The organism is Deinococcus roseus (assembly GCF_014646895.1).
GTDB classification, from domain to species: domain Bacteria; phylum Deinococcota; class Deinococci; order Deinococcales; family Deinococcaceae; genus Deinococcus_C; species Deinococcus_C roseus.
In genome coordinates, this window is sequence record NZ_BMOD01000001.1 from 515175 (window position 1) to 570337 (window position 55163).

A 55163-nucleotide genomic window follows, 5' to 3' on the forward strand; every position below is an offset into this window, starting at 1 on the left:
CCCCGTCACCTGTTCCTTTTAACACCAGTCTTCCCGTCAGGGACATAGACCCACAGTATAGCAGGATTTCAAATGTTTGTAGCAGAATTTAAATGATCTGATACTGAATGGACAGAATTTTGATGGAGATTTTCAAAACAGAAGGCCCAGATGCATGAAGCCTGCACAGCAGAATTTTCTGCTTGCTCTTTGTTTGCTCTGTGCCTGACGGTAGGAAACCCAACGGTCCATGTCCAATTGCAGGCCCACAATGGTTCTGAAAACAACCTTAGGAGGTCATTCCATGTCCAGAATCACTGCCCTCTTTGATGATGCAGCCCAGACCCAGGCAGCCTTGCAGGAACTCAGGGCACTGGGAATCAGCGACCAGCACATTCTGCTCAGCCACCAGAGTGATTTTGCAGCACAAACCGAAGCGTCACAGGACGTGGCTGCTGGCCCCACCGAAGACGGAACCCTGGACCAGACCATCCTGGAGGATGTGGCCGTTCAGAGTGCAAATCGGGACCTGTACTACCTGCCTCCCAACAACACCATGGCTCCCTCTGGACTGGGAACGCTGGGAACGCCTCTGGTGGTGCCCACTTACCGTCCCCACAACCACCAGCTGGCCACCGAGCATCTGAACCTGGGAAGCACCTCTGAAGATTCAGAACAGGAAATTCGTTTTTATCAGGAGGCCCTGCAAAACGGCAAAATGCTGGTCTCGGTGCTCACCGAGGACAGCGTGCAGGAAGAACATGCCCGGGATGTGCTGGCAAAACATGGTGGACACTTTTTTGCCAATTGAACAACCAGGAGGAAACTTTTCAGCTCCCTCCTGATCAGAAACCAGAAACCTGCAATTGTTTATCGGTTGTTGAGTCGCTGTTCCAGCAAGCCTTTCAGGGTCTGCATCTCGCTTTGTTGCAACTGGTTCATGTCGCTGATCATGCTTTGCAGCAGGGAGGTGCCCCTGAGCGCCCCCTCAGAAGACTGGATGATCACGGTGCCCTGACCTGTGAAGTTGATCTGTTTCTCCTCGCCACTGGAGGTCAGGCCCAGCATGCTGGCCCCCAGGCTCAGGGCACTGCGCACATAACCATAATCGTGGTGGAATGAAGGGGTGGGGCAATCTGCCCAGCCAAGCAAAGCTTCCGGGTCCACACGCACAGGTGGTTCCATGAAATGCACCATGCCACTGCTGGAAGCCAGCATCTTTCCACTGCCCAGCAAGGTCACGTAACCGGGGGTCACGCACTCCTCGCAGGTCAGGGTGGGTTCATAGGCCAGCAGGTTGACCGCCTTGATGGTCATGTTGGCGTTTTCCAGGTCGTAACTGTTGATGTGGTTGCCGTTGTCTCCCACAATCAGTTTTCCCCTGCCTGACGCCACAATGTAATCCCCACCATAAGCCGGGGCATTGAAGGAATTGGAAACGATCATGTCGATGATGCTGGAACCCAGGGCTTCAAAGCGCAAATTGCCGTAATAAGCAATCATTTTGCCTTTGCGCACGATGTAATCTTTGACCACATCGACGCTAAAAGCGTAAGGGTTGATGTTGTCATTGACCGGCAGGGTGTTGGGATTCAAGAGGTCCATGGTTTACCTTTCGTCTGCCTGCACGTAAACGGTGCCCTGGCCCGTGAATTTGAATTGAAAGCTTTCTCCTGAACCCTGTCCCACAAAGGTTTTCCAGTTGACATCGGTGTGGATCTGGGTGGTCAGGTGACCTTTGTGTCCCACATAAGCCTGAGGGTCCACGAAAATGGGGCGGCTCTGGTCCACCTGCAGTTCAATCAAATCTCCCGAAGAAAGGATCACCACTTCTCCGTTGCCGTCCAGGGTGGTGGTGAACAGACCCTGCCCTGCCATGGCACCACGCACCAGACCGCCCACTCCACCCTGGTTGCCCAGAAATTCAGTGCCCGGACGGATGGACTGGTCAAAGGCCAGCACGCTGTCGCTTTCCACATACAGGCGCTCTCCTCCCAGAGAGATGATGTTGACCATCATGCCCCGGTGACCGTACAGTACGGTTCCTCTGCCTCTGGCTTTCATCAGGTGCAGGCCCTCTCCGGTCACCTGACGCACGGTGGCTTCACGCAGGCTGCCCCCACTCAGGAAAGCACCCTGAAACTGGATGTCTCCGGTGTAGGCCAGCATTGAGCCTTTCTTGGCATACAGGTCTTCATTGCCGTTCAGGTCCACCTGAATCAGGGTTTCATTGATTTTGGCGTATCTGGCCATGTTCACCTCTCTGCGGGCTGAATGTACACCACGCCCTGTCCTGAAAATCTCAGTTGAAAGCTTTCACCGGAGTCCTGGCCCACAAAGGTCTTCCAGTTCACATCGAACACAAAATCCTGCTGCAGGTTGCCCTTGTAAGCAATAAAAGCATCCGGGTCCACGCAGAGGGGGGTCTGGGGAGAGACTTCCAGAGCAATGATCGGGCCTTCTGAAAGCAGAGTGACGGAACCGTGCCCTTCCACCGTGGTGGTGAAAAAACCCTGTCCGGAGGTCATGCCCCGGAGGCCCCGGAACACCACATCGGTTTTGATGGATTGATCATAAGCCAGCAGACTGCTGCTTTCCACAAACAGTTTCTCGCCCATCAGGGGCATCACGTTGACTTCACGGGCATCTTTGGCAAAATAGATGGTTCCACTGCCCTGGCAGACCATCAGGGGAATGCCCTCTCCGGTGGCCGCACGTTTCAGGGCCTTGAAGATGCCCCCTCCACCCAGGGTGGATTTTTCAAATTTGATGTTGCCTTCATAGGCCACCATGGATCCTGCCAGTGCAAAGATTTTTTCGTTGGAAATTTGCACCTGCAGCATGCGTTTGTTTTTGTTTTCAAATCTAGGCACGCGCTCTCCTTTGGTTCTTTGGTTTCTTTTGATTTCTACAGTGCTCTGAAAATGGCTCTGGCGGGGGCACCATCTGCATCTGCCAGATTCAGGGGCAGGCAGATCAGTTCATAGGTTTTGAATTCGGTCTCGGTCAGGTTCACCCCTTCCAGAATCAGGATGTTGTTTCTCAGGCAGGCCTGATGGGCAGGCAAATCTTTGGAGGTCAGGTGGTCCACACTGGGGGCATCGGTGACCAGCATTTTGACGCCACGCGCTCCCAGCAGGTCAATCAGTTCTGGACTGAAGAAGCTGAATTCTGTGGGGAAAGTGGTCCATTCGGCAGGCTGACCTGTGAAGAAAGCCACTCGCTCAGGCAGATTTTCCAGCCCATCCAGCAAACTTGCAGGCAACTGTTGATGGCCTCTGGCATCCAGCACCAGACAGGGTCCAATCAGCAGGTCCAGTGGGATTTCTCCAAGTCTGGCCCCCTGATCGCTGTAATGGTACGGAGCGTCCAGGTGGGTGCCCAGGTGGGTGGTGGTGGAGAACATCCCCACATTGACGGTGTCCCCGTTCTGAATTTGCATGGTGGCCTGAAATGTGAAGGGCGTGTCTCCCGGCCAGGTGGGAAACCCGTGGGTCAATTTGCGGGTGAGGTCAATCATTGGTCCCCATCATAAGGGGTGGCTGGCAGGCGGGTGAGGTCCACAGACACAGGTTTCCAGGTCTGGTCTTTCTGCAGGGTGAGGGTCAGGCCATACCTGGGGCCAAAGATGCCGTAGTCTCCTCCGTCCTCAGGAAGCTTGCCGTAATCCACGGTCAGGTAAAGCTGGGCTTGCTGAGGGGTGTCCTGCAGAAACTGCATGCTGTACCAGTTGAAATCTCCCAGTTGCTCGGGTTCGATGCCCAGAAGTGGGGTCCAGTTTTTGCCCTGCTCCCGTGCAACTCTGGCCCGGTCCATCAGGGCAGCCCACTGCTCGGGGGTGCGTTTGGCGTCTTTGTCAAAAACCTTCCCATTGACCTCTGCCAGGTTGTAAAGGTCCTGCAGAAATTTCAGAGCGGTATCCAGAGCATCATCTTTCACCAGGATCAGGGTGTTCTTGCTCATGCGGTAAGCCTGCAATTTCAGGGAGCCACTGCTGCCGTTGCCCACCACCACATCTGAGAGCCCATTGCTGCGCCGCACCGCATGCTGCAGATTGAAGGTGTAGTCCTGGTCTTTGCCTTTGCTGGGAAAAGTCAAGCCTGTGGCAGTCACTTTGAATCCTGAAGCCGTCTTGTCAATGAGCAAGACACCCAATTGACCCGATTTCACATGTGCATTTTTGGCGTTGCCTTTGACCAGGGTCAGCACCTGCTTGCTTCCTGCAGTGGTGAAACCACCCACCACAGAGGTGTAGGTGATGTCTTCTGGAGCCAGTCCGGCCAGCACACCATATTCGTTGTACCCCAGGGTGCTCAGGGAATCTTTGATGTCTGGCAGGTAGCCTTCAATCCAGCGCCTCAGCTCATCCGGGGCTTTCTGCAGCACCCCTGCAATCTGGCTTTCCTTGCCCAGCAAAATCAATTCTGACACTCTGGCCAGCACCGAATAGGTGTCTTCCAGTTTGTCAATGTCTGTGAACCAGCCCCCAATCAGTCCAGGAAAGGCCCTGGTGTTGACGGCATAATGCCCATTCACATAAGAGTAAACCTCTGGAAGGGCCACACTCTCTGCAAAACTCATCCCAAAGCCATAAGCAAAACGCCAGTCTGCAGTCACCAGTTCCAGGGGACCCTTGCCATCCAGTTGCCTGGGGTCCAGTGCGTCTGAGTGGGCAGTCTCAATGTGGGCCAGCTTTCTGGGAGGGGTGGTGAGGGAATACAGGTCATGGGTAAAACAGCAGTGCGCTCCACCCGAAAAGGACCTGAGGTCCACTTCTGGCACGCCATCTCCGGTCACGTCTTTGCACCAGGCCACCTCCATGGACCAGTCGGTCCTGGAAAACACTGTGCCCTTCGGACCTTTGAGGGTCAGTTTCTCTTCATGAAACTCCTCTCCGGAAACAGGCTGAATAATGACGCTGTAATTTCCACATTTGTGGGTCGGTTTGGAGGGGGTGCTCTGGGCGTATCCTGTTCCCAGTGCACCCAGCAGAGCGAGGGCGGCAGAAATTTTCACAATGTGTTGATGCATGAAGGCCTCCAGCCTGAACGGTTTTCCAGGCTTGCTGTCCTCTGCTGAAAGAGGCACAGCAAGCGGTTCTGGCAATGTATTCAAGCTATCACCCTCTTTGATACGCTCCATGTGATCAGGGCGTTCCAGGGGCCTTGAGGAATCCTTTAACTGTGTTTGTCCACCAGATTGAGCCCCACCACCCCTCCCACAATCAGCAGGATGCTGAACAGTTTGGAAGCAGTGAGGGGTTCTTTGAGGAAGAGGGCTCCCAGAAGCACGATCAGGGCAGTGCCCAGACCAGACGCCACAGCGTAAGCTGTTCCCACTGGCATGACTTTTAAGCTCAGAGACAGAAAATAAAATCCCAGACCGTATCCCACCATCACGATCAGGGTGGGAATCAGGCGGGTGAAGCCTTCGGAGGACTTCAGGGCTGCAGTGGCAATCACATCTGCAAGAATGGAAAGCATCAAAAATGGCATGGTTTCACCTGGGACAAAGTCCCTGTTGTTGTGCGCTTTTGTTGCCAGAATCAAAATTTAGAAATCAAGCAGCACCATCAGGCAACAAAGCCAGATGGAACAATGAAAGCACAAAAGCGCAAGAGAACATGTTCGTCAAAAGCTGCCGAAAAGCAGGTTTAACACGTCTTGCTGACCTGTATTGTGGTGTCTTTTTTTGTTTTGCGACTGTCTCTGGATTTACGGTCCCTGGATTTCAGGTCTGACAGCCATTCTTTGCCCGTTTCACCTTGCCTCTGTTGGCCTCCCAGAATCCATGAGAGGTCGCTAGAGTCGAGTACACCCCTGGGTGGGGAAAGGGTACTTGCCCTGGTTCCAGTATACCCGTTCCATGTCAGGGGCAAATGAGCAAAAGCAGCAAATCCATTCTAAAATACGGAAGATCTCTGATGGCACCTCAACACAAACCCACTTTGAAAGTCATGACCGATTACCACTGCTGGCCCCTGTGGATTTCTGATGGGCAGGATTTGTGGAACCCCCACCCCGAGGAACTCCAATTCCCTGCCCAATTGTCCGAAGCCCTGATCGGGTGGGCAGACCAGTTTGACAACATCCTCAATCAGGATGACCCTGCAAGTTCTGATTTTGAGTCTCATGAGCAGGAAGTTGCTTTTGTGACTCTGGGTCTGCAACTGGCCCGGAAGGTCAAATTACGAGTGGGAGAGCAGTATCAGGTGTTTTACTACGATGTGCAGCAGCGCAAATTTGTTGAGATCCTCCTGGAAGAGGACTGAAGTTCTCACTCTACCTGCACAATCTCCTCATGGTACAGCCCGAGTTCCTGCAGCTTCTGCACCACTTTGCGTTTGTTCTTCAGGGTGAGGGCTTCTGCAAAGTCTGCATTGCGGGTCATGGTGACCAGGTACCAGAAATCGCCCCAGATTTGCACGCCCATTTCGCGTTTCATGATCAGGCTGAATCTGTTCCAGGCGGGCATGGAAAGGTCTTCCAGAGGTGCAATGTAATGGGAGTATCCATCAAAAACCTCATCTGACCGGACAATGCGCTGGTACTGTTTGCGTTCTGGAGGGGTCATTTTCTCCAGGGCACCCGCACCACAGAAGTGGGCAGGCATTCCAGAGTAGGTGTCCCGGCAGCGGATCGGGCGGTCTCCGTACAGGGTGCAGCCTCCACTGGCTCTGTCCAGCAGGGGGCAGAACCCCACAAATTTGCGGTGGTTCTCTGCGTACTCATCAGAGGTTTTGCTCTTGTGGGCATTCACCCAGACCTTGTTGGCATGGCGCTGGATTCTGGCGAATTGTTCTTCGGTCAGGCTTTCAGAGATGGTGAGGGCCTCTGCCCAGCTGATGCGAATGGGCATGTCGCAGCATTTGAAGCACCCCGCCTGACAGTAGATCCTGCCTTCCTGGGCGGTGTAATCCTCAATCCAGCGTTTGGCCTGATCATCGTATTTCTGGTAGGCCTTGCGGACTTCCTTGGTGATGTTCTTCTGGTTCATGGAGACCTCAACAGGAGCGCAGCAGGCAGGAACAAACCTGTCTGCTGTTTTCCTTATTAAACCCTTTTTGGACTTGTCTGAATCTGACAGCCTGTGTTTGCTTCAGGGTCTGAACACCAGGGTGCTCTGGACCACATGCAGAATTTCTGCATGCAGTTCTTCGGGGGTGCGGGTGGCATCCAGCACGTAAAAACGCTCAGGTTCAGCGGTGGCGAGGTTCAGAAAACCTTCGCGGACCCGCTCATGAAATTGCAGATCGGCCTGTTCCAGACGGTCAAATTGACCTCTGGCAGCAGCCCGTTCCAGTCCGATTTCGGGCTGCAAATCCAGCAGGAAAGTCAGGTGGGGTCTTAAACCTCCGGTGGCTTCCCAGGTGACATCTTGCAGGAAACGCAAATCCAGCCCCCGGCCAAACCCCTGGTAGGCCAGGCTGGAATCAAAGTAGCGGTCACACAGCACGATGTCTCCCTGTTGCAGGGCAGGACGGATCACTTCACGGACCAGCTGTGAACGGCTGGCACTGTACAGCAAAAATTCGGTGAGGGGTTCGATGTCCAGACTGACATCTTCCAGCACAATCTGACGGATCTTGTTCCCGGTGGTGGTGCCTCCGGGTTCACGGGTCAGGGTCAGGCTGTACTGGCCTTCCAGAGCCTGAGACAGCATCTTGATCTGGGTACTTTTGCCGCCCCCTTCGGGGCCTTCAAAGGTGATGAACATTCAGAGGCCTGTGGGCAGGTGAATGAACTGCCAGGGCAGGTTGAAGGTGTCTTCCAGTTTGGCAGCCAGCGCACGCACCCCGAAGGTTTCGGTTTCGTAGTGCCCGGCGTAAATCACGTTCACACCGTACTCGAAGGCATCATGGAAGTTCTGGTGTTTGGGTTCTCCGGTCACGAAGGTGTCCAGTCCCTGTGCTGCAGCCAGACCAATGCTGTCTGATGCTGAGCCCGAAATCACACCCACCCGCTTGACGATGCCGCTGCCGCCTCCGTGCACCAGACAGATTTCTCCGGTGGTTTTCTGGATGCGGTCTGAGAAGTCCTGAAGTTCCAGTTCAAAAGGCAATTCTCCCCAGAAACCGATGCTTTTCCCGGCCCACTCTCCAAAGGGTTGCAGATCGCGCAGGTTCAGGGCTTTTGCCAGCATCACATTGTTGCCCACCTCTGGATGTGCGTCCAGCGGGATGTGCATGGCGTAAATGCTCAGTTCGCCCTCCAGGGCTTTCTGGATGCGTTTCTTGAAAGGGCCAGTGATCATCTGGGGTTTGCCCCAGAACAGGCCGTGGTGGGTGATCAGGATGTCTGCTCCAGCATCCACGGCTTCTTCAATGGTTCTGAGGGAGGTGTCTACAGCCACAGCCACCCGGTTCACTTCTTCTTTGCCTTCCACCTGAAGGCCATTGTTGCTGACATCTCTGTAATCGGAGATGCGCAGGTAATCGTTCATCCATCTGACAAGTTCGTCTCGGTGCATAGCAGGAACAGTTTACAGCTTAACCCCCTGTGCTTGCTCTGCCTGCACTGTCCCCCTGCAAGGGGGACAGCCTTGAGCAAAGGCGAAAGGCAGGAGGTCACTTCTTGTTCTGCACCGCCAGAGCAATGTACCCTTCCACCAGTTTCACGATCACCGGGTTGTGGGTGTGCACGCCGTGGGGTTCGCGGTCTCCGCCAAAGTGGGCCACAATGGCCGCTTCGCCATCCCGTGCCACCAGAAAGGCCCGCTGGCCGTTTTTGGCAATGCTGGGAAGTTCGCTGACTTCGGCACGGACCACCTGCACCCCTCTGGAGGTCTGGTTTTCCAGAGCGTCCAGCAGGGGTTCATTTCCAGCCAGATGCACGCTTTTCTTGGCGTTTTCCACCAGGTTTTCTGCCAATGACTTGATGGCAACTTCACCAATCAGGGGGTAAACGGCTTCCGGGGCAGGATCGGGGGCAAGGCGGGCCAGAGAGCGCTCCAGGTTTTCAATGCGTTCGTTGAAAGAGCGTCTGGAGCGGTCCATGAATTCTCTGGCGCTGAGGGGGCTGTACTCCAGGGGGTTTTGCTGCACACGGGTGGCCAGGCCTCGGGCTTCCAGGCGTTCCAGGGTCTCATAAATTTTGGGGCGGGGGATCTGGGCCTGTCTGGCAATGCGGGCAGGGGCTGCCCGTCCGAGTGCAAGAAGGGCAGTGTAGGCTTTGGATTCGTATTCGGTCAGACCCAGAGCTTGCAGGTGGATGGCAGCATTCATATGTCAACAGTGTACTACTCACTGAGTAACATATCTAGTTCCTGTCTGGAATTCTTGAACCCCCACAAAAAAAGAGGAGGGATCTCCCCTCCTCTCAAACCAAAACGTGATGTTGTGCCAGCTCAGTTCTGGTTGAGCACTTCCAGACCTTTTTTCAGAATGGCATCTCCCTCAAGATCCAGACGGGTGCCTTCTTTGGTGGGTTTGCGCTCTGCAACCTGGGTGTAGGTGAATTTGCCCTCTTTATCGGCGGTCAACTCCAGCTCTTTGCCACCAATGGTGACTTTGATTTTCTCGCCTGCGGTGGCTCCAGTGCCTGCCAGGGTCACCACTTTGGGGAAACGGGAGTCTTCGAGGAGCACATCTGGCGTGATGCCTTTCTTGTGAATGCTGGTGCCTTTGGGGGTCAGCCATTCATTGGACACCAGGGCCAGCTTCCCGCCATCTGGCAAATCGTTGATGACGCTCTGGGCCACACCTTTGCCAAAAGTCTTCTCGCCGATGATCTTGGCCCGGTCATTGTCCTGCAAAGCTCCAGCCACGATTTCCGAGGCAGATGCACTGTTGCGGTTGACCAGCACCACCATTTTTCCGGTGTAATCGGTTTTGGAAGCCCTGGCCGAACCGAAGCAGTTGCTGTCAAATGCCTCACCAGGAGCAGTTTCTCTGCCTGTGCGGTCTTTCAGAGACACGATGTTGCCTTTGCTCAGGAAGGCATCTGCCACATAAATGCCCCCACACAGCAGGCCTCCCCCATTGTCCCTCAGGTCCAACACCAGTTTGGAAACCTTCTTGTCGCTCATCTCTTTGATGGCTTTGTCCATCTGGGCAAAAATCTGCTTGTTGTAGAACGTGCGCACCTGCACATAACCCACGTTGCCAGGCAGAATTTCAGAGTAAACCGCATAATCGATCACTTCTTTACGGGTGATCTCGAAGGTGAGTGGCACACCCCCACGGTCAATTTCCAGCTTCACTTTGGTGTTTTCTGCACCCCGGATTTTTTGCACCACCTTGGTGAGGGTCAGTTTGGTGACATCCGCCCCATCCACCTTGACGATGCTGTCTCCGATCTGCAAACCCACCTGCTGGGCAGGCATGCCCGGCAAGAGTTCAGTGATGCTGGCTCCGGTGCCATCCGAATTGGTGGGGGTCAGGGTGGCCCCAATGCCAAAGAACTTGCCTTCCAGCGCCTGCTGATCCATCTCGTTGTCTTCTGGAGGGGTGTAGTAAGTGAATTGATCGTCCAGAGCAGCGATCATGCCAGTGAGCGCCCCTTCCCACAGTTTTTTCTCTTCGACTGGAGTCAGGTACTCGTTCTTGATGGCATTGTAGATTTCCTGAAAGGTCTGTTCCTGCGGGGTGGCATTGGCGGAGGGCATGGTCTGGTAGGACCTGAGCTGCGCATAACCGATGGCCAGCGTTGAGGTCAGTCCCAGCACAACCAGGGCAAGTTTGCCGTTGGGTTTCATGGACCGAGTTTACCGCACACAGGTGAAAAAGAAGTGTGGGGATTTCCCTATTGCACAGGGAATTTAGAGGAAAACCATCTGCCTGAAAGGGTCATCCAGAGCACACCATTGCCGACCAGACAGCCAGCACCTCCATGCATGCTGGGTGCTCCTGCAAGGTAGACACCTGCAGGGGTTCTCATTCCTGCAACACCGGGTTTCCAGTATGCTTACTATGAATGTTTACTCTGGACATCAGAGCCTGCGCTCTCTCAAATTCCCTGCGCCCATCCCTGAAGGTTTTTTCCTTCTGGGACAGGGCCCTCAAAAGGTCAGCATGATTCAACTCAACCACGTCAGTCTGGAATACCCGGTCACCCGCACCCTGGCCCTCGATGACATCAACCTGCACATCCGCAAAGGTGAATTCGTCTACCTGATCGGACGCAGCGGGGCAGGCAAAAGCAGCGTGATGAACCTGATCCTCAAACGCATCAGCCCCACCCGTGGACAGGTGATGATCAACGACGAACCCCTCTCCAAATACCGTGGGGGCAAAGCATCCATTCACCGAAGGCGCATCGGAATGATCTTTCAGGACAACATGCTGCTGCCGCATTTCACGGTGGAAGACAACATCGCGCTGGCCCTCAGGGTCACCAATGTGCCCCAGAAAGACTGGCACCAGCGCATCACCAACGCCCTGAAGATGGTCAGCATGGAACACAAACGCAGTGCCCTGCCCATGCAGCTCTCGCTGGGAGAACAACAACGGGCCGCCATTGCCCGCGCCATTGTCACCAGCCCACCCATGATTCTGGCCGATGAGCCCACCGGAAACCTCGACCCGGAAATCAGCGTGGAGATCATGAAACTCCTGCAACAGATCTGCGTGCGGGGAGCCACCGTGGTGGTCGCCACCCACGCCAAAGAACTGGTGGAAAACTTCCGTCACCGCACCATCACCCTGCGCAAAGGCAAAATTGTGCGCGATGACCCTTACGGGGGTTACGCCCTATGATGTACCACCTCCGGCAGATGTGGGTGGCTGTGCGCGGCACCCTCACCGCCACCTTTGCCACCCTCAGCACCATGACCATCACCCTGGCTGTGCTGGGAGCGGTGATTCTGCTCACCCAGAACCTGGAACGCAACCTGCTCAAGCTGGAATCCGAAGTGGAGATTGGGGTTTTTCTGAAGCAGGGCTCCACCCTGGAATCTGTGGCCCTCGCCATACAAACCCAGTACGGCTCGCTGATCAAGGAAGCCAAACTGGTCACCAGAGAACAGGCCATGCAGGAAATGACCGAGCTGTACCCCTCTTTTGAGCAGGCAGAAGGCCTGGTGGACAATCCCCTTCCAGACACCCTGCGCCTGAAACTCAAAGACCCACAGGACACCAAAAATGTTGCGGAGGCCATCAAAAACTTTGAAGGTGTGGATTCGGTGGAGTACGGGCAGGGCACCATCGACCAGAGCATCAACCTGATCCGGGCGCTCAGGTCTGGAGGCTGGGCCCTGGTGGTGGTGCTGGTGCTGAGCTCCTTCTTCAACATCCTCAATGCCGTGCGGGTGGCCATGTATGCCCGCCGTGAGGAAATCAATGTGATGCGCCTGCTGGGAGCCACACGACGTTTCGTGCGTGCCCCTTACCTGATGGAAGGCATCCTGCTGGGCCTGCTGTCCGGGGCCATTGCCTGCATCATTCTGGTGCCCACTTACGTCAGCCTGGTGGACAGCCTGCAAAAAAGCGTGCCCTTCCTGACCCTGGTCACCGAGCCCATCCGGGTGCTGCAATCCCTGGCTGGACTTTTCCTGTTCGGACTCCTGATTGGTGCAGCAGGAAGCTGGCTGGCCTCCAACCACTACCTCAGGGAAATCGAGTGATGAAAAAAGCCCTGCTGCTCCTCGTGCTGCTGACCGCTGGAGCCGTTGCCCAGACCAGCCAGCAACTGCAAAACCTGGAAGAACAGCTGCGGCAGGCCAGGGTGGTCCGGGACCAGCAACAACAGCGCCTGGACGACCTGAAACTGGGGTTGCAGGCCCTCAGCCTGCAGGAACAGGCGGCCCTGACCACCCTGGAAGAAGTCAATGCCCGGCTGCAAAAACTGCAAAACGACCAGCAAAAAGTCGCCCGGGATGTGGACTTCAAAAAAGCCCAGATTGCCAACCTGGACGGTCAGATTGAAGTCACCGATGCCCGCAACAACCGCCTGAAAACCCAGGTGCAAAGCCTGATGCTGACCCTTTACCGGGAAAAGTCCAACCTTTATGTGGAACTGCTGGCCCAGGAAAAAAACTTTTACGACGTTCTGATCCGGCGGCATTACCTGGACATCCTCAGCAAACAGGACCTCTCAGTGATTGAGGACCTGAGAAGCACCATGAAACAACTGGCGGTTCAGAAAGCAGAACTGGACAAGCTTTCCAATGAGTTGAAAGCCCTGCAGAAACAACTGGCTTCCAAGCTGGAACTGGTGAAAACCGAGAAAGCCAAACAGCAGACGGCCATCAATGCCCTCAAGCAGACCAAATCAGGACAGCAGGCCCTGGTGTACCAGACCAGTCAGGCTGCAGTGCAAACCCAGCAGGACATTGGCAGCATCTTCAACAACATCCTGGCCGAGCGGGAACGCATTGAAGCCGAGCGCAAACGCAAAGAAGAAGAAGAACGCAAACGCCGCGAAGCCGAACAGCGCAGGCTGGCCGAGGAAAAAGCCCGATTGGAACGCCAGCGCAGGTTGGCTGAGGAAAAAGCCCGACTGGAACAGCAGAAAAAACTGGCAGAGCAAAAAGCCCGATTGGAGCAGCAGAAAAAACTGGCCGACTTCAGGGCAGAGCAGGAACGCATCAAAAAAGAACAGGCGGCCATCAAGGCCCGCGAAGACCAGCTGAAACAGCAAGCAGCCATCAGTGCCAGAAACAATGCCCCGCTGCCCACCAGCCTGGGCACCCTGGCTTTCCCCCTCAAAGGTGGACGGGTGGTGGTCCCTTACGGACGAAACGGCCAGCTTTCCACCAGCATTGCAGGAAGCCAGTCCAGTGCTCCGGTCACGGCAGCCGCAGAAGGCCGGGTGATCAGCATCACCATCAACCCCAACCTGGGCACCGTGATCATGCTGGCCCACAACGATGCAGGCAGCATCTACACCATTTACACAGGCCTGCAAAGCCCCACCGTCCGAGAAGGGCAACGCATTTCCAGAGGACAGCTCATCGGGTACACCGGGGGCAGTCCAGTCAGCGACCCCAACACCTTTGACTTCTGGGTGGCGGTCAGGAGCGGCTCCGGTCAGACCTCTTACATTGCTCCCGGATTCTGAACCTGAGGAAGACACCTTATATATATGTGCAAGAGAACCGCCATCTGAAAATCGAAAAACGCCTGAATGGACAGACAGGGTGGTCCCCCATCATGGAGGGCCATGACCAGCAGGCTGCAGCGCCCACACCTTAATTCTTCATGTCGCAACCCAGCTTCCCCTGTGGTTTTCCTATTGTCAGGGACAGGGGTCTTTGCTACACTTGTACGTGCTGCGTTCACTAAGGTTGGCTGCTGGAGTGAACGCCACACAAGCCCAACCCTCACACGCTTCCAGAAGAGGAAAAGAACATGGTTAAAATTCGTCTGTCTCGCTATGGTTCCAAACACAACCCCCACTACCGCATTGTCGTTGCCGACGCCCGTCGTCCCCGCGATGGTGGCTACATTGAGAACCTGGGTCACTATGACCCCCGCAAAACCAGCGAGAACTTCCTGGTTGTGAACGTGGAAAGCGCCCGCGAGTGGCTGAAGAAGGGTGCTCAACCCACCCTGACCGCCAAGCGCCTGCTGAAAGTTTCTGGCGTTTACAACCAGTAAGAGAAAACAACACAAAGGGCCCGCAGTTTGCGGGCCCTTTGTGTTGTTTCTTGTTTTTGCGCAGAAGGTCAGGATTTCCTGTAGAATTCAGTATCATGCGAGACCTTGCAGAAGTCGTGAAATACCTCGCGCAGAGCGTGGTGGACCACCCCGAGAGTGTGGTCGTCAAAACCAAACGTGGCCCTGAAACCACCTACTACATTCACGTTCATGACGGCGAGGAAGGCCGCATCATTGGCAAGAACGGACGGGTCATTCAGGCCATCCGCACCATTGCCCGTGGACTCAACACCAACCGCAACCGGGTTCAGGTGGACCTGAGCAGCAAGAAGTAACCCATTTCCCTTACCCCATCCAGGCCAGAATGTGGATGGGGTTTTGTCGTGTTGTTTTTAAACTGTCCAGATGGACTCTTTACCGTTGGACATTGCACCATTGTTGCAGCACGTCAGGACAACCCTTCACACCACCTTTGATCAGGTAGATGGGTGGTTTGATGAAGCTGAAGGGGTTTTGCACTTTCAGCCTGCGCAGGGCTGGAGCATTGCGCAGGTGCTGGAGCACATTGGTCTCACCAACCATTTTCTTTTGATTCTGATTGACAAGGCAGCAGAAAAAGCCCGAAAAAATGTGAACCAATTGAACTTGCAGGTGGAGTTGCAGAACATCAAATTTGATCTGGCTGGTCTGGAACAGGTGGGCACCCATGGGGCATTTGCCTGGATCCGTCCAGAGCACATGGAGCCTTCTGGTCAGGCCGATCTTGCAACAGTGAGACGAACCCTGCACAGTCAGTTGCAGCGCTGCCTGACCCATCTAGATCAACTCCCTGGTGGAGAGGGACTGCTTTACACCACCACCATGACCGTCAATGGTCTGGGACGGTTGAACGTGTATGAGTACCTGTACTTTCTGGCCATGCACGCCAGACGCCACCTTTTCCAGCTGGAAACCATCCTCAAACCACACCAGAGCAACACCACCTCCTTGCCCTGAGCCTGGTGTCTGTTCCTCTGCTTTTTGTGGCTTGCAGGTCAACAGAAAACGCCGGATGGTGTTTCCGTGAAAATGTGTGTCAGAAAGGATCTATTCAATCTCACAATTTGAAAGGGGCTGTCAAATAGACTTGGGGCAGCACCTCAATCCAACCTTCTGTCTTCAAGGAGCACATCATGGACCGCAACCTGCTCGGCAACAACGTGATCACCCAGATTGGCATTCTTGTGCATGACATCGACACCGTTTCCCAGACCTACGCTGACTTTTTTGGTCTGGAGAAACCTGCCTGGTTCTGGACCGATTCCATCGAGAAAGCCCAGACCGAGCACCGGGGAAATCCTTCTGAGGCCCGTGCAAAGCTGGCTTTTTTTGACATGGGTTCCCTGCAACTCGAGCTGATTGAACCAGACCACAACCCCAGCACCTGGAGGGAATCCCTGGACCAGAATGGTGAAGGGGTGCATCACATTGCTTTTGTGATTGAGGGCATGAAAGAGAAAATTGCACTGCTGGAGCAAAACGGCATGCCCCTCTTGCAGAAAGGGGAATACATCGGGGGCCGTTATGCCTACATGGACACCCTGAAACCCCTGAAGGTCATTCTGGAACTGCTGGAAAACAACAAAAAATAACACCAAACAACACCCTGGCCTGCACAGCAGGCCCTTTTGGTTCATGCAGCTTTCGTTTATGCAACCTGAGGGCATGGCATGGCCTGCTGTCTACAATCAGACATGTCTTTGATCATCCGTGCCATCGAACCCCATGAACTTCCCCTGTATTCCGGCTTGCTGCTGGATGTGGTGTTGTGGCTGCAAAACCAGGGCACGCCTTTGTGGTCTCCCGAGCAGATCACCCCAGAAGCTTTGCTCAAATTGTACCGTCTGGACGAATTTTATCTGGCCTTCCTGAAAAACCAGCCTGTGGCTGGAATGGTGCTGCAAGAAAAAGATTTTTTGTGGGATGGTGTGGCAGATGGAGAGGCCCTGTACCTGCACAAACTGGCGGTGAGCCGCACCCGTGCAGGGCAGCGTCTGGGCCGGGACATGATTGATTTTGCCCGTCAGGAAGCAGCCCGCAGAAAAAAACCCCTTTTGCGGCTGGACACCTCTGCAAAACACCCAAAACTCTGCAAGTACTACGAGGATTACGGCTTTGAGTTTGTGGGTTACCGCCATCTGGAAGATTATGGTTTTCACGTCAATTTCTACCAGATGCCCATTGATGAAGCCCCCGAATCTGTTGCAGAATCCCGTTGAACACCAGACCTGCCCTCCCCTGTTCCCTGGCGTATAATCTATTCGCATGGAATTGACCCGCATTGCTACTGTTCAGGACGCTTTCGGCATCCAGGGGGCCATCAAGCTTTACACCCTGGGGGACACCGAGCGTTACCTGGACCTGACCCGTCTGCAGATTGAGGGTGTTGGCACCCTGAAAATCAAAAAACTGGAGGTGTACGAGGTGGGGATGGTGGTCGAATTGATCGGCATTTCCAGCCGTGCCCTGGCCGAGCGCCTGAAAGGCAAGCAGGTGTATGCCTTCGATGAGGATTTGCCCCCTCTGGAAGAAGGTGTGTACTACTACCATGACCTGATCGGTCTGCCTGTGCGCTCTCTTGAGGGACAGGACCTGGGGAAAGTGATTGCCGTGCATGATCACGGTCATCAGGACACCTTAGAGGTGCGCAAGGGCCTGAAAAAATACCTGGTTCCCCTGCAGGCCCCCTATGTGGAGGTCAAGCTCGGGGAGTGCATCATTCTGGATGCACCGGAGGGGCTCTTTGAAGTTTAGTGTGGTGACCCTCTTTCCAGAACTGGTGATTCCGTTCACCAGAGAGGCCATTTTAGGGAAAGCCCAGGAAAAGGGCCTCTTGCAGTTTGATGTGGTGAACCTGCGGGACCACGCCCAGAACAAGCACAACAAGGTGGACGACACCCCATACGGGGGCGGTGCCGGGATGGTGATCCGGGTGGATGTGGTGGAACGCTGCCTGCAAACCCTGGACCCTGCCAGCGAGGTGATCATGCTGACCCCTGCCGGTGAAACCTTCAACCAGAAAATGGCGGAGGAGCTTTCCCAGAGGGAGCATCTGGTGGTGCTGTGTGGCCGCTATGAGGGTTTTGATGCCCGCACAGAAACCCTGGTCACCCGTGAAATTTCGCTGGGTGATTTTGTGATGATGGGTGGGGAGGCGGCTGCGGCCTGTCTGATGGAAGCCATTGGCCGATTGGTCCCCGGGGTGATTGGAGATCAGGAATCCCACGAGCAGGATTCTTTTTCCAGCGGCCTGCTGGACTATCCAGAGTACACCCGCCCGGAAGTGTGGCAGGACCAGCCTGTTCCAGAAGTGCTGAGGTCTGGCAACCATGCAAAACTGGCCCGCTGGAGACGGGATCAGGCACTGGCCCGCACATTGAGACGCAGGCCTGATCTGCTGGGTCAGCAAACCCTGGATGTGGAGGACACCATCACCCTCTGGCAACTGGGGGTACCTCTGGAGCAACTGCAGGCATGGGGAGCACCTGCAGCGCAGGCCCAGAAGAAAATCAAACGCAAAGGGTTGCAGCAGAATCAGTCCTAGAATCAGCCCAGAACTTCTCCCTTGCCTTGCTCTCCAACATCAATGCGCCATCAGGAACACGTAATCCAGAGAAGGGGGTTTGTGTCCCAGCAGGCGCATCATCTGCACAATGTGGGCGGTGTGTCGCACCTCGTGTTGCATGACGTGCCATAGGACTTCGTCTGCACTGAGGGTTTCTGTTCTGTCATCAAAAGCTTTGATCTTCTGGTCTGACCCTGCCACCGCCATCAACTCTGGCCAGAGTTGCAGGGTGTCTGCTTCCACGGCTTCCCAGTAGGCCAGCAGCTTTTCCAGGGGTTCGGTTTCATGGTGCCAGTAGGTGTCTTCAGAGGTGGGCTCCAGACCGAAAGCAACTTGCACCATGGGCTTTCCAAGCAAATCCAGATGAAACCAGCCATCTTCTACGGCAGCAATGTGAAACACCAGATCCTTGATGCAGCGTGCTCCTTCGGTGGGGAGGACCGCTCTGGAGAGGTCTTCATCTGAGAGGGTGCGAAGTGAAGTCCAGAGCTCACGGCGGGCTTTTCTCAAGTAGCTGTAAAAGCGTTCAGCATGCATGGTTTATTGTACGAAAAACCAGAACAAACTCTTCAGGGCTTATTCTGTTTTAGACGTAACAATCCAGACCGGGAGGCTGTTACAGGGCGGCAGACATTTCAGGGGTCAACAGAGGGGGAATTCTGTCTGATATGGTTCATTAGAGGTCACTGGAGCAGAGACAGCAGGGCGCAGAGCGTTCTGCCTACGTTTATGTTTTTTGCGTAAATCCCCGGAAGTTGTGGTATAATTTAAGGACATTTGGAGTGGCCACGGACACCGTGAAGCCTTTGCGAGGTCCGTGGTTTTGCTGACTCCTGTTTGTATTGTGGAAAATACGCTGAGGTGATGCTCGCATCCCTTCCGTTCATTTCCCAGAAAGGGTCCCAGGGTGTCTCAAGTCCAACCCATTGATATCACCAAAGAAGTCAAGAGCAACTTCATCAACTACGCCATGTCCGTGATTGTGGACCGTGCGCTTCCCGACGTGCGCGACGGTCTGAAACCCGTACAGCGCCGCATCCTGTATGCCATGATCCAGATGGGCCTCACCAGCAGCCACAAACCCTCCAAGAGTGCAGGGGTGGTCGGCGAAGTGATGGGAAAATACCACCCCCACGGCGACAGTGCCATTTACGATGCCATGGTGCGACAGGCCCAGAACTGGAACCTGCGCTATCCCCTGATCCAGGGACAGGGCAACTTTGGTTCTCTGGACGGCGATCCTCCAGCGGCCATGCGTTACACCGAGGCAAGGCTGACCAAGATTGCCGAGGAAGTGCTGCAGGACCTGGAAAAGAACACCATTGATTACCGTCCCAATTACGACGAAACCACCGAAGAACCCACCGTGCTGCCTTCTGCAGTGCCCAACCTGCTGATCAACGGGGCCACCGGGATTGCAGTGGGCATGGCCACCAACATTCCTCCCCACAACCTCACTGAGATCTCCAACGGCCTACTGGAACTGATCGACAATCCAGACATGACCCTGGATGATTTGATGAAAATCATCCCCGGGCCAGATTTTCCCACCGGAGGCCGGATTGGCAAGAGTGGCATCCGTGAAGCCTACGCTTCAGGCCATGCTTCCCTGCGGGTGCGGGGCAAAGTGCGCTTTGAAGAGAAAAATGGGCGCAACACCATCATCATCACCGAAATTCCCTATCAGGTGAACAAATCCAACCTGGTGTCCACCATCTCTGCCATGTACCGCCAGGGCAAGATTCCAGACATCTCTGCCCTGCGCGACGAATCTGACCGCCGTGAACCCGTGCGCATCGTGATCGATCTGAAACGCGGAACCATTCCCGAACTGGTCCTCAACCAGCTTTACAAGTACACCCAGCTTCAGACCACCTTCACGGTGATCAACCTGGCAATTGTGAACAAGGAACCCAAGGTGCTTCCCCTCAAAGACACCATGCAACTGTTCCTGAACCACCGCCGGGAAGTGGTGACCCGCCGCACCCAGTACGAACTGGAAAAAGCCCAGGCCCGTGCCCACATCCTGGAAGGCCTGCTGATTGCCCTTGATCACCTCGATGAAGTGATCAAACTGATCCGTGCCAGCCAGACGGGTGCAGAGGCCAAAGACGGCCTGATGACCCGTTTCGGGCTGTCTGAGCCCCAGGCCCAGGCCATTCTGGACATGCGACTGCAGCGTCTGGTGGGACTGGAACGTGCCCGACTGCAAGCCGAATACGACGAACTGATGCAGGAAATTGCCCGTCTGCAGGCCATTCTGGGCAACGAAACCCTGCTCTGGAAGGTCATCAAGCAGGAAATCAAGGACATCCGGGACCGTTACGGTGATGAGCGTCGCAGCCAGATCACTGTGCTGGACGATGACATCTCCAAGGAAGATTTGATTGCCGTTGAGGACATGGTCATCACCATGACCAAAGCCGGATACATCAAACGCACCACCCTGGAAGCCTACCGCGCCCAGGCCCGTGGCGGGCGTGGCCTCAGTGGAGGAAAACTCCGCGAAGAAGACGTCAACACCCAGATTTTTGTGGGCTCCACCCACGATTACCTGCTGTTCTTCACCGACCAGGGTCGGGTGTTCAGAGAGAAAATTTATGACCTCCCTGAAACCGGACGGGATGCCAAGGGTGCCCACACCCGCAACATCATGCCCCTCAAAGATGGGGAAAATGTCCAGAGCGTGCTGTCCATCAAGGATTTCGAGCAGGACGGTTACTTTGTCTTCGCCACCTCCAAGGGCATGATCAAGAAAACCACCATCCGTGAGTACGGCAACATCAATGCGGCAGGTCTCATCGCCATCAACCTGATGGACGGAGACAACCTCGTTGAAGTGGGCGTGATGAACGAGGGCGGACAGATTGTGCTGGCCACCAAAGAAGGCCAGAGCATCCGCTTCACCGAAGGGGATGTGCGTGACACCGGACGGGCCACCCAGGGCGTGATTGGCATTCGGTTGCGTGAAGACGACCAGGTGGTCAGCATGGCCCTGATTTCCAGCGAAGAGCAGGAGCTGCTGGCCGTCAGTGAACTGGGCCTTGCCAAACGCACCCCGGTCAGCGATTACCCCATCCAGAACCGTGGTGGTCAGGGCGTGATCACCCTGAAAGTCACCGACAAGACCGGAGCCCTGGTGACCCTTACCTGCGTTTCTGGCGATGAGGAACTGATGGTGCTGAGTGAAAACGGCATCGTGATTCGCACCCGCGTGGAAGAAATCAGCGTGTTCGGGCGCAACTCCCAGGGCGTGAAGGTCATGCGCATTGGGGACGGCGACAAGGTGATCAGTGCCCATCCCATCCGCAACGAGGAAACGGTTTAAGCTCGACCCTCACCGCAGCCTGACGGCTGGTCCTCTCCCTACCAGGGAGAGGATTTTTATATATGATAAATCATGTATCATTCCATTGTCCGTTCCATTGTTCGCACTGCATTTCAGACCCTCAGCGAAGGGGACAAAGCAGACCTGAACAGCATCCTGAAGCTGTTTGCCCCCGATGCCCGATTTTCTTTCTCAGGGGAGCATGCTCTGGGAGGGGCCAGACAGGGACATCTCTCAATTCGAGCATGGTTTGAACGTTTCCAGCGCATTTTTCCAGAGATTCATTTTACAGTTCAGCGCATTTTGGTCAGTGGCTGGCTCTGGAACACACTGGTCAACACCTTTTTTACAGTGCAGGCCCAGCTTCCTGATGGAACCCTTTACCAGAATGAAGGGCTGCAGGTGCTCAGGATCTGCTGGGGGAAAATCAAAGAAGACCACCTTTTTGAGGACATCAGCAAATTGCAAAATGCCCTGAGGTGTCTTGAAACCCACGGCGTGCAGGAGGCTGGAGCAGATCCGCTTTAAGCAAATCGGCGCTTTACACCTATGTTCTATGGCCTAGCACTTGGTCACTTCCCTTACAATTGACCCCATGGAACCCCTTCCGATTGATGTGAGAAATCTGCAGAAAACCTTTGCCATTCCCAGAAAAGAGCCTGGACTTCTGGGAGCGGTCAAAGGCTTATTCAAACCTGAATACCAATACAAAACCGCAGTAAATGGCCTGAGTTTTCAGGTGGGCAAGGGAGAAGTGGTGGGCTACATCGGGGTGAACGGTGCCGGGAAAAGCACCACCATCAAGATCCTCACGGGCATTCTGGCCCCCACCGGTGGGCAGGTGCGCATCCTGGGCCGAGACCCTTTCAAGAATCGGGTGGCCAATGCAAAAGACATCGGGGTGGTGTTCGGGCAGCGCACCCAGCTGTGGTGGGATCTGGCCCTCATTGAATCCCTGCGCCTGATTGCCCGCATGTATGACGTTCCAGAAAGCCGCTACAAAACCCTGCTGGAAGAATTTTCCCATTTGCTGGACCTGGATGAACTGCTCTCCAAACCCATCCGCACCATGTCTCTGGGTCAGAAAATGCGTGCAGAGCTGGCCGCCACCCTGATTCACGAGCCCAAAATTGTGTATCTGGATGAACCCACCATTGGACTGGACATCATGGCCAAGCAAAGAATTCGGGATTTCATCAAAAAGCAAAGCCAGGAAAGGGATGTGACTGTGCTGCTGACCACCCACGACCTGGGGGACATCGAAGAACTGTGCCAGCGCATCATCATCATCGACAACGGGCATATCATTTACGACGGTCAGCTTTCCACCATCAAGAACCACTTCGGGACGCACCGCACCATCACTTTTGAAACAGCAGAAACCCTGAACACCTCCCGTTTGCTGCTTCCGAAAGGGTCCGAACTGCTCTCTGCAGAAGGCAACAAACTGGTCCTGAAATTCAACCGCAGTGAAGCCAGTGCCAGTCTGGTGGCCGCACAGGTGATGCAGCAACTGGAAGTGCAGGATTTTCAGCTGCAGGAGCCTGACCTCACCTCGATCATCTCTCAGATTTACCAGGGGGCCTTGCACCGCGAGAAGGTCATGGGATGACTGCCGTTTTGAACAAACTTGGCGTGTACTGGGAGGTGGGCATGACCCAGGCCAAAGCCAGAATGGCGTACAGTGCGTGGTTCTGGGCCAGTCTCTTTGTGCAGACGGTGGGACTGCTGGTGATGGTGTACTTCTGGAGTGCCGTCTATGAAAACCAGGACAGCATCAAAGGCCAGTCTGTCCAGCAAACCCTCAATTACATCATGCTGGCCCGCATGCTCTCTGGCCTGACGGGTTCAGGCATCATCCAGCGTTTTGGTCAACTCTTGAACCGGGGAGAACTGGCCATTGAGCTGCTCAGGCCTGTGGATTTCCAGTTTCAGAATCTGGCCCAGGCTTTAAACCGCTGGTTCACGGACCTGCTGATGAGGTGGCAACTGTGGGTGATGGCCCTTGTGTTCTTTCATTTGCAGCTTCCCTCTGACCCGCTGGCCTACCTGTATTTCCTGATTTCTCTGGTGCTGGGCTGCATCATCGTGTTTTTCTTTGAGTGGATGATTGCCTGCATCGTGTTTGTGACCACCGAATCCTGGGGGCTGAACGTCCTGAAAGAAGGGGTGGCCTCTTTCCTGAGCGGTGCCCTGATTCCCCTCACCCTGATGCCCGACTGGCTCAGGACCGTGGCAAATTTCACCCCTTTCAGCAAAGCAGTGTATGTGCCTGCTTCGTTCCTGAGTGGGCTCACTCCGGTTTCGGATGGCCCCAGAATGCTGCTGGAACTCGTGCTCTGGGCTGTGGGTCTGTGCCTGCTGTCCCGCTTCATTTTTGCAAAGATGGTCAAACATGCGACCATCCAGGGAGGCTGACATGACCAGTTACACCCGCATGTACTTCGATTTGCTTGCGCAGAACATCAAAACCAAGCTGGAATACCGGGTCAATTTCTTCATCGGGGGCATCAGCACGCTGGCTGGACAGGTGGCTGGACTGCTGACCCTCTGGGTGGTGATGGAAACCATCCCGACCTTGAAAGGCTGGACCCTCAATCAACTCTTGCTGATTTATGGCCTTCTGGTGCTGTCCAAATCCCTGAACCACATGTTTGCAGACAATTTGTGGCGGCTGGGCTGGGCTTACATCCGCACCGGAGATTTCGACCGCTATCTGGTGCGGCCCGTCAATCCCCTCTTTCACCTGATTGCAGACCGCTTCTGTGAAGACGGCATCGGGAATTTTGTGGTGGGTCTGGGCCTCTTGATCTACAGCAGCGCTGCACTGGACATCCCCTGGAATCTGGTCAATGTGCTTTACACCTTGCTGATGGTCCTGAGTGGAAGTCTGGTGTTTTTTGGCATCAACCTGATCACTTCCAGCCTGTCTTTCTGGATGACCGACTCGCTGCCCGTGATGTGGGGCGTGTTTGAGACGCACGAATTCGCCAAATACCCTTTAAAGATCTACCACAACAGCGTCAATGTGATTTTCACCTGGATTCTGCCCTTTGGGATTGCCTCTTACTACCCGGCCAGTCACCTGCTGGGACACCCGGTGGGCTGGCTGGCCTGGATGGCTCCTCTGATGGCCCTTTTGCTGGTGCTGGTGGGATATGGGGTCTGGAAGGCTGGATTGAGCAGGTATACGGGGGCGGGGAGTTAATCCACAACCTTCGCCAGTCCCAGCCTCAGCAAATACCGCTGTCCATTCTGTTTTCCCCTGTACCGCAGCCACACCTGTTGCAGTTCTTCCCGAAAGGCAAGGGCTTCTTCCGGGGTCAGGTGAATTTCGGTCCAGCTGGACCACTGGGCACCCGGCAAATTTGTGGCTTCCTGGTCCGGTCCCAGGCTGGTGGTCACATCAAAATCACCATGCTGGTCCCTGCGGATCAGCACCCCCCAGGCCTTTCCGGGTTCTTCGAGGTGCAGGGCATCTTTCAGCAGGCCCCGGATCAGACGCTCCTGCCAGGGGGCTTCTGATTTCAGAAAAGCAGCCTGCAGGGTTTCAAATGGGGTCAAAGAGAAGGGCACGTAGAAAGCATCTGCCACCGAGCGGTACCAGAAAATGGCTTTGCCTTTTCTGGGCACCTCGCTCACCACCTGAATCAGACCCAGATCCAGCATTTTCTGGGCATGGTGGTGCATCAGGCTGATGGAAATGCCCAGTTCACTGGCGGCCTGCTTGATGGTGTTCTCCTTGCCCAGAAAAGGCACCAGCCGCACCCGTTTGATGGGATCCATCAGAAAGGCGGCCAGTTCTGGAGTGTTGACCTGCAAGCTGCTCAAATTTCGCGGCTCCTTTTTGAACAGTATAGGTCCAGACTGAACCCATGAACATCAGACAGCAAAACCTGCACTTTTCTGGCGATCAAGTTCAACTTTCAGGCACCCTGTTCCTGCCTGAACTTCCAGGAAAACATCCAGCAGTCATTTGTGTGCACGGCTCAGGACCGGAAACCAGAGAAGGCTCTCTGGAAGTGGCCAGACAGTTCGCAGAGCAAGGCATTGTTGCCCTGGCCTATGACAAACGGGGGACAGGCGAATCTTCAGGCGACTGGATTTCTGCCTCTTACCACACCCTGGCAAAAGATGCTCTGGGGGCCGTTGCGGCCCTGAAAACCCACCCGGAAATTTCCAGCGTCGGCCTCAGGGGGGTCAGTCAGGGAGGGTGGGTGGCTCCTCTGGCCGCTTCCATGTCAGGGGCGGGGTCTGACACTGTGGATTTTCTGGTGCTGATCTCCCCTGCCCTCATGACCCCGACAGAACAGGAGCTGTACCGGGTGGAATCCCAGATGCGCAGGGCAGAAGAAACCGAAGAAGACATTCAGGAAGCCTTGGCGGTGTACCGCATTTTCAACAAAGCTGCACGGCAAAACCGGGAGGTGGCCCCCCTGCTGGAACTGTATGACCTGCTGGCTGTGAAAAGCTACATGTCTTTCGGTGGTGAACTTCCGCCTTTGCCGGTCATGCAGAACATCTTCAGGCAATGGCAGGAGGTGCTGGACCTGGACATCTTTCCGGTCCTGCAAGGTCTGTCCCTTCCTGTGCTGGCCCTTTTTGGAGACAGAGACACTTTTGTGCCTGCCCTGAAAAGCAGCCAGAACCTGCAACAACACCTCAGTCCTCAGGCAGACCTGACCGTGGTGCATTTTGAAAACGGGACACATTTCATGACAGATGACACCACTGAAGCGCCCATTCCGCAGGCCTTTGACAAAACCGTGCAGTGGATTCTGCAGCACACTCAACCTGCATCGATGCCCAGGTTGTCGCGGGCATAACGGCCCCAGTCGGGTTGTGTCCCATCCAGATCCTGAAAACCATATTCCTGATACAGATTCCAGGTGGCGTAACAGCCACCGTTTTTCTGCTGGATGTGCGGGTCTGCTGCCAGGGCCACCACCGCACGGGCCAGATAATAAGGGGTCTCCGAGGCAATGAAGTGCGGTTCTGTCTTTGCACCATCTCGCCAGTTTTCCTCCGTCACCCCGAAATGGTCCAGCATGGCTTCTGAGCGCAGAAATCCAGGGCTGAGGGCCAGTGCAGTGATGCCATGTTTTGCAAGTTCCTGCGACTGGGCAAAGGCCAGACGGTTCACAGACACTTTGGCCAGATCGTAAAAGAGGCTGCCCCGGTACATTTCGGTGATGCCATCGGTGATTTCAATGATCAGGCCAGATTGCTGCTGGATCATCAGGGGAACAGCGTGATGGCTGGTGATGATGTGGCTTTTGATGGTGTTGTCCAGCAATTTCAGGCCATTTTGCAGATCGTGCTCCCAGAAAGGCACCCACTGGGCGAGGTGGTCTCCTCCCCACACATCATTGATCAGGATGTCCAGCTTTCCTGATTCCTGCCCAATGCGTTCCAGCAGGGCTTTCACCTGCTCGGGGATGGTGTGGTCCACCTGCACTGCGAAAGCGTTCCCTCCATGCTGCTTGATGATCTCTGCTGTGTCTTCAATGGTCTCTGTGCGGCCCATTTCCGAGGTGTACTGCCTGGTGGTGCGGCCTGTGGCATACACCGTCGCTCCAGCTTTTCCAAGTTCCACAGCAATGGCGCGTCCTGCTCCACGGGTGGCCCCTGCCACCAGTGCGATTTTTCCATTCAGATCTGGCATGGTTTCTCCTTTTTGCTTTTACAACCGCTCAAATTCGATGGGATCGTTGCTGCCCAGATCCACCCCCAGGACCCTGAAGGCGTCCAGCAGGTGCTGCCGTTTGATGGCACTGAAGGTGATCACATGGGCCAGAATCCCTTTAAAAGTGAAGGTTTCAGGTGGGGTGCAAACCGCGTCCACAAATTCGACGTTCCACTCCCCTTTCTCTTTGATGGTGCTGGCAAAATCCAGAAATGCGGTGTAAGTCCTGTGGGTCCGGGATTTCAGGTCTGGCAGGGTGGTGGGCTGGTCTTCGGTCCAGTGCTGACCATGCAGGGCAGACAGCCAGGCTTCCTTGTCCGCAATCAGGCTGTCCAGCATTTCCCGGAGGGTGTGGGCAGGTTTGTAGTAGGGAGCAATGTGCATGTGTCCCACCTGCCGGTCCAGCTGGTCAGGGGGCAGTTTTTCTGCAGCTTCCAGCATCTTGCGGGTCAGCCAGAAGTCATGCTGAAACAGCAGGTCGATGAGGTCCAGGCTGATGGCCTCTTTGCGAAGGGTGCCTGGAGCGAAATGGATGCCATTTTCGGTGGGGAGCCAGAAACTGGGTGTTCTGGTGGCACGAAACGCTGTGGGGGTCACCTGAAACGCCTTCCTGAAGGCCCGTGTGAAAGCCTCCAGCGAGGCATACCCTGCATCCAGCGCAATGCTGGTGATGCTCTGTTCGGTTCTGGAAAGGGTGTACGCCGCACGCTCCAGGGTCAACCTTTTGCGAAATTCCTTTGGGGTTTCCTGGTAGGTCTGCTCGAAGAGGCGGATGCTGTGTTCCTGGCTGCTCTGGATGGCTTTTGCCACCTCGGTGCCTTTTTTCTGCTGTCCCAGATCGCTGGAAAGCAGGTGCAGCAAGACCTCCAGACGGTTCTGGTAACTGGACTGCATTCCTTCATGTTACCTGCAAGTCTGACCTGTGATCTGATCAAAATTGATGTGGTGATTGAAGAACATCTGGATCTTCGGAAGACTGTTTCAAAGCCAGAAGTCCAGAAAACCGCCATCAAAAACATTCAGCAGCACAGGGTTTAGCCTTCTACAATCGGCCTTCAGCCTTCTGCTTGACCCCAAGATGCGCCTCTTTGACCCTGGAGCCTGAACACAAAGTGGCTCTGTATGCTGGGTCGCTCGGACAGGTTGGTCAGCACTGGGACACTGCTTTCTGCTTTTCGCCCTCGGCCCTCGGCCCTCGGCAATCTTCTGCCTTCTGCACACCTTTTGCCCCCCTGCAGAAGATGAACCCTCCATCCCAGTTTCCCGTATCTCCTTCAGGTGGCTCCCTCACCCTGCACTAAGCATTGTGACCTATATTCGGATTAAAGAAACCGATTGGTTTACAAAATCACCAATAGGTACTATACTAAATATAGTAATCGGTGCCACCAAGGAGGGCAACATGATCTCGACCAAAACTTTTGTAGACACTGTGACTTACCGCCCCGGCGCAGTCATTCTCTATCCCGGAAAATCTGACATGCTGTACCGCGTTTCCAGCGGCCTGATCCGTGTTCACACCATGGACGATGAGGGAAACGGCCTGACCCTGCGCTACGTCAAACCCGGCGAGTACTTCGGAGAAGAAGCCCTCTCTGGTGTGGACCGCAAATACTTTGCAGAAGCCGTCACCAATTCCAGCGTGGATGTGATCAACCCTGCCCTGCTCAGCGCAGAAGACACCGTGCAGGTCACCAACCACCTGGTCAACGTGATCAACCGCGCCTATGAGAACATCTACCGTCTGGTGGGCAAGCGCCTGAGAAGCCGCATTGCTGCAGAGCTGCTGGAACTCAAAGACACCGCTCTGGCCACCAAACAGGACAACGGCGAAATCCTGATCTACGCCACCCACGATGAACTGGCCGCCGCAGTGGGCTCAGTCCGTGAAACCGTCACCAAAGTGGTGGGCGAACTGTCCAGAGAAGGCGTGATCCATGCAGGCTATGGCCGTGTGGTCCTCGCTGACCTGAACGCCCTGCGTGACATCGCTGCAGAATAATACACACCAGCAAAGAACCCCCGTCCAGATCTGGACGGGGGTTCTGGTTTTCAGCAATCAGGAAAAGATCTTCTGTCTGACGTTTTCGATGGCTCCAGCCAGTTGTCCTTCATCCACAGGAAAAGACTGCCCAATGGTCTGGATCAATTCTGGCAGGCTGGTGGTGCCTCCAAGCTGCATGGCTCGGGTCAATTGTTGCACGGTTTGCTCAGGGTTTTGCTGGTAGGCGCTCCACACCTGCCAGGCATACACCTGCGCCATTACGTACTCAATCATGTAGAAGGGATACAGGTAGATGTGCACCACCCGCACCCAGCCCTGCGCAGAGAATTCTTCCAGATCCGAATCGTCCACACTGGGAAGGTAGGTGTGCCACAGGGAAAGCCATTTGGCGTCCAGATCCTGGATGGTCAGGTCTTCTGGGGCTTCTGTGTAAAGCCAGTGCTGGAAAGCATCGTAAATCACCAATCTGGGCAGAAGTTGCACCGATTGCTCCAGGGTGGTCTGGATGGCACTGGAAAGCTGGTTTTCGTTGTACACACCAGCTTCCTGCAGGTGCTCCAGGGGAAGCAATTCCATGGTCATGGCGATGGTTTCGTTGAACTCCATGGGAACCTGCTGGTGCCAGTACAGGTCGGTGCTCCGGTCGGTCAGCAGGAAGTGCAAAGCATGCCCGGTTTCATGGAAGAATCCCGTCATGTCGTCGTGCCTGCCCACCAGACTCATGAAGATGTGGGGGAATTTCTGCACGTGCAGGAACTCGCAGAACCCGCCTGTGGCCTTGTCTGCACGGGTTTCGATGTCGATCAGGTCCGGTCTCTGGATTGCAAAATCCCTGAACAGGGCCTGCCAGTCTGCAGAAACACTCCCCAGCACTTTTGACGTCAGGTCCAGCAGTTCAGGTGCCGTCTGGAAAGGTTTGAGGGGTTCACCATGCTCCACCACCACATCCCAGGGTTTCAGGGCATCCAGCCCCAGACGCTCAGCCTGCTTGCGGTGCACTTCTGCCGCCAGAGGGACCAGGTGTTTCAGAATGCCCTGATGCAGCAGCAAAGTGTCCTGTGGTGCATAATCGGTGCGGTTGAGTTCCGTCCAGCAGTAGGCCCGGTAGTCTGCAAAACCCCCCTCTGCTGCAATGTGCCGCCGCTTTTTCACCACTTCGATCAGCAGTTCACCGAGTTCCTGCTTGTGGTTCTTCCACATGGTGTTGTAAGCCCGCCAGCCTTTTTCCCGGGTTGCCCGGTCTGTGTCGAACACCAGGTTCCAGGCATCATCTCCTGGCATCTGCACGCCATCCACCTCGGCCAGCATTTTGCCAGTGATGTCATCATAAGTGACGGCCTGCACCTCAATTTCGGCCTGCAGACCAATGAGTCTGGGGGTTCGGATTTGCCTGTCCTGCAGGAAGACCTTCAGCATCTGCCGGTATTTCAAATCCTGTGGGTTCAGGTCCAGCAGGCGTTCTGCCAGTTGAGCCGCATAAAGTTTTGCTTTCGGAACGGCCTGTTCCTGCAAAAAAGCATAGAACTGTTCGGCGTCCTGTTCCCGCACATTCTGGGCCTTGCGAAAATAGGCGTCGTTGATGGTTTCCCTGAGCTGTTGTTCCAGATTGCTCCAGGACTGAATCCAGGTTTCAAGGGTGTCCAGGCTGGGGGGTGCATCCAGCAGTTGCTGGTAGCGGGCTTCCATCTGCTGTATGTCGAAATGGGGAATTGAAGATGTGGTCATACTGGCTCCTTGGGTCATGCCATGGTGTTTGCACAATGGTGGACAATCTTCTGGAGTCTAAGCAGCAAACTGTTTTCCCACATCCGCCAAGTGGCAGGGGGAGGATGCATTTTCACAGCACTTTTGGCTGATGGTCTCTGGGGCTCAGGGCATGGTATTTCAGCAAACTGCGCACATACTGGCAGCGGCACCCCGAGTAATGGCACAGCAGGGCTTCCGGTTGCTTGCCCAGCAGCGTCACCGTCACATCAATCAGTTCCTGCACATCGTAAACGGCCACGGTTCCCGGACCCACTTTCACGCTCTTTTTGTGGCTGAGGTGCCGTTCGATGCGACCAAACCCGGCAGAGCAGTTGGGGAAATAGGTGGACTGCAGCTTGCCGTCCTGAATCACATACCGGGGCAATTCAATTTGCCCGGCCAGATACTCTCCGTAATGGATGCTGGTGTTGGAGGTATGGTCCACCCCGATCAGCAGAACTTTTCCGGCCAGATCGTAAAGCGCACCTGCAGGAGCATAGGGCTCTTTGAGGGTCTGGGCGTTCAGGATCTCCTCTGCCCGCTCTCCATAACCCACAAAACTCAGGGCCGGATGGTTGCTGCGCATCACCTCGGGGTCATCCACCAGGGCCTGGGGCACCTTGCCTATGTCGCGGGAGACCCTGGAAAAACGCTGAAACGCCCCCACTGGACCCGGCGGATGGGGCGGCCATTCGGGGGTGCGGTAGGCTTCCGGCCAGATCAGGGTGTAATAGGTGAATGCAGGCATCACCACAGAAGCAACGCTGGTTTTGAGGAGTTCGGCCAGGGTGTCTCCCCCACCATGCACATACCCAAAAGCACTCAGGGAAGCGTGGGCCATGATGTGGTCCCTGCTGCTGAGGCCCAGGGCCTGCAAAGCTTGCTGGAAGTCACTGGCGTGTACGGTTCGGTTGCGGCGGTGCAAATGCAGCACCCACTTATGGTAACACGGGGGTGCAAACAGCAACTGTGGGAAGAACGGAAAGGGTTCCTTGGCCCCACACAGGTTCATTGACACCCACAGGGCATGAATTTAGACTTTGAATGTTGGAAACACAGAGCAGACCGGAGTTTTGAAGGCTGCAGCAGAGAAATTCCCTTCTGTGCTGGCCTCCCCGACAGGTTTGCCTTCACACCGGGTCACCGTGGCTCTGCTGTCAATCCAGAAAGGATGGGGCGTGATGGCGCACACCAAAGAAAGCATTCTGCAGGCCCTGAACAGCAACAATGTGCAGTTTCTCAGGCTGCAGTTCACCGACATTCTGGGCATCGTCAAGAACATTGAGGTGCCTTCCAGCCAGTTTGAAAAAGCCCTCAATGGCGAGGTGATGTTCGATGGGTCTTCCATTGAAGGGTTCACCCGCATTGAAGAATCCGACATGCTGCTCAAGCCCGATTACGGCACCTTCCTGATTTTCCCCCGGTTCAGCCATGAAGAGCACGAACTGGGCAAGGTGGCGCGTCTGATCTGTGATGTGGCTTTACCAGACGGCACCCCATTCGAGGGGGACCCCCGGTATGTGCTGCGGCGGCAAATCAACCGGGCCAAGAAGATGGGGTTTGAGCTGTTTGCAGGTCCAGAGCCTGAATTCTTCCTGTTCGAGCACCCTGAGGATGGCAAGGCCAGCACCAAGGTGAACGATCAGGCAGGTTACTTTGATCTGGCCCCCATCGACAAAGGGGAACGCATCCGCCGTGAAATCACCAACAAACTGGTGGAAATGGGCTTTGAAATTGAGGCGGCCCACCACGAAGTGGCCCCCGGTCAGCACGAGATTGATTTCAGGTATGCCCCCGCCATGGAGACTGCAGACAACATCTCCACCTTTAAATTTGTGGTCAAAAGGGTGGCGCTGGAGTATGGACTTTTGGCCAGCTTTTTGCCCAAACCGGTGGCCCGCATCAACGGCAGCGGAATGCACGTGCACCTGAGCCTGTTCAAAGACGGCAAGAATGCCTTCTACGACGAGAAAGCCGAGTACCAGCTCTCCAACACCGCATTGTTTTTCATCGGGGGTCTGCTGGAGCATGCCGATGCCATGTGCGCCATCACCAACCCCCTGGTGAACAGCTTCAAGCGTCTGGTTCCTGGTTACGAGGCTCCTGTGAACATCGCCTGGAGCACCTCAAACCGTTCTGCCATGGTACGCATTCCTGCCCGCAGAGGCGCAGGAACCCGTGCTGAGCTGCGCATGCCCGATCCTTCCTGCAACCCCTATCTGGCCCTGGCCGTGATGCTGGCGGCTGGTCTGGACGGCATCGAGAAGCAAATGGAGCCCGCTCCGGCCATCCAGCGCAACATCTACCACATGACCGTGCGCGAAAAACGCAAACACAAGATCCGCGAGCTGCCCGGAGACCTCAATCAGGCTGTGGACGCTCTGGAACGCAGTGAAGTGCTGACCGAGTGCCTGGGTCAACATGTGCTGGAGCACTTTGTGGAAGCCAAACGCCAGGAATGGCGGGAGTACAGTGCTGTGGTGCACCAGTGGGAACTGGACACCTACCTCAGCAATTACTGATCTGCACTTCAACACAAAACCTTCAACCGTGGATGTGTTCCACGGTTTTTTGTTGTCATCTGGAAAGCCAGCAGGCCAGCTGGCCTTTATGCAGCCCCTCATGCAGGTCTACGCTGGGAGTAACACTTGTCAGTGGGGTTGGCAAGGGTTCCATTTGCAGGATGTCAGGTTTTTTCTGCTCCATTTGCAATTTTGAAGCGGTTTTGTTTCAAATTTGCAAATTTTTTCTGAAGCCCCTGGCAAAAAATTTCGCACACACATCCAGAATGGCGTAGTTTGTACACTAAGCGTTTATGCCTAGTCCAGTGAATAACAATAAAATGCGCCACAAACGAATTTTTCCCGGTACAAATGTATACAGTTTGCCTTTTTTATGCACCCAGAGCCACATTTTCACCGATTTTTCATTGACAAGGTTTTGACCCATCGTTATTATGACCAAGTGTTCAGGTTCTGCTCAGTCTGGTTGTCAAGAAGGGCTGTCCAGAACCGGTGAAGACAAGGTTGGTGACACACTGTGAACCCCAGGTTTTCGGTGTGATGCGTGGAGGTTAAATGAGCGACTTACAAATCTGGATCTCGATCTTTCGGGACGGTCTGATCTTAGGGGTGATCTACGCCGTCATTGCTCTGGGTTACACCATGGTTTATGGGGTGTTGCAACTCATCAATTTCGCCCACTCTGAGGTTTTTGCCACAGGGGCCATCGTCGGCTATGAAGTGCTGATCCTCTTCAAAGACAGTGGCATCAATGGTTATGTGCAGGTAGGCATTGCCCTGCTGGTGGCCATGCTGATCTCGGGCGGTCTGAATGTGCTGATCGAGCGTCTGGCGTACCGACCCCTCAGAAATGCACCCAAACTGGTGCCCCTGATCACCGCCATTGGGGTGAGCTTTCTGCTGCAGGACACCCTGCGCATGTTCCTCAACGTCAAGGAACAGACCGACAAGGTTCCTTACCCCACTGTGTTGGGAAGCGACATGATCCTGGGACTGCAACCTGCTGACCTGCTCTTGATCATTGTAGGTGGGGTCATGCTGGTGGGCCTGAATTTCCTGGTCAACAGAACCAAACTGGGCACCGCCATTCGCGCCGTGGCCCAGGACGGCCAGACTGCACGCCTGATGGGCATCAACACCAACAACATCATCGCCCTGACCTTCTTCATTGGGGGCGCACTCGGTGGTGTGGCAGGTGTGCTGTGGGGCGTCAAATTCGGTCAAGTGGATGCGTACATGGGAACTGCACCAGGACTGAAGGCCTTTACTGCGGCTGTGCTGGGAGGCATTGGAAGCGTTCCAGGTGCTGTGGTGGGGGGACTGGTGTTGGGCTTCCTGGAAAACCTGATTGCCACCATCAGCATCTTCGGTGTCAAGATGACCCTCACCGACAACAGTTTCATACAGGGAATTGGCAGTGTCTTGCAGAACATCAACATCCAGTGGAAAGATGTTGGGCCTTTCATGGTGCTGATCATCATCCTGATCTTCAAACCCGCTGGTCTGCTCGGTAAAGCCACCACCGAGAAGGTATAAGAGGTCCCCATGACACACAACAACCGCACTGAGAAAAAACCAGGCATCCTGGACAATCCCCAACTGGCATCCCTGATTGTGCTGATTTACACCGCCATCACCAGCACCCTGATGCTGACCATCGCCACCACCGCCAACAACCTGGTGCAGTCCCTGTTTTTTGCTGCTTTTCTGGGAACCGTGGTCCTCACCTTCAAGAGCAAAGCCAGCACCTGGGCCAAGATCCTTTCTCTGGCTCCTGCCCTGATGGTCGTGATGCCCATCATTGGCCTGAGAAATGAATTCCTGCTGGAAGTTGTGCTGCAGATCGTGATTTACGCTGCACTGGCCCTGGGCCTCAACATCGTGGTGGGTCTGGCCGGACTGCTGGACCTGGGCTATGTGGCCTTCTTTGCTGTGGGTGCTTACACCTGGGGCATTTTTGGCTCCGCCCAGCTTGGCAAGATCAACGGACAGGGCGGCAGCGGTCTGGACGGCAACTGGTTCTGGCTGTTCCTCGCACTGGCCATTCTGGTGGCCATCGGGGTGGGCGTCCTGATCGGTCTGCCCGTGCTGAAACTCAAAGGGGATTACCTCGCCATCGTGACGCTGGGCCTCGGGGAAGTGATCCGGGTGTTCGCCAACAACCTCACCCCCATCACCAACGGACCCAACGGCGTGCTGGGCATCAACCCTCCGCACATCGGCTGGTTCTCTGCTTTGCTGGCTCCCATCATCAACAGATACGAACTCAGCGAACCGCAGGTGTTTGCGCTGTTCCTGTACTTCCTGGTGCTGGTGGTCATCGCCATCATCGTGCTGTTCAACATGCGTCTGGACCAGAGCCACATTGGCCGCAACTGGATCGCCATCCGTGAAGACGAGATTGCTGCCCAGGCCATGGGGGTTCCTCTGGTGCGCACCAAACTGATCGCCTTTGCCACCGGTGCAAGTTTCGCCGGGGTGATGGGGGCCATCTTCGCCATCAAACAGACTGCTGTTTCTCCCGAAGACTTCACCTTCTTCCAGTCGATCGGTGTGCTGGTGATGGTGATTCTGGGCGGCATGGGCAGCATTCCCGGTGTGATTGTGGGTGCCATGGCCGTGATCTGGCTGCAACTGGATTTCCTGAAGTCCCTCTCCGAGTATCTGCAAACCCTGCCTGCTTTCCAGGACAACAACACCTTCGATCCTGCCAAGTACGAAAAACTCTACTTTGGTCTGCTCCTGATCCTGATGATGCTGTTCCGCCCTCAGGGCCTCTTGCCTGCAGTGCGCAAACACATCAAGATTCCAGAAGAAGCCCTGCCTGGCACACCTGTGGCCAAGCCTGCCCAGGGGGTCAAATAATGCTCCTGAATGTTGAAAACATCCGCAAGACCTTCGGGGGTCTGGTGGCCGTGAACGATGTGACCTTCCAGGTGCCTGAACGCAGCATCATCAGCGTGATTGGCCCGAACGGTGCAGGAAAAACCACCTTCTTCAACATGATCACGGGGATTTACCAGCCTGACCGGGGCACCATCAATCTGGCGGGCAAGGACCTGGTGGGCCTCAAACCTGATGAGGTGACGGTGGCTGGCATTGCCCGCACCTTCCAGAACATCCGTCTGTTTTCCAGCATGACCGCCGTGGAGAACATCATGGTGGCCCGCAATGTGCGCATGAAACTGAGCTTCTGGGATGCCCTGTTGAACACCCCCAATTTCCGCCGTCAGGAAAAGGAAGCCCTGGACGCTTCCCTGACCCTGCTGGATTTTGTGGGTCTGCGTCGGGCGGCCAACGAAGGCGCAACCGATTTGCCTTACGGAGACCAGCGCCGCCTGGAAATTGCGCGTGCACTTGCCACCAACCCCAAATTGATCCTGCTGGACGAGCCTGCTGCAGGCATGAACCCCCGCGAAACCGAGGAGCTCAAAGACCTGATCCGCCGCATCCGTGACGATCTGGGGGTGACAGTGGTCCTCATTGAACACGACATGCGTCTGGTGATGAGCATCAGCGAAAAAATCACCGTGCTGGATTACGGCACCAAGATTGCTGAGGGGCTGCCCGAAACCATCCGCAGCAACCCCAAGGTGCGTGAAGCGTACCTCGGGCGTGGACACGCAGCCGGTGAGAAACGAGGAGGAGCCTGATGCTGCAACTGAACAACGTGAGCACCTTTTACGGGCAAATTCAGGCCCTGAGGGGCATCAGCATGGAAGTGAACCAGGGCGAGATTGTGGCATTGATCGGAGGCAACGGGGCAGGCAAAACCACCACATTGCGTTCCATCAGCGGCATGATCAAGGTCAAATCCGGGGACATCCTGCTGGAAGGCAAGAAGATCAACGGCATCTCCAGCAATGAACTGACCGCCAGAGGCATGGCCCACGTGCCCGAAGGCCGCCGCATCTTCCCCCGCCTGACCGTGATGGAGAACCTGGAGATGGGGGCTTACCTGGTCAACGACAAGAAGCTGATTGCCCAGCGCATGCAGCGTGGCTTCGAGTTCTTCCCCCGTCTGGCAGAGCGCAAAACCCAGCTTGGAGGTACCCTGTCCGGGGGCGAGCAGCAGATGCTGGCAGTGGCCCGTGCCCTGATGATCGAGCCCAAACTGCTGTTGCTGGATGAACCCAGCATGGGTCTGAGCCCGCTGTTTGTGGAAGCCATCTTTGACATCATCGTCAAGCTTAAACAGGAACTCAAAACCACCATTTTGCTGGTGGAACAGAATGCCAGCATGGCACTGGACATTGCAGACCGTGCTTATGTCTTAAGAACCGGCGAAATCATCTTGAATGGCAAGGCAGAAGACATTGCCAACAACAACAGCGTAAAAGAAGCTTACCTCGGAGAAGCTTAACCACCCTTTCATATTTACAGCACTTATTTGTAATCCTTTGACATCAGGAACACTAAAAAGCCTTCATCGGCTTTTTAGTGTTCCATGATGAATTTAACACCCCTTTATCATCTTGAAATGACCGTTTGACAAATTGAAACTGGCAAGGTAGCATGATCGCAGCTTGCATAAAACAGCAGTGTTCCATTCCGTTCTGCGGAATGGGAGTTCCACCAGGAGGAAAAGGTATGCGTGCAAAAGTTTTAGGTGTAGCTGTACTTGCAGGTCTGGCCCTGGGCAGTGCCAATGCTGCCACAGTCGTGAAAATCGCCACCCTGAGCCCCCTCTCGGGCCCTGTGGCCAACATCGGTGAACAGATCAATCTGGGCGCCAAACTGGCCATTGCCGATAAAGCCAAATACTTCCTGGACAAGTACGGCATCGAACTGCAAGTCAGCAGCAACGATGACCAGGCCACCGCCTCCGTGGGTGTGGCTGCTGCCAAGAAGATCGCCACCGACCAGCGCGTGCTGGCCATTGTGGGCACCCTCAACTCCAGCGTGGTGACCCCCGTCTCCGAAGCTGTGAAGGGCCGCAACCTGGCGATTGTCTCCCCCGCCAACACTGCCACCACAGTGACCGACCGTGGTCTGCCCAACATGAACCGCATCTGCGCCCGTGACGACGCTCAGGGTGCTGCCGGTGCAGATTATCTGGCCAAGACCCTGAAAGCCAAAACCGTTTACGTGGTCCACGACAAAACCACCTACGGTGAAGGTCTCGCCACCGAAGTGAAAAAAGGCCTGGAGGCCCAGGGCGTGCGCGTGGTCTTCGAAGGCACCGACGAGAAGAGCAACTTTGCTCCCCTGGTCACCAAAGTCTCCGCCATCAACCCTGACGCTGTGTACTACGGCGGTCTGGCCTCCACCGGTGGTGCACTGTTCGTCAAGCAACTGCGTGCTGCTGGCGTGAAAGCCACCTACATGGGCGGCGACGGTCTGGACGACAGCGAACTGCAGAAACAGGCCGGTGACGCTGCCAAAGGCGTGCTGTTCACCACTGCTGCTGCTTCTGTCGATGTGGTTCCCGAAGCCAAGAAGCTGGAAGACAACTTCAAGAAAACCTTCAACAAGGAAATGCTGGGCTACGGCCTGATGTCCTACGACGCTGCCAACGTGGTGCTCGCAGGCATCGAGAAAGCCATCAAGGACAACAAACTGTCCAAAGGCCGTTCTCCTTCCCGCGCCCAGGTCATGAAAGCCATCCGTGCTGTGAAAGTGGAAACCCTTTCCGGCACCGTGGAATTCAACAGCATGGGTGACCGCAAAGCAGGCTACCTGTACATCGCCAAAGTTCAGGACAACCTGGACCTCAAGATCATTGGTCAAGTGGCCGTCAAAGCCCCCAAGCCCTGATCTGAAATTTGAAAAAGCGCAGCATGTGCTGCGCTTTTTTGTTCCCTGACCTGTGGACCGGGTTCAACACTGCATCGGGTTCAATTTGCATGGTGGCTGCATGAAGACACACAGCATCTGAAATGCAAAACCTGCAAAAAGTGTCCAAAACCCGCCAGAACATTGGCTGCCCTTCCTTACAAATTGCAGGCTGTATGCAGGATACAGGCGGTTTTTTGTTGATAAATACAGCAAAAACACCCTCCTATACAGGTTTACAAAATGTCAGAACGGTTGACAAGTTTCAATCCACTGGTTAGGCTGTACGCAAACGTTAATTCCCGTTGCGTTTCTTCAAGGAGGATGTATGAAGCGAATCGCCATTTCCGCTGCTCTTGCCCTCTCCAGCGTTGCTTTTGCCGCTGGAGGCACCCTGGTTTATGGTTCGGGCGGACAGCCGGTCAGCCTGGAATCCGGCAACATCACCGACGGCAACAGCATCATCGTCCAGCGCCAGATTTACGACACCCTGGTGGACTTTGCCGACGGCAGCACCAAACCCATTCCCGGACTGGCCACCCGCTGGACCTCCAACAAAGACGCCACCGAGTGGACTTTCACCCTGCGCAAGAACGTGAAATTCACCGACGGCACCCCTTTCAACGCCGACGCCGTGATCTTCAACGTCAACCGCTGGTGGGATCCCAAGTTCGAATTCGGTTACCGCGACAGCGGCAAGACTTACGAAATCTGGGGCCAGCTGATGGGCGGCTACAAAGGTGAAGCTTCGGGCTTCCTGAAGAGCGTCACCAAGGTGAACGACTACAGCGTCAAATTCACCCTGACCAGCCCTGTGACCGTGTTCCCCGACCTGATCGGCTCTGGTTACTTCGGCATTGCCAGCCCCACCGCCATCAAGGCCCAGGGCGAAAAATACGGCACCCCTGCTTCCAAACCCGTGGGCACCGGTCCTTTCGTGTTCGACAGCTGGAAAACCGGCGACCGCATTGTGGTCAAGGCCAACCCCAATTACTGGGATGCCAAAGCCCAGGTGGACGAAGTGGTGTTCCGTTTCATTACAGACCGCAACCAGCGCCTGAACGAGCTGCGTGCAGGCACCATCGACTTCACCTCTGACCTGGATCCCCAGGCCGCCAAGAACATGAAGAACGATGCCAAAGTGGACGCTGTGCTGAAACCCTCCTTCAACGTGGGTTTCATCAGCCTGAACGTGCGCAACGAGTACCTGAAGAACGTCAAGGTGCGTCAGGCCATCAGCATGGCCTTCGACAAGAAAGCCATTGTGGAAGAGTTCTGGGGAGACATTGGCACCTCCAACGCCAGCTTCCTGCCTCCTGTGATGGCCTGGGCCAACAGCAAGAAAGTCCCTGCCGACTACAAGTACGATCCTGCTGCCGCCAAGAAGCTGCTGGCCGAAGCTGGATACCCCAACGGATTCAGCCTGGACTTCTGGTACATGCCCGTGTCCCGTCCTTACTTCCCCAGCCCCAAAGACATCGCTGAAGCTGTGGCTGCAGAGCTGTCCGGCATTGGCATCAAGGTCAACCTGAAAACCAAAGACTGGGCGCAGTACCTGGCAGACCGCAACACCGCCCCCGGCTTTGACATCTACATGATCGGCTGGACCGGCGACTACGGCGATCCTGACAACTTCTACAGTGCCTACTACGGCCCCAGCGCCAGCGATGACTCAGGTTACAACCCCAAAGAACTCGCCGACCTGCTGGAGCAGGGCAAGGCTGCCAAGGGCCAGGCCGCCAAAGCCAAGGTTTACAGCAAGATCCACGAGATCACCTACAACGCCTACGTGCGCATCCCCGTGGTGCACAGCCAGCCCCTCGGCGGCAAGGCCAAGTACGTGAAAGGCTGGGTGCCCAGCCCCCTGGGTTCTGAAGCTTTCAACAAAATCACCATCGACGGCAAGAAGTAAAACAGCAAGTCTCATCTCGTAAAGACCGTCAGTAACGTCTATGTGATGCTTTGTGATAGGGACATAGTTTAAGGCTATGTCCCTTTTTCTGTAAGGGAGTCTTTTTGACTGCGTTTATTCTTCGAAGACTGTTCCGCACCCTCACCGTGCTGATCGGGGTGACCATCGTGGTGTTCGGGTTTGTGCGCCTGATCCCCGGTGATCCTGCCGTGGTGATGCTGGGCGAACGGGCCAACCCCCAGGTGGCAGCAGCATTCAGGGAACGGCTGGGCCTGAACAAACCCATCTTCTTCAACTTTGCTGCTCCAGCAGACACCCAGTTTGTTCGCTATGTCCAGCAACTCAGCAAGGGAGACCTCGGACAGGGCATCAAAAGCCAGATCCCCGTTGCAGATGAACTGAGAAGCCGTTTCCCGGCCACCGTGGAACTGGCCATTGGAGCCCTGCTGTTTGCGCTGCTGGTGGGGATGCCTGCTGGCATCATTGCCGCCCTCAACCGCAACAAGCCCCTCGACAACATCGCCATGACCATCAGTCTGGTGGGGGTCAGCATGCCCATCTTCTGGCTGGGTCTGCTGCTGGTGTACTTCTTTGCGGTGCAGCTTCCCTGGCTGCCCCCCAGTGGTCGCCTTGATCCCACCATCAACTTTGACAGCATCACGGGCATGAATGTGCTGGACAGCATCCTCAAAGGCCGTCTGGATGGACTGGGCAGTGCCCTCAAGCACCTGATCCTGCCCTCCATTGCCCTGGGAACCATTCCCATGGCGATCATTGCCCGCATCACCCGCAGCAGCATGCTGGAAGTGCTCAGCCAGGATTACGTGCGCACCGCCACGGCCAAAGGGCTCAACCAGCGTTCGGTGATTTTAAAGCACGCCCTCAGGAATGCCCTGCTGCCTGTGGTCACCGTGATTGGCCTGCAGATTGGTTTGCTGCTCGGTGGAGCCATCCTCACCGAGAGCATTTTCTCCTGGCCTGGAATCGGCTCCTGGCTGTACCAGGGCATCTTTGAACGGGACTATCCGGTCATTCAGGGAGGCGTGATTTTCGGTGCCCTGGTGTTCAGTGTGGTCAACCTGCTGATTGACATCAGCTACGCCTTCCTCGATCCCCGGATCCATTACAGCTGAGGAGCATTGTGACTGCCACCTTAAATCCACCCAAAAAACCCACCTCTGCTTTCTGGAAAAGGTTCAAAAAATCCACTCCGGGCAAAATTGGCAGCGTCATTGTGCTGTTCTGGATCATTCTGGCCCTGCTGGCTCCCGTCCTGAAGCCTTACGATCCCACCGTGGACCGCAACTTCCGTGACCGCCAGGAACCCCCAAGTTTCAGTGCCCTCTGGAACAGCGAACTGAAAGCAGACCTGACCGATGAAAACGGCAAGGTGAATTACTTCAAACACATCTTCGGGACAGACAACCTGGGCCGGGATGTGGCAGTGCGCGTCCTGCACGGATCCAACCTTTCCTTGCAAATCGGTTTTGCCGCCACCCTGGTGGCTTTGCTGATCGGCAGTTTCCTGGGGGTGATCTCCGGTTATTTTGGCAAGGGCACCGATCAGGTGATTGGCTGGTTCACCGATGTGATGCTGGCCTTCCCAAGCATCCTGCTGGCCATTGCCGTGGCTGCCATCCGGCCACCGAACATCAGTCCTGTGGCAGCCACCTACATGACCATGATTGCCGTTTCTGTGGCCCAGATTCCCATTTACGTGCGTCTGGCCCGCAGTGTGGTGATCAGCCTGAAAGAACGGGAATTCATTCAGGCCGCCAATGCCCTGGGAGCACACAACCGCCAGATCATCTTCAAGCATGTGATTCCCAACAGCCTGACCCCACTGATTGTGCAGGGCAGCCTTTCGATTGCCACCGCCACCCTGGAAGCTGCAGCACTGGGCTTTCTGGGTCTGGGGGTCACCCCACCCTATCCAGAGTGGGGCACCATGATTGCCGATTCACGGGACTTCTATGTGGACGCCCCCTGGACCATGATCTTCCCCGGTCTTGCCATCCTCACCTGGGTGCTGGGTTTCAACCTGCTGGGCGACGGCCTGCGGGACGTGCTGGACCCCAGAAGCAGCCACTAAATTCTGGCACTTGCAGGGCGAGGCATGCCTCGCCCTTTTTGTTTCGTGGTTTATCTCACCCCAGCAGGCACCCTGAACTGGTACTGCACCCGGGTCAAATCTTCAGAAATGGTCCAGAGCTGTTTTGCTGCTTCTGCATCGTAGGCCCGCCTGTTGGCCCTGACCTTCACCGGGTATCCTCTGGTGTCTTTGTGTGGCCCGATGTATTCTCCTCCTGCAATGGTGTCTGAGGTGGCCGCGTACAGGGTGGGAAGGACGCCCTGTTCTGCAGGCTGGGCAAAAAGCTGGTTGGCGGTGCGGTTGACCCACATCATGAAGCCCGATTGGCTCATCTGGGGAGCCACAAATTGCAGGTTGGTGGCAGACCATCCGGGGTGGCAACTGACCGCCAGGGTGCTGGACTGGGCCAGTTTGAGTTGCCGTTGAAGTTCCAGGGTGAACAGCAGGTTGGCCAATTTGCTCTGACCATAGGCAGGCCAGGGGGAATAACCCCTTTGACCCATCAGGTCTTTGAAGTTCATGCGTCCAATGGTGTGGGCACGGCTGCTGACGTTCACAATTCTGGAATCCTGCGTGGAGAGCAGCACAGGCAACAGCAGTCCCGTCAGGGCAAAATGCCCGAGGTGGTTGGTGCCAAATTGCATCTCAAAGCCGTCTTTTGTGGTTTTGCGCGGAATGGCCATCACTCCAGCATTGTTGATCAGCAGGTGGAGTCGTCTGTGTTCCTGAATGAACTTCTGGGCAAAAAGACGCACGCTGCCCAGGTCTGCAAGGTCCAGAGCCATCACTTTCAATTTGCTTCTGGGGTGTTGCTTGAGGATTTCTGCAGCGACCTGTTCTCCTGCGGTCACATTGCGCACCGCCAGAATGATCTGGGCATCTCTGGCAGCGAAGGCTTTCACGGTTTCCAGTCCCAGGCCGCTGTTGGCCCCCGTCACAATCACGGTTTTGTGCTGTTGAGATGGCATCTGGTGGATGGTCCATGGTTGTTCTGACATACAACTCCTTGGATTGAACGTTCGTTCTGTTGCTGGTACAGCAAAACGGGTTTGCTGGGAAAGTCAGCTTTGTGCGGAAGGCTGTTCAGAGACCGCCTGCCAGCAGGCCAGGGCCATCAAATCCAGCTTCTGGGCATCCAGACCCAGACTGCCAGACAGGTGCTCCTGCCTTGCGACCCTGGAGGCCACACCCAGAGACATTTCCCACAGCACCTCCAGAGGCAGGTCTTTGAATTTGCCTTCAGGGGTGGAAAAGAGGGCCAGCATCCGGCTCAGGGCTTCTTCGGTTTCTGGCACCTGAGGGTGTTTCTCAAAGTAAGGAGCGTTTTCAAATTGCTCCATGAAGAGGGTCTCCTGGGGGTGCTCCCGATGGTACTGGTACCCTTTCAACCAGATCTGCCTGAACGCCTGGGCAGGGGGCAGGTTTTCGGGATGGTCCTGCATCAGGGCACGGGTGTAATCGATTTTCACCTCGGTGTAGAGGGAATGAATGAGTTCTTCTTTGTTGTCGAAGTAATGGTAAATGATGCCTGCACTGGCACCTGAACGCTGAGAGACCATGGACATGGGTGTATCGTGAAATCCCCTTTCTGCGATGAGTTCGAGCATGGCCTGCAAAATGGCCGCCCGACGGTCCTGGGATGCTGCTTTCCTGCTGCCAGTCTGTGACATGTCCGTACTATACCTGCTGTTCTTCCTGTGCTGGAACACAGGTGGAGGTCGATCAGAAGTGCATCTTCTAGATCGAACGTTCATTCTAGTTTTAGCAAGTTGCAGGGCAACAGTCAAGCCCTCCGCTGCCAGCAAAACAAAATCCCCTGCACAGAGCAGGGGAACTGGAAACACAAAATCAATCTGCTGGGTTTAATCCGCTCTGGGATCGGCAGGGTTCACTGCGTAAATGTCGCCCCAGGGCTTGTAAATGCTCTTGATGGCGTCTTTCTTGACCTCGCCACTGTCATAGGTCACTTTGCGGTCAATCACCACTGTGATCCCCTTCTGGGCATGGTCGATCTGGCGGTAGTGGCCCAGACGCACGCTGGGATCTCCCACATACTGGGGACCTGCAGGAGGCAGGATGTTTGACACATGGGAATCACTGATTTCCACTTTGCGGTCTGGTTTGCGACCAAACAGATCAAAACGCAGGGTTTGCTTCTGCTCGTCCCATTTGGCCTGAATGAACAGGTTGGTTCCGGTGTCGTTCTTGAACTTCAGGTTCTTCTGGGGAGAGTACACCGTGGCCTCAAAACCCACGGGGTCATAGTAGTGCACCCAGTAAGAGTGGTAATGCCTTTCGGTGATGGGCAGACCAGAATTGTAGGCCGCCCTGAAAATGGTGGTGGACACCTGGCAGATGCCGCCACCGTCTTCCTTGCCCAGCTTGTCTCCCAGAATCACGTATCCGGGCACAAAGCCATTGGCCTTGCTGATGTCTCCCACGGTTTTGTTGAAATCAAATTCTTTGCCCGCCTCGATGTACTGCTCATTGACCTTGGAGGCACCATTGATGATGTTGGTCACCCGGAAACTGGGGCTGCCCTTAAAGCTGGACTCTCCCCCACCAAAGTGGAACAGGATGCCCTGATCGGCAAACTTTTGCACAGAGCGTTTGGGCTCCTGCTTGTCAATCACCAGATCGCTGCTAGGGGCATCGGTCATGATGGCATCCAGCAGTTTCTTCTCGGTGGCTTCCTGATTGACGGTCCAGCCGGTTTGCTGCTCTCCCCACCAGTTTTCGCTGTGGTTGTAGAACAGGGCATCTTTGACTTCTCTGGCATTCAATTGCTTGTAGATTTTGTCCAGGGTTGGGTGCAAACTGCTGGAAATCTTCTGGTATTTCTCGGAGCGCTCGATCAGGTTGTTGTCCAGCTCAAAAGATTTGGCGATCACAAAATTTTCCAGCTGCCCCCCCCGAATCCGGTACTCATTGACCTTCAGGACCAGTTTGAAATTGGGTTTCTTCTCGGGCTTCTGGGGTGCAGGCTTGGGGTCTGCAGGTTTGGGGTCTGTGGACTGGGTTTCCTGTCCAGTGCTCTGGTTGCCTGGGTCTTTTTCAGGATCATCCTGGGCCAGAGCGGTGGTGATGGCCGCCAGCAGAACAAGAACGGGCAGAGCAGCTTTGCGCAGTAAAACGTGTTTCATGTTGACCTTTCATGTGGACGGTGGACGAGGTGCATCCAGCTTGATGCTTTAGATTTTAAACTCGGGGAAATCCCCTGGACTCCAATTTTCTCACAATTGGATCTCCATCTTACCTTTAGCTCATGTTCATGGTTGATGGGCGGTCAGCCATCAGTGGTCAGCTTTCAGCAAAAAGACAGCTCATGAAAATGCAGACCAGGCATCTGAAAGGACAAAGAGAACAAAAGAGCCAGGGGCGTGTCTTGCACAAGACGAGGGATCAAGCAAAAGGGCGAGGCACGCTGTCTTGTGCAGAACAGGGAACCGCAAATTGGTCCCCTTGCACGCCTCGCCCTGCAGACCCCACAAGATCATTCCATAGAGTCTGAAATGACCTCGTGGATTTCCAGCTGGTTTGGACCCGTGAAAGCCTCTTTTGGCAGGGTGCCACTTCTGGCGTGGCCTTGCTTGAAGGCGTCCGATTCGGTCCAGGCTTTAAAGGCTTCCTGGCTCTCCCAGAAGGTCAGGACCACATAAGGGTCTCCTGCTTTTGCGGGCTTTAAGACCACATTGCGGATGAAGCCAGGCATCTGGTCCACCTGTCTGGCCCGGTTTTTGAAGCGCTCCTCGAACTGTTCTGCGTGTTCGGGGTTCACAAAAATGCGGTTGGCAACAGTGATCATTTCAACTCCTCAGGAATGGGCTTGCAGCAGGGCTTTTAATGCACGTCCACGGTGGGAGATGGATTGTTTCTCCTCCGGGGTGAGTTCTGCCATGGTGCAACCAAATTCCGGCACAAAGAAGATGGGATCATACCCGAAACCGCCCGCCCCTCTGGGTTCACGGGTGATGAAACCTTGGACTTCCCCTCTGTAGAATTCATCCTTACCATCCGGGTAAGAGATCACCACCACACTGACAAATTTTGCCCGGCGGTTCTGGTTGCTGCCCAGGTTGTTCAGCAGGAATTCGTAGCGCTCCTGGTCGTTGTTCAGGTTGCCATAACGGGCACTGTACACACCGGGAACGTTGTCCAGGGCTTCCACTTCAAGACCGGAATCATCTGCCAGGGCAGCAATTCCAGTGGCGTCACAGATGGCCCTGGATTTCAGCAGGGCATTGCCCTCGTAGGTGGTTTCGGTTTCTTCAGGCATTTCCACGGCAAAGGCTTTCAGACTGAGTGCATCCCAGCCCAGCGGTTGCAGGGCCAGCCCAATTTCCTTGACTTTTCCGGGGTTTCCGGTGGCAACAATCACTTGCATGGTGCTCCCCTCAGATCTGCTCTTTGATGATCTTCACAATGTCCTGCACGCTCAGAACACCAATTTCCACCATTTCATCAAAGGTGGCCTTGTCGATGGGGTCTTTTTCGGTGCCGCCCTGCACCTCGATCAGTTGACCACTGCCCGTGGCGATGATGTTGAGGTCAGCCTCCGCCTTCACGTCTTCCTGGTAGTCCAGGTCCACACGGATTTCGCCATCCACCATGCCCACACTGATGGCTCCGATTTCATGGGTGAGCGCCCAGTCGGTGATTTTCCCGGAGTTGAACAGCCGCTCGGTGAGGTCGTGCAAGGCCACATACCCCCCAATGATGGAAGCCACCCGTGTGCCCCCATCGGCCTGGATCACATCGGCATCGATGATGATGGTCTGGTCCCGGAAGAGGTTCAAATCCACACATGAGCGGAAAGCCCGGCCCATCAGGCGCTGGATTTCCTGGGTGCGACCACCGTTGGCCACCCGTTCCCGGGAAATGCGTTCGTGGGTGGCCCTGGGAAGCAGGTTGTACTCGGCCATCAGCCAGCCCTGTTTGGTGCCTTTGACGTGAAAGGGCACTTTCTTCTCCAGCGTTGCCGTCACCAGCACCTTGGTGTGTCCCATCTCGATCAGGCAGCTGCCCTCTGCGTAACGGTTCACTTTGCGGGAGACTTTGAGGGGACGCAATTCCAGCGTGCCACGGGTGGATCTAGGCATGTTCTTCCTTTCGGTAGGCTGCGTGTTTCACAGCCAGGTGTTCGCCCCACAGGGTCTGGACCAGGGGGGCAACGGCATCGGGGTCACCGGTGGTGAACACCTCGATGCTGCCCTGCGGTGTTTCCGTGAGCAAATGTTTTTCTGAGAGGACCCGGCGGGTCTGCTTTGCCACGGCAAAACCAGAGTCCAGCAAATTCAGGTGTGGATACAGGGTGTGCAGGGCTTCTTTCAAAAACAGGTAATGGGTGCATCCCAGCACCAGATGGTCCATGCCTTTCTCCATCAGGGGATCCAGGGTGCTGCGCAGCACCTCCAGGGTTTCTGGTGTACCCAGTTGTGCAGCCTCCACCAGAGGAACCAGCCTGGGATGGGTGGCTTTGAGCACCTCAACCCCTCTGGGATGGGCAAATTGCTCGAACACATCGTCCAGCAGTTTTCCCCGCAAGGTGCCTTCGGTGGCCAGCACACCCACGGTTCCCGTCTGGGTGCGTTCCACAGCCGGTTTGACCGCTGGAACCAGACCCACCACCGGAAACCCAGGCCCGGCATCTTCACGCAGGGTCTGCAGGGCAGCCGCAGAGGCCGTGTTGCAGGGTACCACCAGCGCCTTGGCCCCCTGCTGCTGCAAAAAATGCATGGCCTGCAAAGACAGCTGCTGGATTTCTGCATTGGGCCGCTGTCCATAAGGGCAATTTGCAGTGTCTGCCAGATAGATGAAGTGCTCATCTGGCAACAACCCCACCAGTTCTTTCAGGACCGAAAGCCCTCCCATCCCCGAATCAAACACCCCGATGGGGGCCTGGGGACCGGGTTGCAGAAAGGCTGTTTCCTGTTTGGCGCTTGACTTCACCCCAAGATTGTACAGCATGAAGTCCTTCACAGACTCCAAGGGCGCAGCGTGCTGCGCCCCTACATCTTTTGACCTATTCCCCAGTGTCCGTGCTGCTGCCTTCTTCTTCCAGAGGCTCATCAAACCAATCGGGACCTTTTGACTGTTCCCTCAGAACAACCACCTCTGAAAGGGTATGAAAAGGTCGATGGATCTGCTCGAACATGGCTTCCTGGGGGCAACTGGGGATGCAGGCTCCGCATCCGGTACAGGACGCCACATCCAGCATGATGCGGAAATCGCCTTCTGGAGTGATTTCGCGTTTGATGGCCTCGGTGGGGCACACGTTCATGCACACCGGGCAGAAATTGCACTGGTCATTGACTCCAGGGGTCACCCAGAACACCTCTGTGTCTGGAGCCGGGGTGGGTTTGAGGGCTTTTTTGCGCCAGATCCAGTCGGTGGGGATGCGCTCTCTGGGGTCTGACCAGTCCAGAAACGGCAGGGGCTGTTCAGGAATCAGGTCTGCAACCACCTGCTTGGCGGTGCCCATCAGGCTCCCCATGATGCCCCGGCGGCTGACAATGGCCCCTTTGTTTTCCTGGGTGGCGTTCTGGCCCTGCTGCAGGGTGAGTTTGAGAGGACGGCCTGTGGCTTCGCGGTACTGGTCGGCTCTGTCCACCACATCCATCAGGTGACGCAAAACTTCAGAGCCACCCACAGGACAATTGGCGCAATCCCCATGCAGCAAAGTCAGTTCTTTTCCCCAGGCCCCTGCAGCCACCAGGGAGGCAGGGGTGACACGGGACAGACACTTCAAAGTCGGGTGTGGGGTGCTGAGCTGGGAGCAGGCCAGTGTGGCTTCACTTCCCTGCTGCTTGTGGATGGCGTGCATGGTGTTCTCAATGTCGAACTCCAGCGCACCCGAGGGGCACACCTGGGTGCACAGACCGCATCCGGTGCAATTGACCTCGCTGATGGTCACGGTGTTGCCAGACAGGTCAATGGCGTTGTGGGGGCACACATCCTGGCATTTGGAACAGCCTCCCACCGCGTAACGGGTCAGCAGGCAGCGTTCGGAGGTGAACCGGGGCGTGGGGTTGGTGAGTTTCAGGAAAGAGTTGAACAGCCCGCCGAGCATATGGGCCCAGCATACTATGGCTGCATGAAAGCAAAGGTGCCCCACGGGGGGTTTCTGGGATCAGGGAGACAGCCCATAAATCTGCAGAAACCGCTTCACCCGTTCGTCCAGGGTGAGCAGCGGAGCCACCTCCCCACACACCCAGTCTGGCTGGTAGTTTCTGCATACCGCTGGTCGATCCTGATAGATCGCACACAGGCAGTTGTCTTGCAGGTTGCCGCACCGGACCCCCAGGGGTTTTTGCAGGGTGCTGATGTCCGGGGCAGCGCAGCAGGCCCCGCAGGCCGTGCAGTCTTTCAGCCAGGAAGATCGGGGAAGGTGTTCGGGGGGGGCATCAAAACGGCTCATAGCAGGTGTTTCAATTGTTGCAAATGGGTCATGACCGTTTCCGCACCCACACCCACAACCCTCACAGCTGTTTTTCCATGCACACCGATTCAGGGTCATGCACGTAATGGGCATAGGGGGGAATCACTGCAAAACCCATCTTTTTGTACAGCCCGATGGCTTCTGGCTGCCTGACTCCGGTTTCCAGACGGATCACCGAGTAGCCTTCTTTCCGGGCAAAAGCTTCAAGTTCTTGCATCACCTGAACGGCAATGCCTTTGCCCCGGTGGTGGGTCCGGGTGTACATGCGTTTGATTTCAGCGATGTGGGTTTCACTGTGGGTTTGCTCTGCATAAGGATAGGGCCGGATGCCGCAGCAGCTTGCAGGCTCTCCTTCCCAGCAGGCCAGAAGAAATTCATGCCTGGGAGCATAGAATTCATCCATGGTCATGCCCCCGGTGCCATCTTCCTGGGGGTAGCGGGCCATCAGGTCTGCACCCAGTTCGGCAATCAGCAGGTTCGCTTCTGGTCCCATGGGATCTGCAGATGTGATCGTGAGCATCAGGCAATCAGCCTTTCCATGCACATGACCATGGGGTCTTCCACAAAAGGCCCGTATTTGGGCACCCGATTGTAGCCATGCTCCTCGAAGAAAAACTGGGCTTCGGAGTGGTTCTGGTCCATTTCCACCCGCATCAGCACATAACCCCTTCTGGCTGCACTGCGTTCAGCTTCCCGCAACAAGGCCGTTGCCACCTGTCTCCAGCGGTATTCAGGGTTGACCAGCAGCAACCTGAGCTGGGCCACCACATCGGTTTCTTCAAACGGAAACTTGCGGTATCCCACGCATCCCACCGGATGGCCTTCCACAAAAGCCAGAAAGAAATCGGCTCCGGCCTTCAGAAAAGCATACAGACTGCCGGTTCCCAGGTTTTCAGTGAAGCTGTAAGAGGCGTTCTGTTCGGGTCCAAGCTGGTGCAGCAAATCCTCTGCAGTGATGGAGAGGGGATCAGAGGACCGGACGGTCACGTTCACCATGACAGCCCCTCGCCCGGAGCAGGCCAGGCGGTTTCCACCATGCGGCGCAGCAAAACCACCTGTCCCCAGTGGTAGGCGTTGTGGATCACAAAGGATTCCAGTCTGGCCCCCACGGTTTCGTTGTTTTTCAGGACCCGTTCGGATTCTTCCAGGGCATACCTTTTCAGTTGCTCCAGGTTGCTGAGGGTGCTGGTTTTCAGCAGCTCCCACTGGTCTTCTGTCACTTCTGGCCAGCCTTCTTCGGCATGTTCCACCGCATAGGATCCCATGCCACTCAGTACATCCAGGATGTAATTCTGCCAGAAGTCAATGTGGGCCACCACTTCAGCTGCACTGTAGGGGGCACCTGCAGGCCGCTGGCAGGCCACCTCTGCAGTCAGATCAGAGAGGATTTTTTCAGGATTCAGAAAGGCTTCGCCACCAAAGAAGTAATTCGCCAGAAGTTGAGGGGTTGATCCTCGCAACAAATCGCTCATGGTCCCTCCAGATAAGTGTGGTGCCAGGGATGGCTGGCAGGAAGGTGCATTGCGAGCCAGTGTTTCTGGTCTGCATCCAGCCCGGGAAAGGTGCGTTCGGCATCTTCCAGGTCTTTGCCCCTCAGTCCTCCCCTTCCCCCGCTCTTATACAGTAACACCACCTCAGGAACCAGATGGGGAATGCCATAAATCCCTTGCTGCACAGCACAGGGATGGGTCACCCTGGCATTGCGGCGACAGATCCAGTGCTGATGGCTGCCTTCGCTCAGCAAAAAGTCAATGGAGGGGTAATCCGGGTGGGTGGCGTGAATCTGGTGGTCGGGGAGTTCCAGCCGCTCTCCAGGCAACCAGGGAAAGAACCTTCCCTGCTGGATGCGCTCCAGGGTCCAGCCCCTTTCCAGCAAGAAGCGCTGCAATGGCAGCTGTTCATCCCGGTAAACCATCAAATCAATGTCTTCGTGGTGCCGCTGGACTTTGTGGGCCTGCACATCCAGCGCCCATCCTCCGGCCACAGCCCAGTGCACGGGTGCACCCTGCATGGCCTGCTGGGCTTTGTGCAGAGGCCCGAACTGTTCTTCCCAGGCGATGGCCTCTTCCAGCAACGCATGAACAATGGGGCTTTTGGAGCTGGTGTAAGAAGGTCGGTCATTGGGGTAACGGGCCGCCAGTTGCAATTTGATGTGTTCGTAACGGCGGGCGGCTTCAGGATGGGTGCGCAGGTGATCCCTGAACAGCAGGTGTTCCCACCAGAATCCGTTGTCGTTTCCCAGTTCCACCACATGCACATGGTGGGTTCTGGGATTGCGCTTGAAAAACATGCGTCCTGGCAGTCCTGCTTCCCCCATGAAGTCGTAACCCAGACGCACCAGCTGGTCGATGGCTTCCTGAGACAGGGGACGGGTGAGCCCCACCATGATGTCAATCACGTCTTTGGCAGCGATGTTCTTGATGGACGTGGATCCGATGTGCTCAATCAGCAGCGGTCCCGTCACTGGAATGAGGGCTTCCAGCAGGAGTTTGCGTTCATGCTGGTAAGCTTTCGTCCAGAACGGGTTGTGCGCCACCAGTTCAATCTCAGGCATGTTCGGTTTATAGCATACTCTGGCCCACAAAAGCTGCCAGTTCATCACGTTGAGGGAAACCCCGGATTCCAGGCTGAAGGCAACAGCAGGTTGGGAGGCCCGGAAAGTGGATGCTCCTGTTGTCTTTTTGCTTCTTTTTTCTCTATGGCAGCTCTATGGCAGCTCTATGGCACCACAGAACCTGAGAAACATGCACTTGCTGCTGTTCTGAAACAAACTGAAATTTTGCTTTCCAAACAGAAAATGAATCATCTGGCCTTCTCAAAGTGAATGCCCCTGCATTTTCTTATCATGCCTTTCTCATTTCTTTTCTATTTCATCTCGAAATGCTACAGTACAGAAGACTTCAAAGGAGTGTGCGAAGTTAACCCCCACCCGCCAATAGGGTGGGGATTTTGGTGTTGCTGATTCATGTTGCTGGTTTAAGGACCTGTTCTGCCCGCCGTGATCAATCCGCAGAACCTGCAGGGATTTGTTTGCCTCGCAAATACTGCTGGGTCACTTCAACAAGTCGACGGGTCTGATGCTGAATGGCCTTCTTGCTGGTTTCTTCAAGACCCTGGCCTGTGGCTGTGACACTGGTGCCGTAAGGATTGCCTCCGGCTTTGAAAATGCTCTGGTCGGTGTAACCCGGAGCCACAATGATGGTTCCCCAGTGCATCAGGCTGATGTACATGGTCTGCAGTGTGGTTTCCTGGCCTCCGTGGGGATTCAGGGCACTCGCCATCACACTGACCGTTTTGTTGGCCAGTCTTCCTGCAGCCCACAATGGCCCTGTGGTGTCAATGAAGGCCCTCACCTGACTGGCTGCACCACCATAACGGGTGGGAACGCTGAAAAGGTAGGCATCTGCCCACTCCAGATCGGCAAGGGACGCTTCGGGAATGTCACGGGTTTTTTCCTGAAAGGCTTTCCATTCGGGTTTGCTGTTGATGGCTTCCTGGGGAGCGGTTTCCCTGATTTTCAGCAGCCGAACCTCTGCACCTGTCTGACGGGCTGTGTCTGCAGCAACCTGGGCCATTTCATGGTTGGTTCCGGTTGAACTGTAATAAATGACAGCAAGTTTGATTTTACTCATGTTGAAACCTCCAGGTTCAATTTTATTAACCAGAGCATTTCGATACAGAAACAAATTTCACATCTACAAAACCCATTCAAATCATGAAATCGGCATGTGTAAAATGAGCTAACCCTCAAAATTCAATTCATCGTTTTAAATCAATGCCAACCGATTAAATTGCCTCTGCTTTAAGATCCACCTTTACAAATGCGATCAGCACCAGCACAACTTTCTCAGGCAGCATTGTCCCTCAGAGGCAGAGGGCATCTAGACCAGCAGCATTGTCCCGGATTTTGCTCAAGAAAATGCCCAGTACACTTTGCACCTGCGGTCATGGATAATGGGGAAATACCCAGGCAGTTTGCTTTGCTGCACTTACAACAGGACCAGAGGCAGAACTGGTCAGAGCAACAGGAGGTGGGTGTGGCCGAACAGTCGTTCTTGAAATCACAGTACCTGCAACTGGTTCACCATCTGGTCAAAACCTTCAAGCTGCAAAGGGCCCTTCCTGAGCATGCAGAGCAGCTTTCCCTCCCCAGTTTGCTGCAGCAGCTTGTTGCAGATGACATTCGGGCTTTTGTGTTGCTGGATGCCAGTGGACGCATTGAAGTCAGCAATGCTGTCTTTCAGACCCAGCAGCCAGAAGGCAACACCCTGTGGAGCAGAGCGAACCTGCAGGGTTTCAACTGGAGTTGTCATGTGTTGCCAGAATTGCCCCTTTTGACCTTGCAGGTGGGAGAACCCCTGTCCAGCAGCACCAGCGATGCCCAGGTCAGACAGTACCTCTCTGCCATGACCGATGTGATCATGGTGCTGGATCAGGAAGGGAGGCACCTGGAAATTGCCCCCACCCGTCCCACCCTGTTTTACCGCCCCTCTCAGGACATGCTGGGGCGCACCATGCATGATCTGTTTCCCACGGTCTT

Annotated in this window: 61 protein-coding genes (2 of these 61 cut by a window edge); 29 read left to right on the plus strand and 32 right to left on the minus strand. The window is 55.3% G+C overall.

What is annotated here, in order from left to right; translation table 11 throughout:
• Positions 1-46 carry the start of a DNA mismatch repair protein MutS gene (mutS, locus tag IEY52_RS02395; RefSeq protein ID WP_229684612.1) on the minus strand. It extends 2477 nt beyond the left edge of the window, so 46 of the gene's 2523 nt are visible here — the first part of the coding sequence; the start codon lies at positions 44-46; its stop codon lies off the left edge, out of view.
• A gap of 237 nt (positions 47-283) precedes the next feature.
• Between mutS and IEY52_RS02400 the strand changes: the two genes are divergently transcribed.
• Complete coding sequence (locus tag IEY52_RS02400; RefSeq protein ID WP_188999241.1) at positions 284-790, plus strand: hypothetical protein; 507 nt, start codon at positions 284-286, stop codon at positions 788-790.
• 59 nt (positions 791-849) lie between these two features.
• Here the strand turns inward: IEY52_RS02400 and IEY52_RS02405 are convergent, their stop codons facing one another.
• The 6 genes from IEY52_RS02405 to IEY52_RS02430 all read right to left on the minus strand — a co-directional run bounded on the left by IEY52_RS02405 (position 850) and on the right by IEY52_RS02430 (position 5474).
• Positions 850-1584: an AIM24 family protein gene (locus IEY52_RS02405; RefSeq protein WP_188999245.1), complete on the minus strand. Its 735-nt coding sequence runs from the start codon at positions 1582-1584 to the stop codon at positions 850-852.
• A gap of 3 nt (positions 1585-1587) precedes the next feature.
• The gene (locus IEY52_RS02410; RefSeq protein WP_188999248.1) at positions 1588-2232 is read right to left on the minus strand and encodes an AIM24 family protein; all 645 of its coding nucleotides are present in this window, start codon (positions 2230-2232) and stop codon (positions 1588-1590) included.
• Positions 2233-2234: 2 nt separating this feature from the next.
• The gene (locus tag IEY52_RS02415) at positions 2235-2852 is read right to left on the minus strand and encodes an AIM24 family protein (RefSeq protein ID WP_229684613.1); all 618 of its coding nucleotides are present in this window, start codon (positions 2850-2852) and stop codon (positions 2235-2237) included.
• Positions 2853-2887: 35 nt separating this feature from the next.
• A complete protein-coding gene (locus IEY52_RS02420) occupies positions 2888-3499 on the minus strand; it encodes a cyclase family protein (RefSeq protein ID WP_188999251.1) in 612 nt (203 codons plus the stop codon).
• The gene (locus tag IEY52_RS02425; RefSeq protein WP_188999254.1) at positions 3496-5010 is read right to left on the minus strand and encodes a hypothetical protein; all 1515 of its coding nucleotides are present in this window, start codon (positions 5008-5010) and stop codon (positions 3496-3498) included. The genes IEY52_RS02420 and IEY52_RS02425 overlap by 4 nt, the downstream gene beginning before the upstream one ends.
• Before the next feature lie 146 nt (positions 5011-5156).
• On the minus strand, positions 5157-5474 hold the full coding sequence (locus IEY52_RS02430) for a DMT family transporter (RefSeq protein ID WP_188999256.1): 318 nt from the start codon (positions 5472-5474) through the stop codon (positions 5157-5159).
• A 428-nt stretch (positions 5475-5902) separates the two neighbouring features.
• Between IEY52_RS02430 and IEY52_RS02435 the strand changes: the two genes are divergently transcribed.
• On the plus strand, positions 5903-6250 hold the full coding sequence (locus IEY52_RS02435; protein ID WP_188999259.1) for an immunity protein CdiI family protein: 348 nt from the start codon (positions 5903-5905) through the stop codon (positions 6248-6250).
• Positions 6251-6255: 5 nt separating this feature from the next.
• Here IEY52_RS02435 and IEY52_RS02440 read toward each other — a convergent pair whose 3' ends face one another.
• From IEY52_RS02440 to IEY52_RS02460, 5 genes are all read right to left on the minus strand, one after another.
• Positions 6256-6975 carry a YkgJ family cysteine cluster protein gene (locus IEY52_RS02440; protein ID WP_188999261.1) on the minus strand — a complete coding sequence of 240 codons (720 nt, stop codon included), beginning with the start codon at positions 6973-6975 and terminating at the stop codon, positions 6256-6258.
• A gap of 102 nt (positions 6976-7077) precedes the next feature.
• Positions 7078-7695: a dTMP kinase gene (tmk, locus tag IEY52_RS02445; RefSeq protein WP_188999263.1), complete on the minus strand. Its 618-nt coding sequence runs from the start codon at positions 7693-7695 to the stop codon at positions 7078-7080.
• Positions 7696-8448, minus strand: a complete 753-nt coding sequence (locus IEY52_RS02450) for a Nif3-like dinuclear metal center hexameric protein (protein WP_188999278.1) — start codon at positions 8446-8448, stop codon at positions 7696-7698.
• Between the two features lie 97 nt (positions 8449-8545).
• Entirely contained in the window at positions 8546-9202 is a 657-nt protein-coding gene (locus tag IEY52_RS02455; RefSeq protein WP_188999281.1) for a TrmB family transcriptional regulator, read from the minus strand.
• Positions 9203-9324: 122 nt separating this feature from the next.
• Positions 9325-10674, minus strand: a complete 1350-nt coding sequence (locus IEY52_RS02460; RefSeq protein WP_188999284.1) for a S41 family peptidase — start codon at positions 10672-10674, stop codon at positions 9325-9327.
• Between the two features lie 316 nt (positions 10675-10990).
• Between IEY52_RS02460 and ftsE the strand changes: the two genes are divergently transcribed.
• The 10 genes from ftsE (at position 10991) to trmD (ending at position 18098) form a co-directional block, all read left to right on the plus strand.
• A complete protein-coding gene (gene ftsE / locus IEY52_RS02465; RefSeq protein ID WP_188999287.1) occupies positions 10991-11674 on the plus strand; it encodes a cell division ATP-binding protein FtsE in 684 nt (227 codons plus the stop codon).
• Positions 11671-12540: a cell division protein FtsX gene (locus IEY52_RS02470; protein ID WP_188999289.1), complete on the plus strand. Its 870-nt coding sequence runs from the start codon at positions 11671-11673 to the stop codon at positions 12538-12540. The genes ftsE and IEY52_RS02470 overlap by 4 nt, the downstream gene beginning before the upstream one ends.
• Positions 12540-13976, plus strand: coding sequence for a M23 family metallopeptidase (locus tag IEY52_RS02475; protein ID WP_188999292.1), 1437 nt, complete (start codon positions 12540-12542; stop codon positions 13974-13976). Before IEY52_RS02470 ends, IEY52_RS02475 begins: the two co-directional genes overlap by 1 nt.
• Before the next feature lie 290 nt (positions 13977-14266).
• The gene (gene rpsP, locus IEY52_RS02480; RefSeq protein ID WP_188999295.1) at positions 14267-14515 is read left to right on the plus strand and encodes a 30S ribosomal protein S16; all 249 of its coding nucleotides are present in this window, start codon (positions 14267-14269) and stop codon (positions 14513-14515) included.
• 95 nt (positions 14516-14610) lie between these two features.
• A complete protein-coding gene (locus IEY52_RS02485) occupies positions 14611-14850 on the plus strand; it encodes a KH domain-containing protein (protein WP_146887055.1) in 240 nt (79 codons plus the stop codon).
• A 70-nt stretch (positions 14851-14920) separates the two neighbouring features.
• Positions 14921-15511: a DinB family protein gene (locus tag IEY52_RS02490; RefSeq protein ID WP_188999298.1), complete on the plus strand. Its 591-nt coding sequence runs from the start codon at positions 14921-14923 to the stop codon at positions 15509-15511.
• A gap of 176 nt (positions 15512-15687) precedes the next feature.
• A complete protein-coding gene (locus IEY52_RS02495) occupies positions 15688-16146 on the plus strand; it encodes a VOC family protein (protein ID WP_188999301.1) in 459 nt (152 codons plus the stop codon).
• A 102-nt stretch (positions 16147-16248) separates the two neighbouring features.
• Positions 16249-16773, plus strand: coding sequence for a GNAT family N-acetyltransferase (locus IEY52_RS02500; protein ID WP_188999302.1), 525 nt, complete (start codon positions 16249-16251; stop codon positions 16771-16773).
• Between the two features lie 46 nt (positions 16774-16819).
• Positions 16820-17308, plus strand: coding sequence for a ribosome maturation factor RimM (gene rimM, locus IEY52_RS02505; RefSeq protein ID WP_188999306.1), 489 nt, complete (start codon positions 16820-16822; stop codon positions 17306-17308).
• Complete coding sequence (gene trmD, locus IEY52_RS02510; RefSeq protein ID WP_188999309.1) at positions 17280-18098, plus strand: tRNA (guanosine(37)-N1)-methyltransferase TrmD; 819 nt, start codon at positions 17280-17282, stop codon at positions 18096-18098. The genes rimM and trmD overlap by 29 nt, the downstream gene beginning before the upstream one ends.
• A 39-nt stretch (positions 18099-18137) precedes the next feature.
• Here trmD and IEY52_RS02515 read toward each other — a convergent pair whose 3' ends face one another.
• Complete coding sequence (locus IEY52_RS02515) at positions 18138-18656, minus strand: DinB family protein (RefSeq protein ID WP_188999312.1); 519 nt, start codon at positions 18654-18656, stop codon at positions 18138-18140.
• A 370-nt stretch (positions 18657-19026) separates the two neighbouring features.
• On the opposite strand from IEY52_RS02515, the gene gyrA reads away from it, so the two are divergent.
• The 5 genes from gyrA (at position 19027) to IEY52_RS02540 (ending at position 24655) form a co-directional block, all read left to right on the plus strand.
• Positions 19027-21447 (plus strand): DNA gyrase subunit A, encoded by a 2421-nt coding sequence (gene gyrA, locus IEY52_RS02520; protein ID WP_188999315.1) that lies wholly within the window; start codon positions 19027-19029, stop codon positions 21445-21447.
• Between the two features lie 72 nt (positions 21448-21519).
• Entirely contained in the window at positions 21520-21975 is a 456-nt protein-coding gene (locus IEY52_RS02525; RefSeq protein ID WP_188999319.1) for a nuclear transport factor 2 family protein, read from the plus strand.
• A 67-nt stretch (positions 21976-22042) separates the two neighbouring features.
• Positions 22043-23059 carry an ABC transporter ATP-binding protein gene (locus tag IEY52_RS02530; protein ID WP_188999321.1) on the plus strand — a complete coding sequence of 339 codons (1017 nt, stop codon included), beginning with the start codon at positions 22043-22045 and terminating at the stop codon, positions 23057-23059.
• On the plus strand, positions 23056-23865 hold the full coding sequence (locus IEY52_RS02535) for an ABC transporter permease (RefSeq protein WP_188999324.1): 810 nt from the start codon (positions 23056-23058) through the stop codon (positions 23863-23865). The genes IEY52_RS02530 and IEY52_RS02535 overlap by 4 nt, the downstream gene beginning before the upstream one ends.
• 1 nt (position 23866) lies before the next feature.
• Positions 23867-24655, plus strand: coding sequence for an ABC transporter permease (locus IEY52_RS02540; RefSeq protein WP_188999327.1), 789 nt, complete (start codon positions 23867-23869; stop codon positions 24653-24655).
• Here the strand turns inward: IEY52_RS02540 and IEY52_RS02545 are convergent.
• Positions 24652-25278: an ArsR/SmtB family transcription factor gene (locus IEY52_RS02545; RefSeq protein WP_188999329.1), complete on the minus strand. Its 627-nt coding sequence runs from the start codon at positions 25276-25278 to the stop codon at positions 24652-24654. The genes IEY52_RS02540 and IEY52_RS02545 overlap by 4 nt on opposite strands.
• Positions 25279-25322: 44 nt before the next feature.
• Here IEY52_RS02545 and IEY52_RS02550 point away from each other — a divergent pair, with 44 nt between their 5' ends.
• Positions 25323-26273: an alpha/beta hydrolase gene (locus IEY52_RS02550; protein ID WP_188999332.1), complete on the plus strand. Its 951-nt coding sequence runs from the start codon at positions 25323-25325 to the stop codon at positions 26271-26273.
• On the opposite strand, the gene IEY52_RS02555 is transcribed toward IEY52_RS02550, so the two are convergent.
• Positions 26237-27112: an SDR family oxidoreductase gene (locus tag IEY52_RS02555; RefSeq protein ID WP_188999334.1), complete on the minus strand. Its 876-nt coding sequence runs from the start codon at positions 27110-27112 to the stop codon at positions 26237-26239. The two genes, IEY52_RS02550 and IEY52_RS02555, sit on opposite strands and share 37 nt — an antisense overlap.
• An 18-nt stretch (positions 27113-27130) precedes the next feature.
• Positions 27131-28027: a helix-turn-helix transcriptional regulator gene (locus IEY52_RS02560; protein ID WP_188999337.1), complete on the minus strand. Its 897-nt coding sequence runs from the start codon at positions 28025-28027 to the stop codon at positions 27131-27133.
• Positions 28028-28535: 508 nt separating this feature from the next.
• Between IEY52_RS02560 and IEY52_RS02565 the strand changes: the two genes are divergently transcribed.
• Positions 28536-29135: a helix-turn-helix domain-containing protein gene (locus IEY52_RS02565; RefSeq protein WP_188999340.1), complete on the plus strand. Its 600-nt coding sequence runs from the start codon at positions 28536-28538 to the stop codon at positions 29133-29135.
• Between the two features lie 57 nt (positions 29136-29192).
• Here IEY52_RS02565 and IEY52_RS02570 read toward each other — a convergent pair whose 3' ends face one another.
• The gene (locus IEY52_RS02570) at positions 29193-30863 is read right to left on the minus strand and encodes a M3 family metallopeptidase (protein ID WP_188999343.1); all 1671 of its coding nucleotides are present in this window, start codon (positions 30861-30863) and stop codon (positions 29193-29195) included.
• 112 nt (positions 30864-30975) lie between these two features.
• On the minus strand, positions 30976-31818 hold the full coding sequence (locus IEY52_RS02575) for an AAC(3) family N-acetyltransferase (RefSeq protein WP_229684614.1): 843 nt from the start codon (positions 31816-31818) through the stop codon (positions 30976-30978).
• Between the two features lie 247 nt (positions 31819-32065).
• Here IEY52_RS02575 and glnA point away from each other — a divergent pair, with 247 nt between their 5' ends.
• From glnA to IEY52_RS02620, 9 genes are all read left to right on the plus strand, one after another.
• Positions 32066-33406 carry a type I glutamate--ammonia ligase gene (gene glnA, locus IEY52_RS02580; protein ID WP_188999346.1) on the plus strand — a complete coding sequence of 447 codons (1341 nt, stop codon included), beginning with the start codon at positions 32066-32068 and terminating at the stop codon, positions 33404-33406.
• 555 nt (positions 33407-33961) lie between these two features.
• Complete coding sequence (locus IEY52_RS02585; RefSeq protein WP_188999348.1) at positions 33962-34942, plus strand: branched-chain amino acid ABC transporter permease; 981 nt, start codon at positions 33962-33964, stop codon at positions 34940-34942.
• A gap of 9 nt (positions 34943-34951) precedes the next feature.
• Complete coding sequence (locus IEY52_RS02590; protein ID WP_188999352.1) at positions 34952-36271, plus strand: branched-chain amino acid ABC transporter permease; 1320 nt, start codon at positions 34952-34954, stop codon at positions 36269-36271.
• Positions 36271-37059 (plus strand): ABC transporter ATP-binding protein, encoded by a 789-nt coding sequence (locus IEY52_RS02595; protein ID WP_188999355.1) that lies wholly within the window; start codon positions 36271-36273, stop codon positions 37057-37059. Before IEY52_RS02590 ends, IEY52_RS02595 begins: the two co-directional genes overlap by 1 nt.
• Positions 37059-37769, plus strand: a complete 711-nt coding sequence (locus IEY52_RS02600; RefSeq protein WP_188999358.1) for an ABC transporter ATP-binding protein — start codon at positions 37059-37061, stop codon at positions 37767-37769. Before IEY52_RS02595 ends, IEY52_RS02600 begins: the two co-directional genes overlap by 1 nt.
• Positions 37770-37996: 227 nt before the next feature.
• The gene (locus tag IEY52_RS02605; protein WP_188999361.1) at positions 37997-39163 is read left to right on the plus strand and encodes a branched-chain amino acid ABC transporter substrate-binding protein; all 1167 of its coding nucleotides are present in this window, start codon (positions 37997-37999) and stop codon (positions 39161-39163) included.
• Positions 39164-39509: 346 nt separating this feature from the next.
• A complete protein-coding gene (locus IEY52_RS02610) occupies positions 39510-41093 on the plus strand; it encodes an ABC transporter substrate-binding protein (protein WP_188999365.1) in 1584 nt (527 codons plus the stop codon).
• Between the two features lie 104 nt (positions 41094-41197).
• The gene (locus IEY52_RS02615) at positions 41198-42226 is read left to right on the plus strand and encodes an ABC transporter permease (protein WP_188999368.1); all 1029 of its coding nucleotides are present in this window, start codon (positions 41198-41200) and stop codon (positions 42224-42226) included.
• 8 nt (positions 42227-42234) lie between these two features.
• Positions 42235-43185 (plus strand): ABC transporter permease, encoded by a 951-nt coding sequence (locus IEY52_RS02620; RefSeq protein ID WP_188999371.1) that lies wholly within the window; start codon positions 42235-42237, stop codon positions 43183-43185.
• Positions 43186-43235: 50 nt separating this feature from the next.
• Here IEY52_RS02620 and IEY52_RS02625 read toward each other — a convergent pair whose 3' ends face one another.
• The 14 genes from IEY52_RS02625 to wrbA form a co-directional block, all read right to left on the minus strand.
• Positions 43236-44183: an oxidoreductase gene (locus tag IEY52_RS02625; protein ID WP_188999374.1), complete on the minus strand. Its 948-nt coding sequence runs from the start codon at positions 44181-44183 to the stop codon at positions 43236-43238.
• A 63-nt stretch (positions 44184-44246) separates the two neighbouring features.
• Complete coding sequence (locus IEY52_RS02630) at positions 44247-44855, minus strand: TetR/AcrR family transcriptional regulator (RefSeq protein WP_188999377.1); 609 nt, start codon at positions 44853-44855, stop codon at positions 44247-44249.
• Positions 44856-45047: 192 nt separating this feature from the next.
• Positions 45048-46328: a VanW family protein gene (locus tag IEY52_RS02635; RefSeq protein ID WP_188999379.1), complete on the minus strand. Its 1281-nt coding sequence runs from the start codon at positions 46326-46328 to the stop codon at positions 45048-45050.
• Positions 46329-46678: 350 nt separating this feature from the next.
• Positions 46679-46990: an antibiotic biosynthesis monooxygenase family protein gene (locus tag IEY52_RS02640; protein ID WP_188999408.1), complete on the minus strand. Its 312-nt coding sequence runs from the start codon at positions 46988-46990 to the stop codon at positions 46679-46681.
• 9 nt (positions 46991-46999) lie between these two features.
• On the minus strand, positions 47000-47569 hold the full coding sequence (rdgB, locus tag IEY52_RS02645; RefSeq protein WP_188999411.1) for an RdgB/HAM1 family non-canonical purine NTP pyrophosphatase: 570 nt from the start codon (positions 47567-47569) through the stop codon (positions 47000-47002).
• Between the two features lie 10 nt (positions 47570-47579).
• Positions 47580-48284, minus strand: a complete 705-nt coding sequence (gene rph / locus IEY52_RS02650; protein ID WP_188999414.1) for a ribonuclease PH — start codon at positions 48282-48284, stop codon at positions 47580-47582.
• Entirely contained in the window at positions 48277-49152 is an 876-nt protein-coding gene (gene murI, locus IEY52_RS02655) for a glutamate racemase (RefSeq protein ID WP_188999417.1), read from the minus strand. The genes rph and murI overlap by 8 nt, the downstream gene beginning before the upstream one ends.
• Before the next feature lie 55 nt (positions 49153-49207).
• Positions 49208-50254, minus strand: a complete 1047-nt coding sequence (locus tag IEY52_RS02660) for a 4Fe-4S binding protein (protein WP_188999420.1) — start codon at positions 50252-50254, stop codon at positions 49208-49210.
• 60 nt (positions 50255-50314) lie between these two features.
• Positions 50315-50602 carry a YkgJ family cysteine cluster protein gene (locus tag IEY52_RS02665; RefSeq protein WP_188999422.1) on the minus strand — a complete coding sequence of 96 codons (288 nt, stop codon included), beginning with the start codon at positions 50600-50602 and terminating at the stop codon, positions 50315-50317.
• A gap of 61 nt (positions 50603-50663) precedes the next feature.
• Entirely contained in the window at positions 50664-51143 is a 480-nt protein-coding gene (locus IEY52_RS02670; RefSeq protein WP_229684615.1) for a GNAT family N-acetyltransferase, read from the minus strand.
• Entirely contained in the window at positions 51143-51619 is a 477-nt protein-coding gene (locus IEY52_RS02675) for a GNAT family N-acetyltransferase (protein ID WP_188999425.1), read from the minus strand. Before IEY52_RS02675 ends, IEY52_RS02670 begins: the two co-directional genes overlap by 1 nt.
• Positions 51613-52095: a DinB family protein gene (locus IEY52_RS02680; RefSeq protein ID WP_188999428.1), complete on the minus strand. Its 483-nt coding sequence runs from the start codon at positions 52093-52095 to the stop codon at positions 51613-51615. Before IEY52_RS02680 ends, IEY52_RS02675 begins: the two co-directional genes overlap by 7 nt.
• Positions 52092-53177 carry a GrpB family protein gene (locus IEY52_RS02685; RefSeq protein WP_188999430.1) on the minus strand — a complete coding sequence of 362 codons (1086 nt, stop codon included), beginning with the start codon at positions 53175-53177 and terminating at the stop codon, positions 52092-52094. Before IEY52_RS02685 ends, IEY52_RS02680 begins: the two co-directional genes overlap by 4 nt.
• A gap of 448 nt (positions 53178-53625) precedes the next feature.
• Positions 53626-54255 carry an NAD(P)H:quinone oxidoreductase gene (gene wrbA / locus IEY52_RS02690; protein ID WP_188999434.1) on the minus strand — a complete coding sequence of 210 codons (630 nt, stop codon included), beginning with the start codon at positions 54253-54255 and terminating at the stop codon, positions 53626-53628.
• Between the two features lie 405 nt (positions 54256-54660).
• Here wrbA and IEY52_RS02695 point away from each other — a divergent pair, with 405 nt between their 5' ends.
• Positions 54661-55163, plus strand: partial view of a PAS domain-containing sensor histidine kinase gene (locus tag IEY52_RS02695; RefSeq protein WP_188999437.1) — the beginning only. The gene runs 1288 nt beyond the window's last position; 503 of the gene's 1791 nt are visible here — the first part of the coding sequence; it begins with the start codon at positions 54661-54663; the stop codon falls past the right edge of the window.

What these genes read in the sequence shown, in the direction of transcription:
- IEY52_RS02635 (WP_188999379.1), bottom strand. Translation starts at nt 46,328, where the DNA reads ATGAAACACGTTTTACTGCGCAAAGCTGCTCTGCCCGTTCTTGTTCTG.
- IEY52_RS02500 (WP_188999302.1), top strand. Translation starts at nt 16,249, where the DNA reads ATGTCTTTGATCATCCGTGCCATCGAACCCCATGAACTTCCCCTGTAT.
- IEY52_RS02425 (WP_188999254.1), bottom strand. Translation starts at nt 5,010, where the DNA reads ATGCATCAACACATTGTGAAAATTTCTGCCGCCCTCGCTCTGCTGGGT.
- IEY52_RS02630 (WP_188999377.1), bottom strand. Translation starts at nt 44,855, where the DNA reads ATGTCACAGACTGGCAGCAGGAAAGCAGCATCCCAGGACCGTCGGGCG.
- IEY52_RS02535 (WP_188999324.1), top strand. Translation starts at nt 23,056, where the DNA reads ATGACTGCCGTTTTGAACAAACTTGGCGTGTACTGGGAGGTGGGCATG.
- IEY52_RS02600 (WP_188999358.1), top strand. Translation starts at nt 37,059, where the DNA reads ATGCTGCAACTGAACAACGTGAGCACCTTTTACGGGCAAATTCAGGCC.
- IEY52_RS02450 (WP_188999278.1), bottom strand. Translation starts at nt 8,448, where the DNA reads ATGCACCGAGACGAACTTGTCAGATGGATGAACGATTACCTGCGCATC.
- IEY52_RS02495 (WP_188999301.1), top strand. Translation starts at nt 15,688, where the DNA reads ATGGACCGCAACCTGCTCGGCAACAACGTGATCACCCAGATTGGCATT.
- IEY52_RS02590 (WP_188999352.1), top strand. Translation starts at nt 34,952, where the DNA reads ATGACACACAACAACCGCACTGAGAAAAAACCAGGCATCCTGGACAAT.
- trmD (WP_188999309.1), top strand. Translation starts at nt 17,280, where the DNA reads ATGCACCGGAGGGGCTCTTTGAAGTTTAGTGTGGTGACCCTCTTTCCA.
- glnA (WP_188999346.1), top strand. Translation starts at nt 32,066, where the DNA reads ATGGCGCACACCAAAGAAAGCATTCTGCAGGCCCTGAACAGCAACAAT.
- IEY52_RS02410 (WP_188999248.1), bottom strand. Translation starts at nt 2,232, where the DNA reads ATGGCCAGATACGCCAAAATCAATGAAACCCTGATTCAGGTGGACCTG.
- IEY52_RS02430 (WP_188999256.1), bottom strand. Translation starts at nt 5,474, where the DNA reads ATGCCATTTTTGATGCTTTCCATTCTTGCAGATGTGATTGCCACTGCA.
- IEY52_RS02680 (WP_188999428.1), bottom strand. Translation starts at nt 52,095, where the DNA reads ATGAGCGATTTGTTGCGAGGATCAACCCCTCAACTTCTGGCGAATTAC.
- IEY52_RS02565 (WP_188999340.1), top strand. Translation starts at nt 28,536, where the DNA reads ATGATCTCGACCAAAACTTTTGTAGACACTGTGACTTACCGCCCCGGC.
- IEY52_RS02420 (WP_188999251.1), bottom strand. Translation starts at nt 3,499, where the DNA reads ATGATTGACCTCACCCGCAAATTGACCCACGGGTTTCCCACCTGGCCG.
- rdgB (WP_188999411.1), bottom strand. Translation starts at nt 47,569, where the DNA reads ATGCAAGTGATTGTTGCCACCGGAAACCCCGGAAAAGTCAAGGAAATT.
- IEY52_RS02475 (WP_188999292.1), top strand. Translation starts at nt 12,540, where the DNA reads ATGAAAAAAGCCCTGCTGCTCCTCGTGCTGCTGACCGCTGGAGCCGTT.
- IEY52_RS02540 (WP_188999327.1), top strand. Translation starts at nt 23,867, where the DNA reads ATGACCAGTTACACCCGCATGTACTTCGATTTGCTTGCGCAGAACATC.
- IEY52_RS02550 (WP_188999332.1), top strand. Translation starts at nt 25,323, where the DNA reads ATGAACATCAGACAGCAAAACCTGCACTTTTCTGGCGATCAAGTTCAA.
- IEY52_RS02470 (WP_188999289.1), top strand. Translation starts at nt 11,671, where the DNA reads ATGATGTACCACCTCCGGCAGATGTGGGTGGCTGTGCGCGGCACCCTC.
- ftsE (WP_188999287.1), top strand. Translation starts at nt 10,991, where the DNA reads ATGATTCAACTCAACCACGTCAGTCTGGAATACCCGGTCACCCGCACC.
- IEY52_RS02460 (WP_188999284.1), bottom strand. Translation starts at nt 10,674, where the DNA reads ATGAAACCCAACGGCAAACTTGCCCTGGTTGTGCTGGGACTGACCTCA.
- IEY52_RS02560 (WP_188999337.1), bottom strand. Translation starts at nt 28,027, where the DNA reads ATGCAGTCCAGTTACCAGAACCGTCTGGAGGTCTTGCTGCACCTGCTT.
- IEY52_RS02570 (WP_188999343.1), bottom strand. Translation starts at nt 30,863, where the DNA reads ATGACCACATCTTCAATTCCCCATTTCGACATACAGCAGATGGAAGCC.
- IEY52_RS02400 (WP_188999241.1), top strand. Translation starts at nt 284, where the DNA reads ATGTCCAGAATCACTGCCCTCTTTGATGATGCAGCCCAGACCCAGGCA.
- IEY52_RS02610 (WP_188999365.1), top strand. Translation starts at nt 39,510, where the DNA reads ATGAAGCGAATCGCCATTTCCGCTGCTCTTGCCCTCTCCAGCGTTGCT.
- IEY52_RS02485 (WP_146887055.1), top strand. Translation starts at nt 14,611, where the DNA reads ATGCGAGACCTTGCAGAAGTCGTGAAATACCTCGCGCAGAGCGTGGTG.
- IEY52_RS02670 (WP_229684615.1), bottom strand. Translation starts at nt 51,143, where the DNA reads ATGCTCACGATCACATCTGCAGATCCCATGGGACCAGAAGCGAACCTG.
- IEY52_RS02605 (WP_188999361.1), top strand. Translation starts at nt 37,997, where the DNA reads ATGCGTGCAAAAGTTTTAGGTGTAGCTGTACTTGCAGGTCTGGCCCTG.
- IEY52_RS02435 (WP_188999259.1), top strand. Translation starts at nt 5,903, where the DNA reads ATGGCACCTCAACACAAACCCACTTTGAAAGTCATGACCGATTACCAC.
- IEY52_RS02455 (WP_188999281.1), bottom strand. Translation starts at nt 9,202, where the DNA reads ATGAATGCTGCCATCCACCTGCAAGCTCTGGGTCTGACCGAATACGAA.
- IEY52_RS02625 (WP_188999374.1), bottom strand. Translation starts at nt 44,183, where the DNA reads ATGTCAGAACAACCATGGACCATCCACCAGATGCCATCTCAACAGCAC.
- wrbA (WP_188999434.1), bottom strand. Translation starts at nt 54,255, where the DNA reads ATGAGTAAAATCAAACTTGCTGTCATTTATTACAGTTCAACCGGAACC.
- IEY52_RS02515 (WP_188999312.1), bottom strand. Translation starts at nt 18,656, where the DNA reads ATGCATGCTGAACGCTTTTACAGCTACTTGAGAAAAGCCCGCCGTGAG.
- tmk (WP_188999263.1), bottom strand. Translation starts at nt 7,695, where the DNA reads ATGTTCATCACCTTTGAAGGCCCCGAAGGGGGCGGCAAAAGTACCCAG.
- IEY52_RS02665 (WP_188999422.1), bottom strand. Translation starts at nt 50,602, where the DNA reads ATGAGCCGTTTTGATGCCCCCCCCGAACACCTTCCCCGATCTTCCTGG.
- rpsP (WP_188999295.1), top strand. Translation starts at nt 14,267, where the DNA reads ATGGTTAAAATTCGTCTGTCTCGCTATGGTTCCAAACACAACCCCCAC.
- rph (WP_188999414.1), bottom strand. Translation starts at nt 48,284, where the DNA reads ATGCCTAGATCCACCCGTGGCACGCTGGAATTGCGTCCCCTCAAAGTC.
- IEY52_RS02685 (WP_188999430.1), bottom strand. Translation starts at nt 53,177, where the DNA reads ATGCCTGAGATTGAACTGGTGGCGCACAACCCGTTCTGGACGAAAGCT.
- IEY52_RS02585 (WP_188999348.1), top strand. Translation starts at nt 33,962, where the DNA reads ATGAGCGACTTACAAATCTGGATCTCGATCTTTCGGGACGGTCTGATC.
- IEY52_RS02490 (WP_188999298.1), top strand. Translation starts at nt 14,921, where the DNA reads ATGGACTCTTTACCGTTGGACATTGCACCATTGTTGCAGCACGTCAGG.
- murI (WP_188999417.1), bottom strand. Translation starts at nt 49,152, where the DNA reads ATGCTGTACAATCTTGGGGTGAAGTCAAGCGCCAAACAGGAAACAGCC.
- IEY52_RS02405 (WP_188999245.1), bottom strand. Translation starts at nt 1,584, where the DNA reads ATGGACCTCTTGAATCCCAACACCCTGCCGGTCAATGACAACATCAAC.
- IEY52_RS02555 (WP_188999334.1), bottom strand. Translation starts at nt 27,112, where the DNA reads ATGCCAGATCTGAATGGAAAAATCGCACTGGTGGCAGGGGCCACCCGT.
- IEY52_RS02640 (WP_188999408.1), bottom strand. Translation starts at nt 46,990, where the DNA reads ATGATCACTGTTGCCAACCGCATTTTTGTGAACCCCGAACACGCAGAA.
- IEY52_RS02595 (WP_188999355.1), top strand. Translation starts at nt 36,271, where the DNA reads ATGCTCCTGAATGTTGAAAACATCCGCAAGACCTTCGGGGGTCTGGTG.
- IEY52_RS02660 (WP_188999420.1), bottom strand. Translation starts at nt 50,254, where the DNA reads ATGCTCGGCGGGCTGTTCAACTCTTTCCTGAAACTCACCAACCCCACG.
- IEY52_RS02675 (WP_188999425.1), bottom strand. Translation starts at nt 51,619, where the DNA reads ATGGTGAACGTGACCGTCCGGTCCTCTGATCCCCTCTCCATCACTGCA.
- IEY52_RS02525 (WP_188999319.1), top strand. Translation starts at nt 21,520, where the DNA reads ATGTATCATTCCATTGTCCGTTCCATTGTTCGCACTGCATTTCAGACC.
- rimM (WP_188999306.1), top strand. Translation starts at nt 16,820, where the DNA reads ATGGAATTGACCCGCATTGCTACTGTTCAGGACGCTTTCGGCATCCAG.
- IEY52_RS02440 (WP_188999261.1), bottom strand. Translation starts at nt 6,975, where the DNA reads ATGAACCAGAAGAACATCACCAAGGAAGTCCGCAAGGCCTACCAGAAA.
- IEY52_RS02530 (WP_188999321.1), top strand. Translation starts at nt 22,043, where the DNA reads ATGGAACCCCTTCCGATTGATGTGAGAAATCTGCAGAAAACCTTTGCC.